47 protein-coding genes and 1 pseudogene (2 of these 48 running past the window's edge) are annotated in these 57,671 nt (G+C 50.2%); 22 read left to right on the top strand and 26 right to left on the bottom strand.

Annotation, left to right across the window (positions count from 1 at the left end; all coding sequences use genetic code 11):
* Nucleotides 1-685, bottom strand: the 5' end (the start) of a protein-coding gene (locus tag ACXAFI_RS08060; protein WP_475108381.1) for a GMC family oxidoreductase. Its footprint begins 1,277 nt before the window's first position; only the first 685 of its 1,962 coding nucleotides appear in the window; its start codon is at nt 683-685; the stop codon falls past the left edge of the window.
* 673 nt (nt 686-1,358) lie between these two features.
* Between ACXAFI_RS08060 and ACXAFI_RS08055 the strand changes: the two genes are divergently transcribed.
* The 3 genes from ACXAFI_RS08055 (at nt 1,359) to ACXAFI_RS08045 (ending at nt 3,122) form a co-directional block, all read left to right on the top strand.
* Complete coding sequence (locus ACXAFI_RS08055; protein WP_475108380.1) at nt 1,359-1,736, top strand: Tse2 family ADP-ribosyltransferase toxin; 378 nt, start codon at nt 1,359-1,361, stop codon at nt 1,734-1,736.
* Nucleotides 1,737-2,029: 293 nt separating this feature from the next.
* Nucleotides 2,030-2,671 carry a hypothetical protein gene (locus ACXAFI_RS08050; RefSeq protein ID WP_475108379.1) on the top strand — a complete coding sequence of 214 codons (642 nt, stop codon included), beginning with the start codon at nt 2,030-2,032 and terminating at the stop codon, nt 2,669-2,671.
* A 181-nt stretch (nt 2,672-2,852) separates the two neighbouring features.
* Entirely contained in the window at nt 2,853-3,122 is a 270-nt protein-coding gene (locus ACXAFI_RS08045) for a DUF1330 domain-containing protein (protein WP_475108378.1), read from the top strand.
* A 121-nt stretch (nt 3,123-3,243) separates the two neighbouring features.
* On the opposite strand, the gene ACXAFI_RS08040 is transcribed toward ACXAFI_RS08045, so the two are convergent.
* From ACXAFI_RS08040 to ACXAFI_RS08015, 6 genes are all read right to left on the bottom strand, one after another.
* Nucleotides 3,244-3,981: a carbon-nitrogen hydrolase family protein gene (locus ACXAFI_RS08040; RefSeq protein WP_475108377.1), complete on the bottom strand. Its 738-nt coding sequence runs from the start codon at nt 3,979-3,981 to the stop codon at nt 3,244-3,246.
* A 66-nt stretch (nt 3,982-4,047) separates the two neighbouring features.
* Nucleotides 4,048-4,923, bottom strand: coding sequence for an alpha/beta hydrolase (locus ACXAFI_RS08035; protein ID WP_475108376.1), 876 nt, complete (start codon nt 4,921-4,923; stop codon nt 4,048-4,050).
* A 248-nt stretch (nt 4,924-5,171) separates the two neighbouring features.
* Nucleotides 5,172-6,542 carry a peptidoglycan DD-metalloendopeptidase family protein gene (locus ACXAFI_RS08030; RefSeq protein ID WP_475108375.1) on the bottom strand — a complete coding sequence of 457 codons (1,371 nt, stop codon included), beginning with the start codon at nt 6,540-6,542 and terminating at the stop codon, nt 5,172-5,174.
* 3 nt (nt 6,543-6,545) lie between these two features.
* Nucleotides 6,546-8,042: a peptidoglycan DD-metalloendopeptidase family protein gene (locus ACXAFI_RS08025; protein ID WP_475108374.1), complete on the bottom strand. Its 1,497-nt coding sequence runs from the start codon at nt 8,040-8,042 to the stop codon at nt 6,546-6,548.
* Between the two features lie 22 nt (nt 8,043-8,064).
* A complete protein-coding gene (locus ACXAFI_RS08020) occupies nt 8,065-8,442 on the bottom strand; it encodes a BlaI/MecI/CopY family transcriptional regulator (RefSeq protein WP_475108373.1) in 378 nt (125 codons plus the stop codon).
* A 1,851-nt stretch (nt 8,443-10,293) separates the two neighbouring features.
* Nucleotides 10,294-11,337, bottom strand: a complete 1,044-nt coding sequence (locus ACXAFI_RS08015; RefSeq protein WP_475108372.1) for a hypothetical protein — start codon at nt 11,335-11,337, stop codon at nt 10,294-10,296.
* 622 nt (nt 11,338-11,959) lie between these two features.
* Between ACXAFI_RS08015 and ACXAFI_RS08010 the strand changes: the two genes are divergently transcribed.
* Complete coding sequence (locus ACXAFI_RS08010) at nt 11,960-12,277, top strand: IS30 family transposase (RefSeq protein WP_475109805.1); 318 nt, start codon at nt 11,960-11,962, stop codon at nt 12,275-12,277.
* A 46-nt stretch (nt 12,278-12,323) separates the two neighbouring features.
* Here ACXAFI_RS08010 and ACXAFI_RS08005 read toward each other — a convergent pair whose 3' ends face one another.
* The 4 genes from ACXAFI_RS08005 to ACXAFI_RS07990 all read right to left on the bottom strand — a co-directional run bounded on the left by ACXAFI_RS08005 (nt 12,324) and on the right by ACXAFI_RS07990 (nt 19,264).
* The gene (locus ACXAFI_RS08005) at nt 12,324-15,440 is read right to left on the bottom strand and encodes an efflux RND transporter permease subunit (RefSeq protein ID WP_475108371.1); all 3,117 of its coding nucleotides are present in this window, start codon (nt 15,438-15,440) and stop codon (nt 12,324-12,326) included.
* Nucleotides 15,437-16,795, bottom strand: coding sequence for an efflux RND transporter periplasmic adaptor subunit (locus ACXAFI_RS08000; protein ID WP_475108370.1), 1,359 nt, complete (start codon nt 16,793-16,795; stop codon nt 15,437-15,439). The genes ACXAFI_RS08005 and ACXAFI_RS08000 overlap by 4 nt, the downstream gene beginning before the upstream one ends.
* A gap of 27 nt (nt 16,796-16,822) precedes the next feature.
* Nucleotides 16,823-17,497, bottom strand: a complete 675-nt coding sequence (locus ACXAFI_RS07995; RefSeq protein ID WP_475108369.1) for a TetR/AcrR family transcriptional regulator — start codon at nt 17,495-17,497, stop codon at nt 16,823-16,825.
* A gap of 369 nt (nt 17,498-17,866) precedes the next feature.
* Nucleotides 17,867-19,264, bottom strand: coding sequence for a tryptophanase (locus ACXAFI_RS07990; RefSeq protein WP_475108368.1), 1,398 nt, complete (start codon nt 19,262-19,264; stop codon nt 17,867-17,869).
* A gap of 783 nt (nt 19,265-20,047) precedes the next feature.
* Between ACXAFI_RS07990 and ACXAFI_RS07985 the strand changes: the two genes are divergently transcribed.
* Nucleotides 20,048-20,875: a hypothetical protein gene (locus ACXAFI_RS07985; RefSeq protein WP_475108367.1), complete on the top strand. Its 828-nt coding sequence runs from the start codon at nt 20,048-20,050 to the stop codon at nt 20,873-20,875.
* 316 nt (nt 20,876-21,191) lie between these two features.
* Here ACXAFI_RS07985 and ACXAFI_RS07980 read toward each other — a convergent pair whose 3' ends face one another.
* On the bottom strand, nt 21,192-21,557 hold the full coding sequence (locus ACXAFI_RS07980) for a VOC family protein (protein ID WP_475108366.1): 366 nt from the start codon (nt 21,555-21,557) through the stop codon (nt 21,192-21,194).
* 212 nt (nt 21,558-21,769) lie between these two features.
* Entirely contained in the window at nt 21,770-22,993 is a 1,224-nt protein-coding gene (locus ACXAFI_RS07975) for a CaiB/BaiF CoA transferase family protein (RefSeq protein WP_475108365.1), read from the bottom strand.
* A gap of 142 nt (nt 22,994-23,135) precedes the next feature.
* Here ACXAFI_RS07975 and ACXAFI_RS07970 point away from each other — a divergent pair, with 142 nt between their 5' ends.
* Nucleotides 23,136-23,453, top strand: coding sequence for an Mpo1-like protein (locus tag ACXAFI_RS07970; protein WP_226648707.1), 318 nt, complete (start codon nt 23,136-23,138; stop codon nt 23,451-23,453).
* A gap of 6 nt (nt 23,454-23,459) precedes the next feature.
* On the opposite strand, the gene ACXAFI_RS07965 is transcribed toward ACXAFI_RS07970, so the two are convergent.
* Complete coding sequence (locus ACXAFI_RS07965) at nt 23,460-24,884, bottom strand: TyrR/PhhR family helix-turn-helix DNA-binding protein (RefSeq protein WP_475108364.1); 1,425 nt, start codon at nt 24,882-24,884, stop codon at nt 23,460-23,462.
* Nucleotides 24,885-25,079: 195 nt separating this feature from the next.
* Here ACXAFI_RS07965 and phhA point away from each other — a divergent pair, with 195 nt between their 5' ends.
* From phhA to ACXAFI_RS07950, 3 genes are all read left to right on the top strand, one after another.
* Entirely contained in the window at nt 25,080-25,886 is an 807-nt protein-coding gene (phhA, locus tag ACXAFI_RS07960; protein WP_475108363.1) for a phenylalanine 4-monooxygenase, read from the top strand.
* 310 nt (nt 25,887-26,196) lie between these two features.
* Nucleotides 26,197-26,673: an Lrp/AsnC family transcriptional regulator gene (locus tag ACXAFI_RS07955; RefSeq protein WP_475108362.1), complete on the top strand. Its 477-nt coding sequence runs from the start codon at nt 26,197-26,199 to the stop codon at nt 26,671-26,673.
* Between the two features lie 66 nt (nt 26,674-26,739).
* Nucleotides 26,740-27,909 (top strand): cation:proton antiporter, encoded by a 1,170-nt coding sequence (locus ACXAFI_RS07950; RefSeq protein WP_444922294.1) that lies wholly within the window; start codon nt 26,740-26,742, stop codon nt 27,907-27,909.
* Here the strand turns inward: ACXAFI_RS07950 and ACXAFI_RS07945 are convergent.
* The 3 genes from ACXAFI_RS07945 to ACXAFI_RS07935 are packed head-to-tail and all read right to left on the bottom strand — an operon-like array spanning nt 27,906 to nt 33,722.
* Nucleotides 27,906-31,055, bottom strand: a complete 3,150-nt coding sequence (locus tag ACXAFI_RS07945) for an efflux RND transporter permease subunit (protein ID WP_475108361.1) — start codon at nt 31,053-31,055, stop codon at nt 27,906-27,908. The genes ACXAFI_RS07950 and ACXAFI_RS07945 overlap by 4 nt on opposite strands.
* Nucleotides 31,048-32,286 carry an efflux RND transporter periplasmic adaptor subunit gene (locus ACXAFI_RS07940; RefSeq protein ID WP_475108360.1) on the bottom strand — a complete coding sequence of 413 codons (1,239 nt, stop codon included), beginning with the start codon at nt 32,284-32,286 and terminating at the stop codon, nt 31,048-31,050. Before ACXAFI_RS07940 ends, ACXAFI_RS07945 begins: the two co-directional genes overlap by 8 nt.
* The gene (locus ACXAFI_RS07935; RefSeq protein ID WP_475108359.1) at nt 32,286-33,722 is read right to left on the bottom strand and encodes an efflux transporter outer membrane subunit; all 1,437 of its coding nucleotides are present in this window, start codon (nt 33,720-33,722) and stop codon (nt 32,286-32,288) included. The genes ACXAFI_RS07940 and ACXAFI_RS07935 overlap by 1 nt, the downstream gene beginning before the upstream one ends.
* Before the next feature lie 313 nt (nt 33,723-34,035).
* On the opposite strand from ACXAFI_RS07935, the gene ACXAFI_RS07930 reads away from it, so the two are divergent.
* Complete coding sequence (locus ACXAFI_RS07930) at nt 34,036-35,220, top strand: acyl-CoA dehydrogenase (RefSeq protein WP_226648715.1); 1,185 nt, start codon at nt 34,036-34,038, stop codon at nt 35,218-35,220.
* A gap of 99 nt (nt 35,221-35,319) precedes the next feature.
* Here the strand turns inward: ACXAFI_RS07930 and ACXAFI_RS07925 are convergent, their stop codons facing one another.
* Together ACXAFI_RS07925 and ACXAFI_RS07920 are read right to left on the bottom strand one after the other, a co-directional pair.
* Entirely contained in the window at nt 35,320-36,201 is an 882-nt protein-coding gene (locus ACXAFI_RS07925) for a DMT family transporter (RefSeq protein ID WP_475108358.1), read from the bottom strand.
* Nucleotides 36,188-36,370 carry a hypothetical protein gene (locus ACXAFI_RS07920; protein ID WP_475108357.1) on the bottom strand — a complete coding sequence of 61 codons (183 nt, stop codon included), beginning with the start codon at nt 36,368-36,370 and terminating at the stop codon, nt 36,188-36,190. The genes ACXAFI_RS07925 and ACXAFI_RS07920 overlap by 14 nt, the downstream gene beginning before the upstream one ends.
* A 226-nt stretch (nt 36,371-36,596) precedes the next feature.
* On the opposite strand from ACXAFI_RS07920, the gene ACXAFI_RS07915 reads away from it, so the two are divergent.
* The 3 genes from ACXAFI_RS07915 to ACXAFI_RS07905 are packed head-to-tail and all read left to right on the top strand — an operon-like array spanning nt 36,597 to nt 39,782.
* On the top strand, nt 36,597-37,214 hold the full coding sequence (locus ACXAFI_RS07915) for a trimeric intracellular cation channel family protein (RefSeq protein ID WP_152453742.1): 618 nt from the start codon (nt 36,597-36,599) through the stop codon (nt 37,212-37,214).
* 52 nt (nt 37,215-37,266) lie between these two features.
* Nucleotides 37,267-38,907 (top strand): alpha/beta fold hydrolase, encoded by a 1,641-nt coding sequence (locus ACXAFI_RS07910; protein ID WP_475108356.1) that lies wholly within the window; start codon nt 37,267-37,269, stop codon nt 38,905-38,907.
* A 35-nt stretch (nt 38,908-38,942) separates the two neighbouring features.
* Complete coding sequence (locus tag ACXAFI_RS07905; RefSeq protein WP_475108355.1) at nt 38,943-39,782, top strand: sulfurtransferase; 840 nt, start codon at nt 38,943-38,945, stop codon at nt 39,780-39,782.
* A gap of 72 nt (nt 39,783-39,854) precedes the next feature.
* Here ACXAFI_RS07905 and msrA read toward each other — a convergent pair whose 3' ends face one another.
* Complete coding sequence (msrA, locus tag ACXAFI_RS07900) at nt 39,855-40,478, bottom strand: peptide-methionine (S)-S-oxide reductase MsrA (RefSeq protein WP_152453744.1); 624 nt, start codon at nt 40,476-40,478, stop codon at nt 39,855-39,857.
* Between the two features lie 174 nt (nt 40,479-40,652).
* Between msrA and ACXAFI_RS07895 the strand changes: the two genes are divergently transcribed.
* Nucleotides 40,653-41,180 carry a J domain-containing protein gene (locus ACXAFI_RS07895; protein WP_475108354.1) on the top strand — a complete coding sequence of 176 codons (528 nt, stop codon included), beginning with the start codon at nt 40,653-40,655 and terminating at the stop codon, nt 41,178-41,180.
* Nucleotides 41,181-41,201: 21 nt separating this feature from the next.
* On the opposite strand, the gene ACXAFI_RS07890 is transcribed toward ACXAFI_RS07895, so the two are convergent.
* The 3 genes from ACXAFI_RS07890 to ACXAFI_RS07880 are packed head-to-tail and all read right to left on the bottom strand — an operon-like array spanning nt 41,202 to nt 43,043.
* On the bottom strand, nt 41,202-41,999 hold the full coding sequence (locus ACXAFI_RS07890; RefSeq protein WP_152453746.1) for a methyltransferase: 798 nt from the start codon (nt 41,997-41,999) through the stop codon (nt 41,202-41,204).
* A complete protein-coding gene (locus ACXAFI_RS07885; protein WP_475108353.1) occupies nt 41,996-42,325 on the bottom strand; it encodes a nucleotide pyrophosphohydrolase in 330 nt (109 codons plus the stop codon). Before ACXAFI_RS07885 ends, ACXAFI_RS07890 begins: the two co-directional genes overlap by 4 nt.
* Nucleotides 42,312-43,043 (bottom strand): DUF599 domain-containing protein, encoded by a 732-nt coding sequence (locus ACXAFI_RS07880; RefSeq protein WP_475108352.1) that lies wholly within the window; start codon nt 43,041-43,043, stop codon nt 42,312-42,314. The genes ACXAFI_RS07885 and ACXAFI_RS07880 overlap by 14 nt, the downstream gene beginning before the upstream one ends.
* Nucleotides 43,044-43,218: 175 nt before the next feature.
* Between ACXAFI_RS07880 and ACXAFI_RS07875 the strand changes: the two genes are divergently transcribed.
* The 4 genes from ACXAFI_RS07875 (at nt 43,219) to ACXAFI_RS07860 (ending at nt 49,551) form a co-directional block, all read left to right on the top strand.
* Nucleotides 43,219-46,128, top strand: coding sequence for an insulinase family protein (locus ACXAFI_RS07875; RefSeq protein ID WP_475108351.1), 2,910 nt, complete (start codon nt 43,219-43,221; stop codon nt 46,126-46,128).
* Nucleotides 46,129-46,250: 122 nt separating this feature from the next.
* Nucleotides 46,251-46,994 carry a carboxy-S-adenosyl-L-methionine synthase CmoA gene (gene cmoA / locus ACXAFI_RS07870; protein WP_152453749.1) on the top strand — a complete coding sequence of 248 codons (744 nt, stop codon included), beginning with the start codon at nt 46,251-46,253 and terminating at the stop codon, nt 46,992-46,994.
* Between the two features lie 6 nt (nt 46,995-47,000).
* The gene (gene cmoB / locus ACXAFI_RS07865) at nt 47,001-47,978 is read left to right on the top strand and encodes a tRNA 5-methoxyuridine(34)/uridine 5-oxyacetic acid(34) synthase CmoB (protein ID WP_475108350.1); all 978 of its coding nucleotides are present in this window, start codon (nt 47,001-47,003) and stop codon (nt 47,976-47,978) included.
* A gap of 187 nt (nt 47,979-48,165) precedes the next feature.
* Complete coding sequence (locus ACXAFI_RS07860; RefSeq protein WP_475108349.1) at nt 48,166-49,551, top strand: L-serine ammonia-lyase; 1,386 nt, start codon at nt 48,166-48,168, stop codon at nt 49,549-49,551.
* A 428-nt stretch (nt 49,552-49,979) separates the two neighbouring features.
* Here ACXAFI_RS07860 and ACXAFI_RS07855 read toward each other — a convergent pair whose 3' ends face one another.
* Nucleotides 49,980-51,950: a hypothetical protein gene (locus ACXAFI_RS07855; RefSeq protein ID WP_475108348.1), complete on the bottom strand. Its 1,971-nt coding sequence runs from the start codon at nt 51,948-51,950 to the stop codon at nt 49,980-49,982.
* Between the two features lie 241 nt (nt 51,951-52,191).
* Between ACXAFI_RS07855 and ACXAFI_RS07850 the strand changes: the two genes are divergently transcribed.
* Nucleotides 52,192-52,353 (top strand): hypothetical protein, encoded by a 162-nt coding sequence (locus ACXAFI_RS07850; protein ID WP_475108347.1) that lies wholly within the window; start codon nt 52,192-52,194, stop codon nt 52,351-52,353.
* Nucleotides 52,354-52,716: 363 nt separating this feature from the next.
* Here ACXAFI_RS07850 and ACXAFI_RS07845 read toward each other — a convergent pair whose 3' ends face one another.
* Nucleotides 52,717-52,923: a hypothetical protein gene (locus ACXAFI_RS07845; RefSeq protein ID WP_152453753.1), complete on the bottom strand. Its 207-nt coding sequence runs from the start codon at nt 52,921-52,923 to the stop codon at nt 52,717-52,719.
* A gap of 1,178 nt (nt 52,924-54,101) precedes the next feature.
* Here ACXAFI_RS07845 and ACXAFI_RS07840 point away from each other — a divergent pair.
* From ACXAFI_RS07840 to ACXAFI_RS07830, 3 genes and pseudogenes are all read left to right on the top strand, one after another.
* A pseudogene (locus tag ACXAFI_RS07840) lies at nt 54,102-56,342 on the top strand (ribonucleoside triphosphate reductase).
* A 2-nt stretch (nt 56,343-56,344) separates the two neighbouring features.
* Nucleotides 56,345-56,971, top strand: a complete 627-nt coding sequence (locus ACXAFI_RS07835) for an anaerobic ribonucleoside-triphosphate reductase activating protein (RefSeq protein ID WP_475108346.1) — start codon at nt 56,345-56,347, stop codon at nt 56,969-56,971.
* Between the two features lie 59 nt (nt 56,972-57,030).
* Nucleotides 57,031-57,153 carry an LPD1 domain-containing protein gene (locus tag ACXAFI_RS07830; RefSeq protein ID WP_475108345.1) on the top strand — a complete coding sequence of 41 codons (123 nt, stop codon included), beginning with the start codon at nt 57,031-57,033 and terminating at the stop codon, nt 57,151-57,153.
* Here ACXAFI_RS07830 and ACXAFI_RS07825 read toward each other — a convergent pair.
* Nucleotides 57,113-57,671 carry the 3' portion of an FMN-dependent NADH-azoreductase gene (locus ACXAFI_RS07825; protein WP_475108344.1) on the bottom strand. Its footprint extends 215 nt past the window's final position, so only the last 559 of its 774 coding nucleotides appear in the window; its start codon lies beyond the right edge, outside the window; its stop codon occupies nt 57,113-57,115. The two genes, ACXAFI_RS07830 and ACXAFI_RS07825, sit on opposite strands and share 41 nt — an antisense overlap.

Genomic DNA, 57,671 nt, shown 5'->3' with positions numbered 1-57,671 from the left:
TTTTCAATATCGCCGGGTCTTCCAGCAATAAAGCAGGGTTACCTCTATTGGTAGGCAACCATCCATCAAAGCCATGGCGAGAGGGGTTCGAAAAAATGGGACGGGGAATATATTGGCAACGTTCAAGCCGCTCAAAATATCGCCGCATATTGCCGCTTGCCCAACTACTATCCCCGGTGGCCTGGGCGATGCGATCAAAGTCATTATTATGAGGATAAACTGTAATCAGCGCATGATGTGTGGTGCAGCCACCTATGGTACTGGCCCGAGGGTATAAAATACCTTTACCCGGGATATATTTGTCATCCAACTGCTGTTGATTGATATCCCCATAGTGTTTAACGAAAAAGTCCCAGCTCAGCTTGCGGTCCTCGGATGCAAATGGGTGCCAGGCGGGAATATTATGAGTGTCATCACTAGGGTCATTAGCACCGGCTTCAAGCACCAATACCGAAAAACCGGCTCTTGCGAGGTTTGCTGCCAGCGGTCCGCCACCTGCGCCTGAACCAACTATCACATAATCGTAAGTATCATAAAACTGGTTGGAACTGCCTGAAAATGCTGAGCCCAATCCGGAAGTAACAGCCCCAGCCGCCAAACCCGCTTGAATAGCGCGCTTGGTAAAAGTTCTTCGGCTAACACCTTCCGTACCCTTTCTTTTTTCGGGTGTTTTTTTTCTATCCATACTGGTTATTCGCTCTAACGTTTTTAAGATTGCATTGAGTGCTTGGGAGTGTGAAAACGGTACAACCTGATAAAACCAACCACTGGAAAACCACCACTAAAGCTCCTCAAGCCTATCTACAGCAGCCCTTTAAGCAATCATGGAAGTGTTGTTTTAAAACGGGCATCTCAAAAACAGACAAATAACAAGACTCAAAATAAAACGGGCACCTCCCTATACCCAAACCTTCACAGCTTCCACTCAAGAAACTGCAACCCATAAATAGAAAAAACTTGACTCATCAAAAAATTCTTCTCAGAAAGTTATCAATCACTAACATTACCAACAGCTCAAAATACAAATCGGTGGACAGAAAGCCACCCTGTTATTAGGCGGTTTTATTTGATTATTTTTTTGCACCCAATCATCCCTAGGTTACAAATAGCGACAAAAAATCAATCGGTGAGAAAAAAACACACGAAAATTTTCAAATTTTATACAATATTGCTACAAAACGACCGTACTTGTTGCGCCACACGCTGAGGCGCAGTTATGATTAATATCAACAAGCATAAAAAATAAAAGAAATATTTTTGCTTTTAGAATCAGGAAGAAGCAAAAACAAGATGTTTAGCTGAAAAATTCAATAACAACAAAAACACCAACCCCGACAGTTTTTTATAGGGAGAGCAAGATGTCCCTCAGAGAAATGTATATCGACTCAAATTTCCTGCCTAAATTTGGCGGCTTCGACCAAAAAGAAAACTTCGAATTTCTCATAACTAAACTGGATACAACCTCCCTGAATAATAGAACTATTGTTATTGCAAACGGCAAAGGAATACGGGTCTTTGACCAAAAAAGCATCAACCAATCAACCCTGAATGGTTGGGTCTGTCGCTTTCCAGCGAGCACAAAACTCCCTAACGGCCTTAAAATTACTGAGCACACCTCTGGTCAATATTTTATTTCCCCTGAAAGGAATATGACTACTGAGCGCTTTATAGAACTCCTCAAGGAAATGTCTCTCAGCGCAATAACATTATTTAAGCATTCTGATAAAGCAGTTTAAATCCACACATAAGCGGACATCATTCTGCCTCCCTCAATGGGACAAAGATCTATTTAGCATCACATAGCATTTTTTAAAAAGCATGTACCCAATAAGGAGCATTTCACATTCAACTTAAGAGTGCTCGAAAATAGATTTCGATTGACAGAGCATCAAAACAAATATAACCGCATAATTATAAAAATTTTGGTGCGCCCAAACACCAATAAGAATTTACTGCTGGTATTAAAAGTTAACACTAAAAAAACATAAAAAACTGTATATCGCTCTATCTGCAAGAAAGGAGAATAGAAATGCCCAACCTTGTCCGCAGCCGCACTAATGCAACTAGCTGCAACGATATGTTAGGTGATCTAAGCACTGCCCTTGGCGTCACCCAAGCAAACATGCGCTGTATAGGTGTAATGATACAGGCAGGTAAAACACTAACTTCATTTAGTAATATTAAAAAGACTATAGGCGGCGGGCACGTTTCTCCATTTGTGGTGAATGCCACTGGACTGCAAAGTTGGGATGAGATCTGTGGTAACAGCTGGCAGGTCTGGGCACAAAACTCTGCCTCTGGTGAAACCCATGGCACTGTAAATGATGTTATGTTTTATCCTAGCTCGGCAAATGATGTCACTATTTACGTGCACCCTGCCTCTGATACTGAAGTTGCAACTGTTGTCAACAGAGCCCAACAGCTATTAAATTCCACCAGCCTCGTCTACAACCATAATCCAACTCTGACATCCAACTTCCCAACCTCTGGGGACTGCGTTACCAAGAGCGCATGGGTAATGGGAGCCTTTTCTTATTCAAAGCCCATGCAGGGCGCAGTCACTCCCTGGGGACAGGCCGTTATCTATGAAGCCTACACGTCTCCGGTCAACTTTATGAGTCATTGGGTTAAGATCAAAAACAAAGGTTGTAAGCTTGGAGTGATGAACTGATTTCTTCCTATGAGATAAATCCTCTATCAGGAAACCTACAGCTGTAGCCCGGCGGAGAATTTAATGAGCCTATTTTTCTTTTGCCGGGTTGCTATCGACCACATCGAGCGGGAATTATTCGATGCTATAGTTAGATCAGACGATATCACCGCCCTAGCAACCAATACTAGAGAAGTATCTGATGGTTTACCTATTTATGCAGGCTTCAGTAAAAGATTTCGATAAATGGCACAAAGTTCTTACAGATTTCATGCCAATATTGAACCAAATGGGCAGTACAAACACATCAGTGTATCAAGAGATGGGTAATCCCAGTAATTTAACTGTTATTCACGAATTCCCCTCCAAGGAAAAAGCTGAAGCATTCGTTAATAGCGTCGAGCTACATGAGTCTCGCAAAGAGGCTGACGTCATTGGGACTCCTAAGATTTGGTATACAGAAAAGCTATAAAAAGACTATTTTTATATAGCAAAAGGCCTTTATATAAAGGCACCATTTATTGGTCTTGATAACACCACCTGAGCCTTTTTCCAAACGAATAGGAACAGCTCGACCGACTACCGAAACCACCCTAAATATCTAATAACACCACCCAGGATAACCACTTACCATTAACTTCCTCAGATATCACCAATGAATCATTTCTTGAATCCGCAACTGCTACCTCATGCCCTGCGTACCAGGCAGCACTCTTTCCGCAAGGCTGCCATCCTCCAGTAGGCCGCGTGTGGTTTGCCATAGCCACTAGTATCTTATGTGCGTAGGAGTAGTTGCACAACGTTGCTGTATCATTAATATACCCATCGGCAGTAATCAGTACTCCAGCAACATAGACTGAAACTCCCTCATTTATATACTGTTCAAAATGCTTGGGGTTATTGATATCAGCACATATACCTAACCCGATCCTGTGATTTTTAATATCTAAGAACCTTATGTCATTCCCTACAGAAAAATAAGTTTCCTCTCCCTCGTGCAAATAGTTCTTCTCATAAGATAAGACGGTTCCATCAGGAATAAATATGACTGCACCAATCTTTGGTAAACAATCACCTTTCAATGGCGCTCCCACCATAATATATAGGCCATAATGAGCAGCAGCCTCTTTAAGAACCTCAAACCTCTCGTCATTTAATGAAAAAGCAAGCTCATTAGCTATTTCTGGTTCATAACCAGTTAAAGACAACTCCGGAAATACAATCAGAGAAACACCAATATCTCCAGCCACCTTTATAGCCTCAAGATGAATATCTATATTTTTCGGAAAATCACCCTTAATAGAATGAACTTGAGCCATAGCAATTTTCATTTCACACCCCGTCAAAGCCTTAGTTAAAATGTGAGCTAACCCTTACTTCTCATTGAATTAAAATTACTATAGATCTTTCCATCGCTCCTGATAAATCCAACGAAGCCCTTTTGCCAAGCCAATAGGAAAGGTTGAATAGTGATCAGCTCCACTTACCACCTCATCATTGAGGTACATACCCTGATATTTTCGCGAGCGCAAAAGCTCAACAAAATTCCTGTGGCCTTCCACCATATTATGATTCATTCCAGAGCTTTTTTTAGTTTCCAGGGCGCCAGTTGCAAGGTAGATATTTGCAATTAAGGACTTATGCCTTTTCGAGTACTCTTCTTCAATATCGAAAATTATCTCATTTTTATACCAAAGCGATGGGCTTGTCAGGATATAACTGGAAAAAAGATCAGGCTTGTTTAACAATACCCAGGCTCCAAAAGAGCCGCCTAAAGATTGACCAGCCAAGATTCTTCTTTTGGGGTTAGCACGATAATTTGCCTCAACAAACGGAATTACCTCACTCTCGATAAATCTCAGGTACTCCGGAGCACCGCCGGTTTTATAGCGCTTCCAGCTATCATCAGGCACAGGGGTAAGATCCCGCACTCGACTAAACTGCCCTTTCTCCCCTTTTGCAAAAGAGATACCGATCACAATCGCCTTATTCATGCTTTTCAAGTGTGTTACACCTGAGGCAACTTTGAATGTATAGGGACCATCATTTAGATATAAAGATGGGTAGCTTTTTCTATTCTGAGCTTTATCGTAATAGCCAGCAGGAGTCTTAATATATATTTCATATTCTCGCCCTAAGATTTTTGAATGAATTGTAAAAACCTCAGAGTTCTCTAACTCAAAAGGCCCAGACCTTTGAACAACAAGCTCTTCTGCCAATATTGAAGCAGAATACAGAGAAAACACCAATACAAAAAAAATCAATCTATACATAATCCACCCTTGTATAACGTACTTTGACCCGAAAAAACTTTGATTCAATTGATTTGTAAATAGATACTTCTGCGAAGGCATAAGTTACCCCAAAATCTTTAGAAGAAACTATCAATGTTTTTACTATTTCTTTAAGGCTAAAATTTATATAATGACCGTTGCGATCATTATCCATAATAACCTACTAACTATCTCTATGACTAAAAACCCGACCATTGCAACGGCTCAAATAAAACGCACAAAAATTTTCATTCTTTATGTTTCTTGTAAACCTTTATAGCTTCATCTACCGTCTCAATGAATTCATAATAACGCTCTAAACTTTCTCCTGACAAACGACTGGCAGCAGGGAGGTCCAACCTAAGTGGATCAACTGCCTTACCATTCTTATGAATTTCATAATGCAAATGCCGGCCTTTAACCCTACCCGTAGCCCCTAAATAACCAATCACCTGTCCTTGCTCCACTTTCACACCAGTCTTGATACCCTTGGCATAGCCTTTCAGATGCGCATAAATAGTTTGCACTCCCGATTTGTGGCCAATACGAATGTAATTGCCAAAGCTACCAAAGTAAGAGGCTCTTTCTATAGTGCCATCTCCAGCAGCAAGTATCGGCGTACCTGATGGAGCGCCAAAGTCCAGGCCATTATGCATTCTTGTATAACCCAATACTGGATGTTTACGCCTACCATAATATGATGACAGGCGCGCATTCTTTAGTGGAGTCTTTATAAGAAAACTTCTGGAGTTTTTCCCTCTGGAATCCAAGTAATCAACCATTCCAGTCTCATTATCTTCATAGCGATACAGGGAAACTGGATCATTTTTTAAAGCAACTTTCGCAAAATGTATTTCATGGAAAACTTCATCACCTTCCACATCATCTCGCAAAGTACTATAAAACACAGAGAAACGATCACCTGAATGAATCTCACGTTGAAAATCTATCTCGTAACTTAAAATTTCATTGAGCTTTGCCAGAGCACCATTATTCAGGCCAAGCCGTAGACCAGACGTATATAAACTTCCTACAATCTCACCTTCAACATAATACTTTTTTAGAGTAGTTGGATTTTTATTCTTAACAACAATAAATTTTTGACCAGACCTCTTGACTTCAAACTTCTCGGCAAATGCCCGTTTCACACCAATACTTTGAAATCTTAATTGCTCATCAAAAGTCAATTGAAATGCCTTTCCAGCTGGTATTGCATTGACATTAAAGTGCTCGGAAAAAATTTTTACAACCGCATAAGCATCCTTATTGCTAATCGAGTTTTCGATTAGCAAGGACAGTAAACCTTGATTTTTAGCAAGAGATACCGACTTTATTCGCTCACCGTTCTCAACGGCAAGGACACCGTAATCCATATTGGGTTGTCCAATTTGAGCATTACCTTCCATTAAATTTGATTGATCTGCTTTTACTGAATAAAGTATCGATAGAACCTCGTCATTGAGCTGAAAGATACCTCCTTCCTGCTCTAAGGACTTCGCCTGCAATAGCGTTGGGCAGAGCATTATTAACAATAGAACAAAAGCAAACTGAAGAATTAAATTGCCATAAAAAGCTAACAACTCCCTTGGAAAAATATGATCAATTAGATACCTTGCCATTGATCAACCGAACCACAGTGTAAGCAAGTGTTCTGGATCAACTCTTTCACCCCGCTCAATTAACTCAAAGTGCAAATGAGGGCCAGTCACATTTCCTGTGACACCGACTGTTCCAATCTTCTGTCCAGCTTTTACTGTTTGACCAACGCTCACTTCCCGCGAGTCTAAATGTGAGTAAAGTGTCTGAGCATTATCCCCATGATCAACAATAACAATCTTTCCGTAATTTCTATGTTTATAGTGATCAGTTGAAACAACAACGATTCCATCAGCAGCAGATACTATTGCTGTACCCAGGGGGGCGGCAAAATCTGTACCTAGGTGAGGTTTCTTTCTAAACTTCTCCAAACCTCCAAATTGACTACTGATACGTGCACCTTCAATAGGCGCCATCCAGATCTCTTTTTTAGAGCTAGCGATTGAGAAACTAGATTTTATAAGAATACCAATAAGAATTAGCAATATAGTAAAACTCACAAGTGCCCCCCTAAAGATTCCAGAAGCAAAGCTGTTAGGCTTAGAATCTTCTTGAGCAGTTTCCCTGATATTCACCAATCTTTTCTTAAAAAAAGTTAATTGGTTTGCCTCTTCAAATACTGAAAAGGCAGCAACACCCTTACAGCTGGCTTGCCCAGAGCACTGTTGTAATGTCCGCAGCATTGCCTGGGCATAAACTCTTCCATTCCCAACCTCTGAGGATTTCAATACTTGTCGATCGCAGCTAAGTTCAATAGCCCATAACAATTGCCCTTTAGCCCACCTAACAAAAGGAATGAACCATAAGAAACACACCAAAACATGAGCCACCATGATTAACAATGGATCTCGCCGTCTTATATGAGTTAATTCATGCTCTACAATCAATTGTCGTTCCTTGGCATCCATCGACAACAAATAACTAGGTAGAACAAGATTCAAGTTAAGTGAGCCGAAAACGAATGGAGAGCACTTAGCTTTTGTAATAATCAGTTTTACATTCTTTTTAGATAAGTAATCAAGCTGCTGATAAGTTAGTAGGTCACCTACAACTTGCGATTCAAATTCAACCTCATTAACTATACCTAGTACGCTAACCAATCGGTTATGCCTTCGAAATATCAGTATCAGGCTCAACAATACCCCACTAACATAAAACACCCCCCAGCCACCAGCTAGAATTTCTAGGTAATTAAAGGTTAGGGTTTTGTCCACCAGCTGAGCGCCACCACTTATTGTTTGACCAAAAGCTGCATCCGGTGGAGTAAGATCATATTTAAATTCAGGCACTAAGCCTATTGAGGAAAGATCTAATAATTGCGCAAGAAAAAATGGCAAGCTAATCACACATAAAACACACAACCAAAAGCTACGCCAACCAGAAACACCCCAAGATTTAAGACTAGACTGTGCGGTTATAGTTCTTACACCAATATAAATGAAGCATGCCCAAATTACAGAAAATATGGATGTAACAAAAAGGTTCGGCGCAAAGAATGACAACGAGGATAATAATTCCTGCATATAATCTCACTGCCTCCCCGACTCAATCTACATCAGGCCAGGTGTTCAACATTTCTTGTAGCTCTTCCAGGTCCTGCTCACTCATTAATTTGCTGTTTGCAAACATAGCTATAGGGAGTGGACCATCCAGCTCAAGAACCCGTGAGGCGAAGTCTGTGGCATATTGCGCAAGTGTTTCGACTTTATCTAGGGCTGCCTTATAGACTTGAATACCATGTACTTCAGACTGAATTACAAAGGACTTGTCTCGCATTCTATCCAATGTTTTCCTAGTGGATGAATAGGACCAGCAGAGTTCGGATTTCACCTTTTCATGCAGTTCTCTTGCACTTAGCGGACTCTGCTTCCAGAGCGCCTTTAGCAAGGTAAGCTCTGAGGGGGAAGGTTTAGATTCTTTCATTTACTTTGTTCTCGTGACGTTATAGGCACCCTCACTACACTAGGGGCAAGTGTGCGACACCTGTCGCGCAAGGTCAAGCACAAAATTGCAAAACATGTCCAAGCGACTAACTGTAACTATGCTAAAAAGAATTGGGGGTAAAGTGGGTCAACTATATGTCGAGCATCCTGAAAAAAAGAGATGTGAGACGGCCTGGTTAATTTTCAACCATCTATCTTTCCTCCAGTTCGATGATGTTCTGAGTTCTGTTTCATTTTTTTACCATTATTAAAAAAGAGTTGAACGCTACAACTTACTTAAGCTGTTGTACATCAACATACTCAGCACGAATGAGCACTGAACACATCCAATTCAATATTGGAATTTAATGCTATCGCAGGTGACGATCCACTTCCCAGAGCGCTTGGAAAAACACTTCAGCCTATTAGGCCTGGCACGAAACTTTGAACATCCTCACTACAACCCCAGGGATATTGTAGCGGTCAACTATTTCCGGACATTAAATTAAGTTTTTCTTCCACTTTCGTAGGCCATATTCCATCATTGTGTTGGCAGGGGTGCTCCCAGTTGTAGTAACTCATCAGGTAATTAGCGATGTCTCTTCTTACTTCTGAAATGGATCTGTAACCAAGAGAATGTATCCATTCACTTTTCAGACTTCGAAAAATTTTTCCGCTGGTGAATTATCCCAACAACCTCCACACTAACGCATACTTTGGGTCATTCGATAACTCCAAAGCTGTTGTCGGAGCTGATGACTGGCATACTGGCTGCCTTGATGCGAGTGGAACATAACTCAATCGGACTTTCCTCGCTGCTTCCAAGCAATTCCCACTGCTTTGTTACCCCTAGTTTTCCTGAGAAGCCCCACCCAAGGACACGGTGAGCATGTAAATGTATAGATAACACCAGCTTGAACCAGCCCAAATATAGGTTTTATCATTGCACCAAACTTGGCTTGGCTACATTAAACTAGCAGTCAAGCTTCTTTGATATATCTAAGCGTTCTACGATTCCTCTTTTTTTCTTATGAGGACCTACACACCAAGCTCTCCGTACACATATGCCTTCGAAATTTATGGCGCCTCATTGATATCCCCTATTCACGTTAGTGCAGCTACGATTGTGCGATTTTCAACAGAGCTACGGCTGTATTCGGCAAGCTCAATGACTGTGATTGGATTTGCAGTCAGGGTACATCAACGGAGTTCTTCCTTTCCTATATTCTTAGTGGCACGATCGAGGTATTTTAAATACTTTGCAGATCAGTTCCACGGACTCCTGCCCACTTAATCGGCCTATCAACGCGTAACAATTCATCTCGCCGAACATCAATAGAACGGTAGCCTTTTTAGTATCTCTTTTTTTCTGGGTGATTGATATTGGGTTCAAACTCCTTAATATTGGTTGCTCAGTTGTAAGCGCTTTATTTGTATATGTCCATCCACCACGCTCCGAATCCAATTGCTTGATCCAGCGACAAGGCCACTTCAGGGATTGAGTAGCCTTGACCTACTACTATTCGGGCAGCATCTAGTATAAATCCGGGAGAGAAGCATCGACGCTGCCTACTCATTGAATACCTCTATATTCGGTGGCAAAACTGATGTTCTGGTTTAGTAGACCACTACACTCATCATTATTGGGCCTTGGGTCTCCCCTCCTTATTTTCGCTGGGAGAAATAATAAACATTCGTTTTCCACTGATCATTCCTCACCCCTGACTTAAATCAACTCACCATCGTTGTTCTTTTTGAAATGTATAAAGCCTCTAGTATCAGTACTAAATAGAAGTTAGATAAAACCTTTAGAGCAAGATCTAATATTAGCAATCAAACATCTGCACGTTTATTAAGTTTCACTTGCAATATTCTTAAGGTATTTATATTCATCTAGTTTCTCCCTAATAAATGGACCTTTCGGCCTAGCCAAATGTGCCACTTTCATTAGATCGTACGCAATATTTATATCAATTTTTTTAGCCTTAAGCGCCAAATCCCTAACTGCATCAATGAAATCATCTCGAGTTACTGGCTGAGGGTTAACATGCTGCGCAGCTATTTCCTCTGCCTTGCTCATAGACCTCTTTAATATTTTCAACCTCAAAGGACTCTTAATCTCACTTATCATGTTTTCATGATATAGAGGGCTACTCCTCATATATCGCCTCAATCGAAACAACGTATTTTCATTAAGGTCCTCTTTGTATAAGAAATCCTCAATTAAACGCTTCCAATACTTACTATACTTAACTAAAAATTCCATCCCTGAACCATGTCCCATCCCCATCACCCTTACATGCCTAACAAAATTACTTTTAAATCGTCTTGCATGCTTCACATCAATAGCCTTTACAGGATCATAGAATATAAAAATTTTACAATCATCCGGAATGGAAACATCACTATATTTAGTAGACCAATCCAACTGGCCCGCTACTTTGGTTGAATGCCTAGTATCCCAAGGAACTTGATCCTTATTTTTAGTGCTTACAGGATGCACTAATAACATTTTGTTCAACTGGAGTAGATTTGCATAGGCACCAATACCAAACCCTCCGCGACTAAGCCCGTAGCCCAAGCGAGCAGGAAATAATTTCAAGAGAGGAGAAAGCTCCTCGAGAAAACATACAAAATCGGCGCTTTTAAAGTAATTATTTGTCCCTGAATATCCAAAAGAAATAATATTAAGGCTGTAATTTTTTAGAAAATCAAAACCCCAAACACCCGATGCTACATCTATATTACTTATATCGACACCGAAACCGAGTGGTGGAAAAGTAAATATTATAGGTTTATTATAAGAAACTATCTGATACTTAAGGTACATATCAGAGAATATTTCCACCCCACTTTGACCGCTCTCTTTATTCATTAGCAGAGTTAACAACTTCATTCTATACAACACCAAAAAAACAATATAACTTTTAACACAACCCTGGAAATATCAGACAATCACCAGTTAAATGCACTATATTATAAACTGAAAAATCAACATGTGTTTCCTAGATTCTTACAATAACCGACACACTTGGTAATAGCGAAGGGGGCCAGCTAGCTAAAGGTTGGCAAGCTTCCACGCGAACAAACCAGGAATCTCATGGGAACCCGACCACCCAACTGACCCTGAAAGATCAATACCTGATAGAAGCAATCACTGGACAGAACTATTCAGTCCGCGCCATCGCACAATGCCTCCATCGACCCAATAGACAATCTCTCACAAGTTACAGCGTATGAGCCCTCACAGTACCGAGAGCGCCCACCGTCAAGCACTGCAATAGCGGCAAGCTGCTCAACAATTGACCACTAAATCAGCCGACTTGACTGGAGGTTACGCCAGCCAAGGAAAGCCAAGCCTTGTCATAAACAGGTAAGCACCGCGGCAAACGTAAAGTTTACTCTATAGCGCATAGATATTGATCAAAGACTTGCGATTGTCGATGAAAACACTGAAATAGGTCACCGGGGAGACAATACTGTTTATGGTCAATATGGCTATCTGGTAACACACTGTCATCTGTAAAACTATCACCTTCGATAATGGCGGAGAATTTACGAGTCATCAATCGATTGCACAGAAGCTAGGATACAGAGTGTATTTAGCAAAACCTTATCACTCCGGGGAGCGTAGGCTGAATGAAAACACTAATAGTCTTTTGAGGCGGTTTTTCCCGAAAGGAATGGAAATTGGTAAGGTACCAAAAAGTCGTATTAGTGATGCAGCGTTTCGAATCAATACTCGCCCCAGGAAGGTAATAAATTTACTTGCGCCCACTGGAATTTTTGGTGGGCAAACGTGTGTCACTTATGTTGGCAATCTAGGATTCTATTAATATACATTAAAATCTTAGCCTTCGAAATCTGGATTTTCCTTAATCTTCAGTCAAGTACTGGGGAAAATCTTAATTCCTTACCTGTTTTCTCACGCTCAGTAAACCCAAAGTCCTCCAAGATCCCATAGAGCGCCGGCAGCACCAAAAGAATCAACACGGTTGAGCTACTGATGCCGAAGACAATACTGGTTACCAGTGGTACCAACACCTGAGCTTGCAGACTTGTTTCAAACAGTAGAGGCAAAAGTCCTGCGACAGTTGTGAGCGAAGTCAAGATAATTGCGCGGAAGCGATCGCGGCTGGCTTGGCTAGCGGCACTATGAACATCCATACCTTCGCGTACGCGCCGCTTCACAAACTCCACCAGCAAGATGGAGTCATTTACTACAATACCTGCTAGGGAGACAAAACCCATCATGCTGGGCATGGACATATTCTGCCCCATAATCAGGTGCCCCCAGATAACGCCAATCAGCGCTAGCGGAATGGCAACCAACACGATTAAGGGCTCTACATAGCTGCGGAATTGCAATGACAATAACAGGTAGATGCCAATAGCACCGATTAACAGAGCGCGGCCGATGGATTCACCGGTGACCTTACTGTTCTTTATTTCCCCCTCCATATCCACGCGCAGCTCAGGGAATTCTTCCATTAACTCAACCAGAAACTTTTCCTGAGTATCTCCAAGTACCTGTCCTGCGTTGGCTTTCTCGGTGAAAACATCGGCGAACACACTGACTACACGCTCACCATCTATCCGCTGAATCCGGGCATAGTCGCGGTTCATTTCAACATCGGCAATGGCAATCAAGGGGACACGCTGCTTGGTCACTGGGTGGATAATTACCAGTTCATCGAAGCGGCTCAGGGCTCCGCGGGAATCCGCATCCATGCGCACTTGGATCTCGTAGGTTTCTCCCCGGTATTGGATCTCATCAATTTCCATTCCTTGATAAGCGGCGCGTAACTGGTTGGCGACATTGCTGGCATCCAGGCCGGAAGCGTAGGCACCTTCACGCATTTTAATGGTTAACTGTGGTTTTCCAGGGCGTAGATCATCCACCACATTCACTACACCATCGTATCCTCGCAGCCAATTTTGCAGGCGGATAGAAACCGCTTTCAGCTGGTCCAGCTCTAGCCCGGCAAGGCGCAAGTGGATTGCACGGCCTGCGGGACCGAGGACGGGCTCTTTGTAAAGAATGGCGATCGCTCCGGGTATTTCACCGGCAGCCTCTCGCCAAGCGTGACGCAATGTATCCATACTGGTATTGCGCCCTTCGGCTGCCAGTAAATCAACATTGATCGTTGCCACATGGGGGCCAGTTTCAAAGGCGTCACCATTAACCCCAAAAGTAACACTGGTGTGATTGACGAGAGGGGCACTTTCCTTTTCAGAAAGCTCTGCAGCAATCCGCTCAAGTGCATCCAGCTGTTTATCAACCAGTTTTTCCATATCCTGCAGGGAGGTACCCTGGGGCATTAGAATACGAGCTTGTAACAGATCGCCCTCTAAAGTGGGGAATCCCTGAAATTTCACGATCCCCGCTGGCAACAAACTTACGGTCAAGAAGAACAGACCGAGCACACCACCAACAAAGGCGTAGCGATATTTAACAGCCCAGTCTGCCGCGCGCCCTACACTTTCACGCCAGCTTTCAAAGCGTTTAGCAAAAGCCTGCTTCCAGGCGGGCGTACGGCTTTTATTCTCAAGCGCATGGCGCAGGTGTGCCGGCAGAATCAAGAAGGCTTCTATCAAGCTGACGATCAACACTGAAATAAGGACAATTGGCAGAACTTTAAGCACCTGCCCCATATCACCCTTAATAAAAATCAGCCCACCAAACACCATCACAGTGGTCGCGAAGGAAGACAGGACTCCGCGGGCAACGCGCTTGGTACCATTTACTACCGCCTCTAACGGAGAACCGCCCTCACGGTGTTCACTAGCAATACTTTCCGAAAGTACTATGGCATCGTCCATCAAAATGCCGATAGCAATAAGTAAACCCACCAAACTAATCATATTGATGGATACACCCATGGCGGTGATCAAGGCAAAGGAGCCAAGAAAGGAGACAGGAAGCCCCATCACCACCCAAAATACATAGCGGCCACCAAAGAATAGGTACAGCGCCAGAGCTACCAGGATCAGGCCCTGCCAGGCATTAGAGATGATCATTTGCAGTCGATCAGCAACAATGGAAGCACTATCCTGGGTAAGGGTCAGTTTTATACCCTCGGGTAACTTTTCATTTTCACGATCGACAAAAGCACGCACAGCTTCCAGCACGCGCAGACTGTCATCCACACTATTCTTTTCAACATTGAGAAGCGCTGCGCGATGGCCATCGAAAGTAATCTTATCTTCCGCCAACTCGAAGCCATCATAAATTTTTGCGATATCGCCAAGGCGTACTTCGGCACCGTCCTCGCCTTTAATAACGACGAGATTTTCCAGTTCTTCTACGGTGCGGCGCTCTTCGGTAAAACGCAGCTGGTATTCCCGGTCTGGAGTGGACACCTTACCGGCAGGCATATCAATGGCCTGTTGATCGATAATATTGGCCAGTTCCATCACGCTGAGCCCATACTGGCGCAGGTTGTAATCGGAAATTTCGATCTGCAGCTGATGATCAGAGAAACCCGAAATGCGCACTATAGGGATAGCAGGATCACGCAATAATTCGCGACGGTAGTGCTCTGCCAATTGGTTCAGTTGCGGCAACGGCAAATCAGCACTGATAGCAATACTAACAACACCCTGAGTCCGCCCCATCTCTTTGACGATTGGGCGCTCGCTCTCTGCGGGCAGAGAATCAATGCTATCTACCGCAGATTCCACATCGGCAACAAACTGGTTCATATCTCCAGTTTCCTGCATCTTCAAGGACATTAGCCCGAGATTATCATTAGCCTCACACAAGCGCTCATCAATAAAACTGATGCCATCAGTGGCCTCTTCCAGGGGAAGACAGATGCTGTCTTCCACCTCTGCAGCTGCGGCACCGGCGTAAGGAACGGATACCTGCACTTCGAATTTATCGATCTCCGGCATGGTTTCACGCTTCATACTGGGCAGGACAAACAGTCCACTCAGCATCAGTGCGACCATTAATAGATTGGCCGCAGTGGGGTGGGCGGCAAAAAAACGAATCACTGCTGCGTCCCTCCAGTATTCACGAATACGGCCTGTTGACTTCCAGACACTGATACCGCCATGCCGTCAATAGCCGGGATCACATCGGTAACAATAACCTGCTCACCAGGACTCAAACCTTCACGAATAACCGTGGTATCACCCTGGTGGTAATCAACCTGCACCGAACGCAGGCGCAATTGGCCATCTTCCACGAGATATACCCTTCCCTCGTGCAGGGCGCGGCGGGGAATGGCCAGCGCCGAAGCGGCGGGCGCGAATAACTCCACGCGGGCATACATACCGCGAAATAGCGGCGGTTTATTGCCGGCAAGGGCTTTGCCATACGGATCATCTACAGCAACAACAACGGAAAGCATGCGGCTGGTGCTATCCAGGGTGCCGCCCAAGCGCACCACCCGGCCCTGCCACTCATTGTTTCCAGGACCTCCGACCAGGGTGATTCGAGCCTCCAAACCCACCAGCATTTTGGGCAGATCCTCTGGGGCCGGTACACGATCATTGCTTGGCCTGAGATTACGCAACAGTGGTGCCACATGGACCATGGGGAGTTCCGCTGCAATTTCCACCTGGTCCAGGCCACTAGCATCGAACAAGCGCGCATTGCCAGCCACGTATTGATTCTCCTCTACATAGACGTCACCAATGCGCGCATCGAAAGGTAAAATTACCTGGGTGCGTTCCAGGTTGTATTTACTATCGCGCACTTGAGCCTCAGCGCGCGCGATCTGGGCCTCAATTACCTTGCGGCGTGTCGGAAACAAGGAGAGTTGGCTAGTTTGGTTTTGCACTTCCTGGCGCAGGCGCAACACATTTTGCTCTTCAACATCCACACTAGAGCGAGATACCGTGCCCTTAGCCACCAGTTTTTGTTTTCGCTCCAGCTCTTTCTCACCCAGCTTCAGTGTGCGTTCGGCAATTTCAAGGGAGCGCTGGCTATTGGCCTCCTCCACTTTGAGTTCCTGCAGATTTGCCCGATTGGCTGCCAAATCGCTCTCAGCCTTGGCCAAGGCCAACTGGTAGCTGGTGTCATCAATTTTCAGAACCAAGGTACCGGCAGGAATCATATTGCCGCGTTCCAGTTCCGGCGCTGTGTAGACAACTCGGCCACTCACTTCGGCATTGGCCTCAAGAAAAGTGCTGGGTTTCACTTCGCCATAGGCAACGGCTCGCGCACGTAACGGTTGCTCTTGAACCAGCACCGCATGTACCGGGGTAATCAATGTATCCTGCACATCGTGTATGGGTGGATTCTTGCTCATGACCAATGCCATGGAAATAAAAACCCCCACGGCTACCAGAGTAGGAAGCGCCAGGCGGCGATTCATCAGTTTCTTTAGCTGGACCTTATTCATCACCACCAATCTCCAAATGTTCAACTATTACTCGGCTGCAGAGTTATTGGCCACTCCATGGAGCAGCAGCTTTACTGTGTGATCAATCCACTTTTCGCTGTTTTCCTCATCCAACATAAAAGCGAAAATTTCTTTAAAGGGGTCCCCAGCAATAAACGGAAAAGCGATCAGACTGATAAATGAAATAGGCATCAGGTTGATATCTAGATCTAGGCGTAGATGGCCGGCACACTGAAGTGCGTGCAAAAGTTCTCGCAACTTTGGGCCCAGTGCAGAAGCCAGTCTATCGGTAAATAATTCGCGCATTCGGCCGGGTTTGGAGGCCACCTCCCCCACAATCAAACGGGGTATCCAGGGTTCGCGTATATAAAGGCGAATAATATGGGCCATCGCTTCCTTCAATGTCTCTAAAGTGGGCTCTTTTACTTCCAAGCTCATATTGAGGAATGCCGGGCCGAACTGCATAAACTGGCCGCGGATAACCTCGATAATCAGCCCCTCTTTACCGTCAAAGTGATAGCTGATCATGGCGGAATTTACTCCAGCACCCTGAGCAATTTCTCGAATAGAGATATCACGAAACGGCTTCTCTCGAAGCAGCCTATGGGCGGATTGCATCAGGGCCTCACGCACCTCTTTCTCGCGCTCCGGGTCCCTTGGACGCCCGCGGCCACGGGTAGGTGTGGTTTTCGTCAACTTCATATCCCACTTAATTAATCACGTGATTAATTAAATGGTAGTGCTTAAAGGAAAACAAGCTAGAAAAGGGACTTAAAAGTCAAAACTGATTGGTACACCCCGGTGTACAACCTATAAACGCCCAGTTAACAACTAACCAGTCAAAACCTGGAGCCTCTCTTAATGTCGGCTGAAGACTGGGGATACCCTGCTCAACATCATATGGGTGGCGGGAGAGCTTTCATGGCTGACTGTTGCGATAAGGGAAAATCACCGTGCAGTGGCAAATCTGAACTTCAAACGAGAAACAAAAAAAGGCCCGCTAGGGGCCTTTATCGAAAGAAGAGACTCAACAGAAATCACCTGATAAATGCCTGTTGAGCTTCCCGCTCACTACAGGGATTTAAATCTGGCCGTAAAGTGTCGTAACACTGGCGGCTCGTATTGAAAAGCGAGACCTTTCAATTCGTGTGCTCGGTTCTGCAATTCTATGATCGCATCGGCAATATAATCCATATGATCATTGGTATAGACACGCCGTGGAATCGTCAGGCGCATTAACTCCAGATCCGCCTTCTTCTGCTCACCGGATTCAGGATCACGCCCCAGCAATAAGGAACCAATCTCCACCGCACGGATACCCGCCTCCAAGTACAGTGCATTAGTTAAAACTTGTGCAGGGAACTGCTCCGGTGGGATATGGGGTAGAATCTTAGCCGCATCCACAAATACCGCATGGCCACCTGTCGGATACTGGATAGGCACCCCACCCTCGCGCAAGCGCTCACCCAAGTAGGCCACCTGGCTGATGCGGTAATGCAGGAAATTCTCATCGGCTGCCTCATAAAGACCTCGCGCCAATGCCTCCATATCTCGCCCCGCCATGCCCCCATAAGTGACGAAGCCCTCCATAGGCACACAACGGGTTCGTACCGCCTGGAAAAGCTCCTCGTGATCACGGATACAACAGAGGCCACCAATGTTCACCATGGGATCTTTCTTGGCAGACATGGTCAGCATATCGCCGTATTGATACATCTCGCGAATAATCTCCAGGATCGACTTATCCTGATATCCCTCTTCGCGCTGCTTGATAAAGTAGGCATTCTCACAATAGCGCGCAGAGTCTATCACCACTGGGATATCGTATTTCGTGGCTATCTCATACACAGCGCGCATATTCGCCATGGAAACCGGCTGACCTCCAGAGCTGTTGCAAGTTATCGTGGTGATAATTGCACAAATATTATTCGCCCCGTGCTCCTCAATGGTCTCGACCAGCCTCTCTAAATCGAAATTACCTTTCCAGTCATAAGCCGTTAAGGTATCAAAGGCTCGCTTGTCCAACACATTAACCGCCTTGCCGCCATTCAACTCAATATGGCCCGCGGTGGTATCGAAGTGATAGTTGGAGATAAAGACCGGCGTGGTACCGCCACGCACCTGGCGCATGCGCTCAATCAGGGCGGGAAACAGGATCTGCTCTGCACCACGACCCTGGTGGGCGGGAACGGTTAATTTGTATCCAAAAAAGTGCTCGACCGCTTGGCACAAATTGTAATAGTTGCGGCTACCTGCGTAAGACTCATCCCCCAACATCAAACCGGCCCACTGGTTATCGCTCATCGCCCCAGTGCCTGAATCCGTCAACAGATCGATATAGACATCATCGCTACGCAGCAAGAAAGGGTTCAAACCAGCTTCCGCCAGAGCCTTTTCTCTATCGGCCAGAGTGGTCATTTTGATCGGCTCAACCATCTTGATGCGGAATGGCTCAGGAATACGCTTCATCATTATTTTCCTTATCAATCCTGACAGCGGGAACTGAAATTTTGAGTTCAGTCACACTGCATGCTGTTTTTAACGCGGATATAGTACAGATGAAGGGGCGAATAGGCGAATTGAAGAAGTGACAAGTACACCAGTTACCCTGCCTCTCAGGGGCAAGGAATGTAACAAGATTGCTTTTAGCATGGCTTACCAGTAAGGCCTGCCGAAAGGCAATTTATATAGATGATTTTTAATGTCATCTATGCCAAATACGCGAAAGACAGCTAGTGAAACAACAGTAGGAAATGAAAAAACTTAGCTGCTTGCCGTGCCAATGCAATAACTTGCTTGCTGTAAAAATAAACCTACGAACATTAATATCCATATACACTTCAACCCCCAAAAAATAACGAACCGTTTTCCTAAAACCTATTCAACCATTATTAAACCCAAAAAGAACAGAAGCTTAAGATATCTGGAATTATGGTACCAAATCTGACACACACCTTTAAAGCAAATAATATTTACTTGATTAAAATCGTGCTGTAAGCTCCCCGTAAATTATCGGAAGATTTTAACCAAGGAGGGATAAACTCAATTCAGAGATATCACTTTAAGTGAATCACTACTTGAGGAAACTGGAATTTTTTACGACTTACTTCACACATCAAAATTTAAGCCTCAATCTCTTGAGACATCTTTTTTCGTGTGACACTAGACACACTAATTAGGCAGGCCAGTAGTATTCTATTTAGACCGCCTTTATCACTTAGTAAAAACTCGATTATTAAGCAGTAGATTTATATGTTCCCTAAATACGCCTTAGCAACAGCAGCCATTTCCGCAGCCTTTCTTGCCTTTGAAGCGCAAGCAAAAACTTTCAAATACGAAATCCAAGACATCAATTCATCTAATGCCAGCTTACAATACCCGGGCCTCGACTTAAATGGAGCCAACTCTGCAACCTTAACGGTTGATCAAGCAAATTCTTCATCCCCAGCTGTAATAACTTCACTAGATGTGAATTTTCCTTATGCATCCAAGCTATCTGTAAGGAACTTTAACTCTTTTGGCGGCTTCCATCAGGCCACTGTTGGTAACACTTGGGTATACCGCCAACTCAATATCGAAATACATGGGCTAGACATTCAAAATTCAAATGATCAAATGATCAATATTGACGGCTTTGTATCTGAAGCTGACAGCTTTATCGGTGCAGAGCAACCAGGAAACCAAGGGCAGCCATTATTTCATGTGGGAGGCCGCCTGGTTGATGTAACCCCAGGCAAAGTAACCGATATCAAAACGCTTACCATCGATGGAAGCAGACTCAGACTATCACTAAACAGCAAAATAACTTCAAACTCTAACAGCGGGCATGATAATGCAGTTGTTATTGATTCATTATGGTTTGGAAACGGGGAAGCAAAATTGTATATCCCGATCTCCATGTCCAGTAATGAAGCCAAATTTGCAGAGCCATACAAACTAAATATATCAACCCATTCTGGCCCCGAAGGGGATGAACACTCCATTCATGTCTTAGCAAGAGATGAGCATGGCAATGAATTACCCACTGCAGAATTTCCGCTGCAACACCTGCTCGAAGAAGCTTATCGCAATCACCAATAAATTTAGTAAAACCCTACGGCTCTAAAAAGTGGGGAAAAGTGGCTTTGCTGGATTTATCTTACAGTATTTCTGCAAAGTCACTTCCACATTTACACCCCTTACCCAAAATGGAGGAACAAAAAATAAACAGATCTATGGTACCTCTCAATACCCATTATCCTTGCCTGAAGAGGTAAAATCACAACAAAGCTCACCGGTACCTTCATCTGCAGCAATGAATTGCCACGAATGAAAAATTTATTTAAGCGCTATTCAATTTCCGAGCCATCCGGCAATGTAGCCCAGTATTAATGGCCTTTGATAAAACTTTGAGTAGCTAAACCAGCGCATTCACCTCAACCTTAATCCCCACCGGATCAAAAAACACCAGCTGCCTGAGGTTACGGCCAGGGACATCCATCTGCTCGCAGGCAATGCCCATTGAATCCAATCGTTCTTTTATTGGCTGAAGATCATCCGTATGGAAAGCTACATGATCTAAGTAGGGCTTAGCAGGTTGCTTTTCAGAAACCTCGCCTTCCATCAGGTGAACAATTGGTTTGCCGTTGCCGTAGAGCCAAAAACCATTGTTCTTAAAGTTCGGTCGCTCGCCTTCGGTGAGACCAAGGATTTTTATATAGAAATCCCGCACGCGCAGTAGTTGATCTTGAGGTGCGGTGATATTGAAGTGATCCAGTTGCATAACGCTTCCCTGTGTTATTGGCTTTATAAGCTATAGGCGAAGAACACCCTGCTTCTTGGGTCGTATAAAAAAATATGAAACCGATGACGAGCCTACTGCAATGCATTCACAGCTTGCCCTAAGAGTGGAGGCTCTTTGCTTCTTCCCCATAATATCTGGTTCAGTGTTGTGAGCTAAGCCCGGCAAAATATTCTGCCGGGCCCGTGATAGGACTACACGACGCCGCTGCGGCGCAGCTGGTTAATTTGCTCCTCATCTTTTCCCAGTAACTCGCGCAGGACTTCTTCAGTGTGCTCCCCCAAAACCGGAGGGGCCTGCTGGTAGTCGAGGGCGGATTCGGAAAAGAGTACCGGGTTGCGTACGGTTTTTACTTTGCCGGCTTGCGGGTGATCCTGCTCTACCACCATGCCTCGCGCTTGCACCTGCGGATCGGCAAAAACCTCTTCGAGGGTATTGATCGGTCCACAGGGGACATGGGCTTCGCTGAGTTTTTCCAGCCACCAGGCAGAGTTCTGCTGACGGGTGGCGTTTTCAATTTGAGGAATCAGCTCTTCGCGGGCCATTACCCGTGAGGAATTGCTGACATAAGCAGGATTGTCTGCAAGCTGTTCTATACCCGCGATCTTACAGAAACGCTTGAACTGGTCATCGTTACCCACGGCCAATATAAAATAGCCGTCTTGTGAGGGCACAGCCTGGTAAGGCACGATATTGGGGTGGCCTGTGCCCTGGCGTTCGGGGCTTTTACCAGAGGTGAGATAGTTCTGGGCCTGATTGGCAAGCCAGGACACCTGGGTATCCAGCAGTGCCAGATCGATATGCTGCCCCACTCCCGTCTGCTGGCGATGCACTACGGCGGCAAGTACTGAGGAAACCGCATACATGCCCGTCATCAGATCGGCAACGGCCACCCCCACTTTTTGTGGGCCGGCACCTGGCTGCCCCTCAGGCACACCAGTGATGCTCATCAACCCACCCATACCCTGAATCATGGCATCGTAGCCGGCACGGTTTTTATAGGGGCCGGTTTGACCGAAGCCAGTAATAGAGCAATAAATCACTCCGGGATTGATGGCCTTGATGGAATCATAATCCAGGCCGTATTTTTTCAGACCACCTACCTTGTAGTTTTCCAGAAGAATATCGCAACGGGCAGCCATCTGTTTGATCAGGTCCTGGCCGGCTTCAGTGGTGATATCGATGGTGACCGATTTCTTGCCGCGGTTGGCACTCAGGTAATAGGCGGCATCGGCGGTGTCATTACCCTCGGCGTCTTTGAGGTAGGGAGGGCCCCAGTGGCGGGTATCATCGCCCCGCTCAGGGCGCTCCACCTTGATCACTTCGGCGCCAAAATCGGCGAAAACCTGTCCGGCCCAGGGGCCTGCGAGAATACGACTGAGATCGAGTACCTTGAGATGCGCGAGCGGTCCTGCCATAACTTCCTCGTTTCGCTAATACGGGGTGCATCCCCGATAAATTTTTGCGGCAGACTAACAGATATTGCCTGGAGACGCCCAGCTTGGAAGACCAGCGAATTGGCCTTAAACTGCGGTAGCAATAAAAATAAGGAGGCATAGCATGGCCGCTATAGAAGCCCAAAAATTTGAATCATTCCGTGACTTTTATCCTTTCTATCTGCAAGAACACAGCAACCTCACCTGTCGACGACTGCACTTTATTGGTACCAGCCTGGTGTTTGCCACTGTGATCGCCGCGATCAGCACAGGCAATATGTTATGGTTTGCCGCTACGCCTCTCGCTGGTTATGGTTTTGCCTGGATCGGGCATTTCTTTTTTGAGAACAATCGTCCGGCCACTTTTAAGTACCCCTTTTATAGCTTTATCGGGGACTTTGTGATGTTTAAGGATATGCTACTGGGCCGTATCGAGCGCTGAGTCAGTCTATTTTTTATGCGCCGACAAGCCGTATTTTCGCAGCTTGTTGGCCACTGCAGTATGGGAAATACCCAGCGCCTTGGCCAGCTCCCTGGTGGAGGATCTTCCCACCAGCAATTCACTGAGCAATGATCGCTCCAGCTGCTCCATCATTTCCTTGTAGCTCAGCCCCCTGCCCCATTCTCGCCAGGGTAAACTCGTCCGCACGGTTAAATCCGGAAGATCCTCAATCGCGATAGTGCAGACTCCTCGGCGTTTGCAACCGCCCGCAGCAGCGGTCAGGTAGTCTCGCAAACCGTTAAAGTTATGCGGCCAGTCGTGCCTTCGAATCAGGTCGAGCACCCCCGCTTCCAAAGTGGGAACCTCCTTACCGTGAAACTCCTGTCGCAAGAGTGTTTCAGCAAAACGTGGCAGCGCCGGGCGCATATTGCGCAGGGGCGGTAACATCAAGGAGAGCGCACTAAAGCGCTGGGCTAGGGCCGGCACCAATGATTGGGGCTCGATGCAGGTGGCTACCAAGCGAATTGAAGGGGGCAGACTGCGCAAGCGGCGGGCGAGAGTCAGCTGGGCTTCATCGTCCAACTGGTGCAGATCTTCAAGAATCAGGGTTCCGGTTGAACGCAAATGCCTGGGGACTTCCATTCTGCCGTCTTGAGGCACAAAGCGGTGGCAGTCCGCACGAGCGGCTGCGGGAGATAAATAATGTACCGCACAGGCAAAGGTCGTTTTGCCCGTTCCCGCCTCGCCATAAACAAGCAATGGAGAATCCAACTCAGAAAGATCCTGCAGTTGCAGGCAACTTTCGCGGCGCAAATCAAAATCCCATAGAGCCACCGGGCGCGGGAGACCCGCAGCAAACCCACTTTTCTCTGATGGCTGCATTCGCAGCACGGCACCGGCCAAAGAGTCCACATCGCCGGTGTTATCCAGGGCGATGGGTGACCAGTCCACACGAAAATTTTGCCCTCGCACCACAACTGGAAGCCCAAAACGCGGCACCGCAAAATCTCTCAGTAACTCGGCCACTTGCATCAGGGGCAGGAAACGCTGTAACTGCAATCCCGGTACCCGGTCCAGACTGACCCCAAAGGCGCGCGCGGCGGCGACATTGGCGGCAATAACCCGGCCCGCGCGGTCCACACTGAGCACCGGGTCGGTAACATGCTGCAACAGGGTGTCCAATTCAAAATATCTCCGCTCCAAAGGTAACAGGGAGATACGCCTGACCCTTTGGACACCGGGAACACGATAGAGTGACTTCTGAATAGCCTGGTACTGGGCGGTGAGCATACCCGGCGCCAACAGGTAGACTTTGTCCCCGCTGTCACCCCCCAGCTCCCCGGAGGTAACGTTAATCCGATATTCGCCGAATATCTGCATAATTTCATGCAGAATACCGACACGATTAGCGCAGGTTATCTCGACTCTCACCGGCACACCTGTAAAGTTTTCTTTACAAAAAGTGTAAGAGGTTTGTAGCGAAGGACGCAATACTTCCCTGTTAAGACTCCCCTAATGGCGGGCCTCTGGCTAAAAATAAGGGAGACACATAACAACAAGGATTCAGCGGCAGGGCCGAAAGCCTCCGATATACCGGGGGGTTGGCGGGTCGCAGGAGACAAAACCATGAAAAAAGAAGCAGCCAAGAAGAGCACCCAGTACGTCGCCCGTGAGCCCAATGCTGAGGGCTTTATTGAGTACACAGAGCTGGAACACCAAACCTGGCAGCGCCTAATTGAGCGCCAGCTGGATGTGTTGCCCGGCCGTGCCTGTGATGAGTATATGCACGGCCTCGAGCTGCTAGACCTGCCCCGCGATCGCATCCCACAGCTTGAGGAAATCTCCTCGGTACTGCGCCGGGAAACCGGCTGGGAAGTGGCGCGAGTACCGGCGTTAATCGGCTTTGAAACCTTTTTTGGCCTGCTCGCCGATCGCAAATTCCCGGTTGCCACCTTTATTCGCACCCCAGAGGAGTTCGATTACCTGCAGGAGCCGGATATCTTCCACGAAATTTTTGGTCACTGCGCCATGCTGACCAACCCGGCCTTCGCCAATTTTACCGAGAAATACGGCCAATTGGGCCTAAAAGCCTCCCCTAAAGAGCGCGCTTATTTGGCGAGACTCTATTGGTTCACCGTGGAGTTTGGCCTGCTCAATACCGGGGACGGCCTGCGTATTTATGGCGGCGGTATTCTTTCCTCCCCGAAGGAAACCCTCTACGCACTCAGTCATGAACCTGAGCGCTACGACTTCAGTGCCATCGACGCGCTGCGTACGCCCTATCGAATTGATATCGTGCAGCCTGTTTACTATGTGTTGAGCGACTTGCAGCAGCTGCAGGAACTCACCGAAATAGACCTGATGGCCAAGGTACGTGAGGCAATCGAACTGGGCCTTTTCGAGCCCCGCTTCCCACCGAAGAACGCCGCCTAAACCGTAACTGCCGGGTGCTGCCTCAGCACCCGGCCCTCTCTCCTGCCCACTTTTAAATCCCAGCCGAGCACCCGCCCGCCCCACCCATTTGCACAAACTGCTCTCATCGACGTTGCACTTGGGGAAAATTCCACTACCGGCGCAATTCCCCTGAGCCTATCGTTACGTCAGGTGGAAAAGGAAGAGGCAAACTACCTGCCAACCTTCCGGCCACCCAGAACATCCAACCACCGCCAGGGCAAAGCCAGTGAGGGCATGAATTTCAACGCAGGGAAACAAGGCCCTAGGTTACGGGGAGCGCTGTAGCACTATGTCCTCACTTGACGCGATTGATAGACACCTGCTCGCTATTCTGCAATCGGACGTCAGCCTTTCTATTGAGGAGCTGGCGGAGCGTGTGGGACTCACTAAAACCCCCTGCTGGCGCCGGGTGCAGAAGCTGGAAAAAAGCGGCATCATCCGCCGCAAAGTCGCCCTGCTCAATGCGGAAATTCTGGGGCTGCCGGTTTCGGTTTTCGCCCAGGTAAAAACGGATCAGCACACCCCGGAGTGGGCTGAAGCCTTCTCCAAACATGTGGAACAGCTGCCGGAAGTGGTGGACTGCTACCGCATGGCCGGGGACTACGACTACTTGCTACGGGTGGTGGTGAGCGATATTTCTGCCTACGACCGCTTTTACAAGGAATTGATCAGGCACGTAGGCATTAGCGATATTATTTCGAATTTCGCCCTGGAGCAGATCAAAAGCACCACTGAACTGCCCATCCCCTCAGAGAACCCAGAGTGATAAAGGTTTAGCTGTCCGTCCATCTGTGGATAATGATGAGATCTCGCTCACTTTCAAGGATGACCTGTGGCGGACAGCTCTCTCTTCCAATCTTTCTTCCTTATTTTTAGTGGCGCCGCGATAGTCGCCACTCTGGCGCTCTTCGGCCGCCAACCCCTACTGGTTGCCTATATCGCACTAGGTGTACTGCTGGGACCATCCGGATTTGCGGTCATCGACAACCTGCGCCTGCTCTCCGATATGTCCAACGTGGGTATCATCTTCCTGCTGTTCCTGTTGGGGCTCGATATGCAGCCCCAGGCGCTGGTCTCGGTTCTGCGCAAGGCCACTTTTGTCGGCATTATCAGTTGCGCCATATTCCTGGGTATCGGATTTTCCATTGGCCAACTGTTTGGCTTTACCACCATGGAAAGCTGGGTGATCGGCATGGCCCTGATGTTCTCCAGTACCATTATCGGCATCAAGCTGTTACCCACCACGGTGCTACACCACAAAAAGCTGGGGGAGTTGATGGTGGGCCTGTTGCTGTTTCAGGATTTTGTCGCCATCGTCTGCCTGATGATTTTGCTCAGTGACAGCAGTGGCGACATGCACCTGGGGCAAGTGGCTCTGTCTTTCGGAGCCCTGCCCTTATTAGTGGCGTTTGCCTGGGTAGTAGTGAAATACCTGCTGCTGCCGCTGTTCAGCCGATTCGATCGCTTCCACGAATATGTGTTTTTGATGGCGCTGGGCTGGTGTATGGGCATGGCGGAATTGGCCGAGACGCTGGGACTGTCGCGGGAGATCGGCGCCTTTATCGCGGGTATCACGCTCGCCGCCAGCCGAATTTCCCAGTACATAGCCCTCAATCTGAAACCCCTGCGGGATTTCTTTTTGATTCTGTTTTTCTTCAGCCTGGGCGCCCAGTTCAAACTGTCGATGCTGCCGGAAATCCTGGTCCCGGCACTGGTAACCGCTGCCGTAGTATTGCTGGCCAAGCCGGTGGTATTTCGCTACCTGCTTGGTAGCCACAGCGAACTCAAGATATTGGCCTGGGATATCGGCTTTCGCCTGGGGCAAATTAGTGAATTCTCCCTGCTGATCGCCCTACTCGCCTTCAGCCAGAATCTCATCGGCAGCGAAGCCTCGCACCTGATACAGGCCACCGCCATTCTGACCTTCCTGGTGTCCTCGTATATCGTGGTGATGAATTTTCCCAACCCCATCGCCACCAAGGACGAATTGCGCAGGGATTAAACCTGCGCAGGCCTGACGAGGGATTTCACCGCGGCTTTCGAGCGCTCCAGTAGTTGGGGAATATCTTTGCCAAGCATCAGGTACAGGCAAGGCACCAACAACAGCGAGATAGCCGTGGCAGCGAGGATGCCGTAACCGAGGGAAATCGCCATCGGGATCATAAAGCGCGCCTGCACCGAGGTTTCAAAAATCATCGGCATCAGGCCACAGAAAGTGGTGACCGTGGTCAGCACAATCGGGCGAAAGCGGCGCGCCGCCGCGCGCTTGATCGCCGTCTCCAGGTCGATACCCTCGTTACGCAAGCGGTTGCTATATTCGATCATCACCAGAGTATCGTTAATAACTACCCCAGCGAGGGCCACCATGCCCAGCAGGCTGACCATGCTGAGGCCGTAACCCATACCCAGGTGGCCGAGCAATGCACCGATCACGCCGAAGGGAATGGCAATCATCACGATCAGCGGCTGTATATAACTCTTCAGCGGAATCGCCAGCAGCAGATAGAGCACCGCCATAGCCAACATAAAAGTCATGCCCAGTGAGGCGAGCCCCTCCCTTTCATCCGCCTGACGCCCTTCATAGGAAACCCCGAGACCGGGGAACTCGGCTTTTAATTGCGGCATCACACTGAGATTGAGCTCGTTGATCACCAGGGCGGCCTGATCGCTGGGTTCCACATTGGCGGTAACCGTGGTCACTCGGCGACCCTCGCGGCGATTGATCTTGGCATAGGCGCGCCCCTGGTCGATCTCGACAAGGTCGAGGAGCGGCAGCCACTGGCCGTTGCCGGCGCGAATCATCATATTGTGTACATCGTCCATCGTGACTCGCTCACTCTCCGGCAGGCGCACCATCACCTTCACCTGGTCACGCCCGCGCTGCTGGCGCAGCGCTTCGGCACCGTAGAGAGAAGCCCGCAGTTGACGACCGATGTCCTCGGCGGAAACATCCAGGCTTTTGGCGGTTTCTGTGAGGGTTAAATCGAGCTGGGCTTTGCCGAGCGAAATACCCGCGTCGATATCGCTCACATTGGGGAATTTCTCCAGCTCACTGGCCAGGCGCAACGCGGCCTGTTCCAGTGTGTCCGTATCGGTATGACGCAGCTCCACCGTCAAGGAGGAACCGGCGCCGGGTCCGCCGCGATCAGACGCCGTAATGGCACTGAGAGAACCGGCTATAGGTCCCACCTCTTTTCGCCACTCACGCACAAACTCTCCGGTGGAGAAGCTGCGCTGATCCGCCGCAACAAAATAGGCGTCCACCTGAATCGCATCGTCCCCAATCATCCCGCGACTGCCGAGGAAAACCCGATCGCGGTCGTATTGTTCGAGCACTCTATCGGCCGCATCAATAATCTGCGCCCTGGCTTTCTCCAACTGCTGTTGAGGGGTACCGGTGGGGAAAGTCACCGCAAAACGGCCTGAATCCCGCTCCACTCGCGGCATCAGGGTAAAGCCCATGCGCCCGCTGGCCGCATAGCCCCCCATCACCAGCAAAATAGCAATGGCGACGGCAATCGTGCTGTAGCGGTGCGCCACACAGAAATCCAAAAAGGGCCGGAAGCGTCGTTGTACGAAGCGGTCCAGGCCGCGTGCCAGCAATTTTTGCCGGGCGGCAAATCGGCGGGCCCGTCGGCTTTTGTAACCCCGGCGGGAATGGGCCAGGTGCGCCGGCAAAATAAACAGTGCCTCGACCCAGGAAATAATAAATACCGAACCCACTACAAAAGGAATAACACCGAAGATCTTGCCCATAAAACCGGGCAATTCCATCAGGGGAATAAAGGCGACGATATTGGTGAGGATGGCAAAGGTGAGCGGCACCGCCACCTGGCGCGCACCGGCAATAGCGGCCTCTAAATTGCTATAACCCTTCTGGCGCCACTCGTGAATATTTTCCCCAGCGATAATCGCATCATCCACCACTATGCCCAGGGCGATGATAAAGGCGAACATACTCACCATGCTGATAGAGATATCCAACCCGGGCAGGAACAGCAGCGAACCGAGAAAACTGGTGGGGATTCCCAGCGTCACCCAAAATGCCAGGCGCAATTCCAGGAAAGCGCCAAGCACCACAAACACCAGCAGCAGGCCGATAAATCCGTTTTTCAACAGCAAAGAGAGACGCTCTTTAAATATTTCCGAGTCGTCATCTCGAATTGTGAGGGTCACCCCCGGTGGCAGGCTGGTTCTGACCTCATCGATCACTTCCCGCGCCGCCTCACTGACACTCATGGGTGTCTGCTCGCCCACGCGGTAAATTTTGATGCTGACGGCGGGCTCCCCGTTAAACACCATATTACGCGCCTCGTCTTCGAGGGCATCGCTGATATTGGCGATATCACGCAGATAGACCGGGCCACCACCACTGCCGCGGGTTACCACCACATTGCCAAACTCGCGCGCCCAATCACGCCGCTCGGTAACCCGCACCAGGATTTCGCCGGCATTGGATTTAACACTGCCGGAGGGAATATCCACCGCCGCATTTTTTACCACCTGGGCCACTTCCGACAGGGTGAGACCATAGCGTCGCAAATCATCGCGGCGTATCTCAACGGCCACTTCCAGATCGCGAACCCCCTGGGCCTCCAGTTGGGTGATACCGCTGTGCGCCTCCAGCTTGTCGTAAACCTGCATGGCCAGGGCGCGCAAACTGCGATCGTCCAGATTACCGTGCAGGACAAGATCCAGTACATCGCGCTTGCGCTCGGCCAGACTTACCTGCGGACGTTCGATATCACCGGGGAAGGTGGTCACCGAATCGATGGCTTGCTGAATGTTTTGAAAGACCAGATTGGCATCCGCATCGCCCTCCAACTCCAGAATCAGGGAAGCGCTGCCCTCATTGGCCGCACCACGCATTTCCTTGATACCCACAATGCCCTGAACCGCCTGCTCGGCAGCCACCAGCACGCCGCGCTCCACCTCTTCCGGACTGGCGCCGGGATAGGAGATGGAAACGGTCACCATATCCAAGCTAAATTCCGGAAAGACTTCTTTCTTCACCACCAGGGAAAAAATAAGTCCGCCCACAATCAGGACCAGCATCAACAGGTTGGCGGTTACATGGTTGCGCGCCATCCAGGCGATGGCACCTCTGCGGGTATCTATGTCCGCATCAGCTCTTTTGCGCTCAGTCATTGGCACCCCCAGCTTGCTGGGGTCGGAGTCCAGGCATTGCGCCCTCATTTGCTGAGGCAGCGGCATCGGCGGGCAGGCTTTTACCCGGGCGGGGCCCTCCGGCAATCCTTACCGGCATGCCTTCGGTGACGGTGATCAGGCGGGTCGTGACCAAGGTTTCCCCACCGCTAAGACCCCTGTCGAGCACGGCGAAGTCGCCGCTCGTATAAGCGACTTCAACAGGCTGGATACTGGTGCGGTTGTCACGCACTACCCAAACCTGATTGTCATCCTGCAAGGCGGTGAGCGGAATCCGCACCAGCGCCTCTTTACCCTGGGAGACGATTTCCACCCGCGCCAGATCATTGAGTAAAAGCTGCGGCTGAGAAGGGTCCACCACGGAGAGAGGATCCTCCAGCTCGACCAGCACCCGAGCCAGGCGCCCCTGCTCCTCCAATACCGGTATCACCCGCACAAACTCTCCCTGGCGATAACTACCGGCGGGCCACTGGCTGCCGTATATGCGCACTTCCACGTCAGCGCTGTTTAACCGGTGTAACTGGCTAGCGGGAACCTCAACGGCTATCTGGAAGCGGCTGGCGCTGGCCAAACTGTAGAGATTGACGCCGGGGGATACGCGATCCCCCACATCCACATTGCGCGCCACTACGAGAGCATCAAAGGGGGCCCGCACTTCTGTGAGACGCAGATTGCGCTGTGCCAAAGCCACCTCGGCTTCTGCCGCCTGCACCGCGGCCTCGGCCGCTGCCTTCTGGGGTTCACGTAACACCAGTGCGCGGTCGGCATCGCCCAGGGCAGTACCGAGCAGCTCGTACTCTTCCCGGGCCACCTGCTGTTGGCCCAACTCCTGCTGCAATTCCGCACGGCGCCCAGCCAGGGTGCTCTGGGCAGACTTCAGAGCCAATTGGTAGGGTTCGGCATCAATGCGTAACAACACCTTGCCTTTGGGCAAAACTGCGCCGGGCCCCAGGTCGTAGTCGAGCCACTCCACCTGCCCATCAACCAAGGGCTCTACCTCCGCCAATTCACGCGCGGTCACTTTCCCCAGAGCACTCAGGGTAACGGGGAAGTTTCCCTGTTCCGCCACGGCCACATCCACGGCTGGCGGTGGCACCTTGCGCTCTCCACGGGAAACTGTGGGTTTCTCCCGCATCATCCAGGCGGCAATCACAACGGCCAAAGCCAACAGGGCTACTGGTATGAGCAAGCGCGGATTGAACTTCTTCAACATCAACTATTTCCCTCCAGGTACAGCTCCAGGTCTGCGGGCTCCGGTGCAGGCAGATCTTCCTGGGGCAGCCCCCCAGAAAGCGCGCGATATAAAGTAATTCGGTTCTGCAGCAGCTGGCGTTCGGCGGACAACACCTCGCGAGCCAGGCTCTGCTGTTCGGTGGTAGCCGTCAGCAGGTTGAGAAAATCGACGGCGCCGCGGGTGTAGGCCCGGTTGCGCCGCTGGACAATCAAGTCGGACAAACGCTCCCGCTCACGCAGGTGTTGAAGCTCCAGGCTTAAGGCGCGCTCACGGATCAGGGCCTGCTCAACTTCTGACAGCGCCTGATTCACCGTTTCGCGATACAGCGCCCAGCGCTCCTGCAAGGCTGCATCCTGCTGTTGCCGTGCCGAACTGAGCGCACCGCCATCGAAGATCACCCCTTCAAGGGAAGCGGCGATAGCGAGCAGCCAATTCTCGGTAACATCGCTGATCAAACTGGTACCGTTACTCGCTACTGCGGAGAGACTCAGTACCGGCAAGCGATCCGCCCAAGCTTGATCGGCCAAGTGGTAGTCCTGCACCAGCTTGCGCTGGGCTTCCCGCACATCTGGGCGCCGCAGCAACAGTTGTGAGGGAATGCCGGTATCAGGCAGGGCTGGCAGAATGGGTAGACTCGCAACTTTGTGAATGTATCCATCCAGCTGGCCTGGATTGATACCCAGCAAGGTGGCCAGTTGCACCTCGAGTATCTCAATGTCTGCACCGGCTTGCTCCAACTCCTGTTCAGAGCGCTGTACCAGCTGGCGTTGCTGCAGCACATCGGCAGCAACGCTGACACCGCGAGCAAAGCGCGACTCCAGTACCTGCAGAGATTTGCGATTGGTTTCCAGCTGCTCCTGCAGCAAGTCGCGCTGGCCCCACTGTTCACGCAACTGCAACCAGGTTGAGGATACCTCCGCGGCGAGGCTCAGAGAGGCAGTTTGAAGATTCTGTTGCTGGGCCTGAAGTCCCGCCTCGGCCGCACTGGCTCCGGCACGCACGCGCCCCCAGAGATCCAGTTCATAACTGGCGGCAATCCGAGTGCTCCAGCTATTGCCCTCATTGGAAGGGTCGGTGAATTCCCCGGAAGAGTATCGCTGCTCGGTATTTTCAATCTGGGCCGTCAAACTAGGCCACAGGCCCGAGCGCGCCCCGCGGGCTACTGCTGAGGCCTGGCGTAAACGCCAGTAACTGGCCTGCAGATCCGGATTGTCCTGCAGGGCTAGCTCAACCAGCTGGTCGAGTTGGGGGTCTTCAAACCCGCGCCACCAACGGACATCGGCTGCCACTGCGCCCGAGGCACTAAATGCCTGCGGCAGGGACAAAATATCCTGCGGCTCGGCAGTCTCGATCGGCTGAGAGGAACAGCTGGCCAGCAGTGGAACACAAATTGCCAAAACACGGTAAAAGCCCAAGGAAAATCACCGGAAAAGTATTTAAAAACAGGAAAAACAGAGAATTATTGCGCCCATTATCTTCCGACAAAAATAGCTCGCAAGGCGTTTTACCCTTGTTTACACAGACACACTCCTAATAGCCTAAATTTTGCTGTCGATAGGAGTGCCCCGGCGCGGCTACTTAGGTATGATGCGCCACAATAAACTGAATGGTCACCGGGATTTGTCGGGGGCAATTGCCAATGCTCCAGTCAGAATCCGTCAGCTTTTTGCCGGACTGGCGACAAACTTTGGTGCCGATTAATAACGGAAGAAGTAGAAGAGACTAGCCATGAGTAAACATCAGCCACTCGCCCACTGGGACGATATCCTGCTGCTGGATCAGCAGTTGACCGACGAAGAGCGCATGGTGCGCGATGCCGCGCGCGAATACTGCCAGAACAAGCTGATGCCGAGGGTCTTGGAGGCCAACCGCCACGAGATCTTCGACCGTGAAATCATGAGCGAAATGGGTGAGCTGGGCCTGCTGGGTTCCACCATCGAAGGTTATGGCTGTGCCGGTCTCAACTACGTTTCCTACGGTCTGGTGGCGCGTGAAGTCGAGCGCGTAGACTCCGGCTACCGCTCCGCCATGAGCGTGCAATCCAGCCTGGTGATGCACCCCATCTACGCCTACGGCAGCGAAGAGCAGAAGCAGAAATACCTGCCCAAGCTGGCCAGCGGTGAATGGGTTGGTTGTTTCGGCCTGACCGAGCCGGATGCTGGCTCCGATCCCGGCGGTATGAAAACCCGCGCCAAAAAAGTGGACGGCGGCTACCGCATCAGCGGCGCCAAAATGTGGATTACCAACAGTCCCATCGCCGATGTCTTCGTGGTTTGGGCCAAAGACGATGATGACATCATTCGCGGCTTCGTACTCGAGAAAGGTATGGAAGGCCTGACCGCACCGAAAATCGAGGGCAAGTTCTCCCTGCGTGCCTCCATCACCGGCGAGATTGTGATGGACAATGTCTTCGTTCCCGAAGAGAACAAGTTCCCCGAAATCGGCGGACTGCGCGGCCCCTTCGGCTGTTTGAACCGCGCCCGCTACGGCATTTCCTGGGGCGCCATGGGTGCCGGTGAATTCTGCTGGCACGCAGCGCGCCAGTACGGCCTGGACCGCAAACAGTTCAACCGCCCACTGGCACAAACCCAGCTGTTCCAGAAGAAGCTGGCCGATATGCAAACCGAAATTACCCTGGGTCTGCAGGCCTCCCTACGCGTTGGCCGCATCATGGATGAGAACAAGCAGTTCGACCCCACCATGATCTCCCTGGTGAAGCGCAACAACTGCGGCAAGGCCCTGGATATCGCCCGCGTTTCCCGCGATATGCACGGTGGTAACGGCATCTCCGACGAGTTCCACGTGATTCGCCACGTGATGAACCTGGAAGCGGTAAATACCTACGAGGGCACCCACGACGTACACGCGCTGATCCTGGGCCGTGCACAGACCGGCCTGCAGGCGTTCGTTTAACGCCTCATTGGGCGCTACTCGCGGCAACACCCGCGGGTATGCGCCCTGCCCCATTAAACCGGCGGCTTTCCCTGAGCCTCCTAAATTTTTTGTAAATTACTACCCTTTGGCTTGCGCCTTTATCTCCTGCACATTGATCACGCAAAAGGCAATGCCGGCGAAAACCAACAGGGATGCCCACCACTCGATAGTATCCATCGACTCACCTAAAAGTACCCAGGAGCCCATCAAGCCAAATACCGGAACCAATAGCCCAAAGGGTGCAACAAAAGCAGCTGAATAACGCCGCATCAATTCCCCCCACCACATAAATCCAAGCAGAGTGATAAACAAACACTGATATAGAACCGCACCCCATGCCAATGGCGAAGCTTCAAGTAAAACCTTGAGTGGTCTTTGCGTTTCCATAAAATAAGATAATACGAATAGCGGGATTGGCGGCACCAGTGATGCCCAAATCATCAGATGCAGCAGGTTTACCCCCTTCATGCTCTTCAGCAACATATTTCCAATAGCCCAGGCCATTCCCGAAGCAATCAGAAGCACGAGCCCCATTGTGGTTGTCGCTCCATTCTCATCGGCGTGTAGAAAAAATATCGTGAAACCCACAGCGGCAACCAACAAGCCTAACAACTGCTGCCGGCTTATTTTATCCCCAAAAAAATAAACGCTAAAAAGTAGGGTAAAAAGTACCTGTGACTGCGCCAACAAACTGGCAACACCAGATTGTGCATCGCTACGCAGAGCAAAATAAACCAAACCGGTGTTGAGGAACTGAAGAAAAATTCCCGTCAAAAATACATTCATCACAGAGGTTTTCGGAAACGGGAAAAAAATGATAAGTGGCACACCCACCAGCGAAAATCTCAGGGCGGTCAGCAACAATGGAGGGATATCATTGATTGCAAATTTAACAATTGGGTAAGCCATGCCGATGATAAATACACAAGCCAGCGCTTTTAGGATGCTATAAATTGGCATAGTGGGTACTTGGTTTCAGATATTTATCACTCACTGTTTCTGTCCCAATCCCAATCATTTCACAGGGTTTTACCCCTTTGATGTGGCAGCATTCAATAACACCTGTCGGCAAGGCCAATTTTTCCATCAAATCCCTTAAAATCCTTTTTTTACTTTTAACGGCGCGCATAAGATTCGCAGACAAACCTGCCAAGGTTAATCAGACAAAAGCTTCCCCATGCTCTGCCAAACTCACAGAGTGCTAAAGGGATTCTCTCTCCTGTGGCCAGCAGCCATAAATAGGCTGCCGATTGCACCGCCTCACACTTCTAACTGGCGGCCAAGTAGCCGACTCCCTTTGCGTAAATAGAAGTGCTATTCTCCCCTGCCCGCCAATCTCTGGATGTAACAATGATATGGATGAGCTGCTGCATTGGTTCGACTTGATCGGTATTGCAGTCTTTGCCTTTAGTGGTGTACTCGCTGCAGGCCACAAGCAGATGGATTTGTTTGGCGCAGTAGTGCTCGCCTGTGTCACCTCCACGGGAGGGGGAACCATTCGGGACATCATCCTCAATATTCCCGTGTTTTGGCTGCAAGACACCTACTATTTGTGGATCGCTGTCACCACCGGTGTAGTCAGTTTTTACCTGATACGCTATTTACAAGTGCCCATGCGCCTACTGATGATAGCGGACGCCATTGGCCTCGCAGTATTTGTCGTGATCGGCACACAGAAGGGGTTAGAGCTGGGTTACTCCGCCACTATTGCCATCGTAATGGGAATGATGACCGGTACTTTCGGTGGTGTAATTCGCGATGTACTCTCCGGGGATATCCCACTACTTCTGCGCCGGGAGATCTATGCCACTGCGGCCCTCACCGGCGCCGCCGTGCTGGTTGCCCTCGATGCCAGTGGCAAATTGCCGGGGGACTTGGTAGTGGCTATAGCCGTGCTGGTTACCTTGGCAATCCGCCTGGCAGCTCTGAAGTGGAACCTCTCCGCACCCATTGCGCGATTCGGTAACCATTGAGCGGCACAGCCCACAGAACCTAGAACTTTTTCTGCCCACAGGAAGACACTTAGTGCGAAATCTCCGCCCACTGACCGCCTGCATCATATTCATCAGCTTACTGGTGAGCGCCTGTGATCGGTCTGAGCAGGGGGCTACCCCCGCGGTGAAAAAGCCCAGGAGCTATACCCACCTATACCCCAGGTCCTGCTGGTTTAAAACCGATGACAGTTGGCCCGCTACCCAGTGCTACATGATGGAAGTGCCGGAGGATTACGCCCACCCCACCAGGCGAAAAATTCGCTTCCCGGTGATTCGCTTTCGCGCCAATCATCCAGCCCCCAATAAGGCACCGCTGCTACACCTTGGGGCCGGTGGCCCCGGCGCCAGCATGGGGTTGGAGCCGGAAAACGCCAGCGACTGGTTGTGGTTGAACTACGCCGCGATGACTGTTGAAGACGGTCGCGATTTAATCGTGATCGATCCACGCGGCACCGGCATGGCGCGGCCGCGCCTCACCTGCAGCGAGTTTATCGAGGACGCGCAAACGGCTTTCCAGCGCAACCTCTCCCCGGAAGAGGAAGCGCGTGTTTTCGCTTTCAGTATGGAGCGCTGCTACAGCCGTCTGAGCAAGGGCGCGGATATGGCGCAGTACAACAGCTCGGTGATTGCTCGGGATGTGGAAGAGCTGCGCAAGCTGTTGAAAATCGATAAGCTCGACCTCTATGGCGTTTCCTACTCTTCCCGTTACGCCCTCACTTATGCACGGGATTTCCCCGATTCAACCCGCGCCCTGGTGCTCAACAGCGCGGTCTTCCCGAATATCGCCTATACCCAACAACTTGCTCAGGATTCACTGGCGGCTTACGAGCGCGGCCTCAAGCACTGTATTGAGGATGAAAAATGTAACAGCCGCTACCCGGATCTGCGCCGGCGCCTGGAGAACCTGGTGCAAACCCTCGATGAGAAACCGCGCACGATCTCTATCAAGCACCGCTATTCGAATCAGCCCTACCCGTTTGTCCTCACGGGCCAACGCCTGCTGAGGGTACTGTTCCAGGCTTTGTACAACGAGAATTTTTACAGTGAACTGCCAAAGCTGATTGAGGGGCTGGAAAACAGTGGCGACGAGGGCCTGAAGCCCGCGCAAAAAGCCATTGGACACTTTATGGAAATCGTACTGGACCCCTACTTTGGGGACGCGGCCGGGGTCAGCCATTTCTGCTACGAGGAAGCCCCCTTTGTCGATTTCGACCAAGCCCGCGAGAGCGCCGAGGGCACCGGCATACTCGGCGGCGCTGTGCGCTCAGACCTGAAGTTACTGCAACTGCAATGCCGTATCTGGGCGATCCCCGCCGCACCACTGCTGGAATCCCAACCCATTGCCACTCCCGCGCCGGTTATGGTGTTGCACGGTGGGCTCGATCCGGTTTTATCCGCGGAGGATGTAGATATAGCGCGCAAAGCGCTGCCCAATCACCAATGGCTGCTATTCCCTCAATTGGCTCACGATATTATTTCTGCCAGCAGCTGCGCAGAGAAAGCGGCGGCGCGCTTTCTCGACAACCCAGAAAGCGACCAGACAGAACCCACCAAAGACTGCCGCAAGCAGGAACTGGCAGACCAGATCCAGGAAGAGCAAGAGGAGCAGAGCCAAGGTGGTGAAACAGAGGCTCCCTCCACTGGCGTACCAGCCCCGGAAAGCGAACCCTAAACGATTGGCGTCATTGGACGACAGCAGGAATCAACATGGACCGAATGCACAGCGCTTCGCTCATTGAAGTCGAGGATCTCCAAAAACGGATTGCCGACGAGACAGTAGTCATCCTGGACTGCCGCTATGATCTCGCCGACAAGGAAAGCGGAGCCCAAGCCTATGCAGCGGGGCATATTCCCGGAGCCCACTACGCCAGCCTGCACCGGGATCTGTCCGCCCCCACACACCAGTTTGGCGGACGTCATCCCATGCCCAACAGCGCTCAGTTCCAGCAATTCGCCCGCAAGTTGGGTATCAATACCGATACGCCAGTGGTTGTCTACGACGATAACCGCCTGGGCTTTGCTGCGCGCGCCTGGTTCCTGTTTTTCTTTTTCGGCCACACAAATATCCAGGTTCTCAATGGAGGCCTGCGTGCATGGCTCGATGCCGGTCTGGCCTTAGAGAGCGCTGAACCGGAAGCCGCACCGGAAGGCAATTTCAGTGCAAGGCCAAAAGACAATCTGCTGGTGCACTACGAGACCCTTAAAACCTCTCTGGGCGATGCGCCTTGGCAGCTGGTTGACGCCCGAGATGCAGATCGCTTTGCCGGCAAACACGAACCCATAGATCCCATCGCGGGCCATATCCCCAGCGCCATCAACCAACCCTGGCGGGAAATGACCGACGAGAAGGGCAAAGTGAAGTCGCCTGCGGCGCTCCAAGCTATTTGGGATTCCCACTCAGATGGACGGCCCATTCTGAATTACTGCGGTTCAGGGGTGACGGCCTGTGTAAACTACTTTGCTCAACAGCTGGCCGGACGCCGGGATTCCCTGCTCTATCCAGGGAGCTGGAGCGATTGGTGCGCACATCAGCGGCAAAGCAAATAAGAGGCTAGGAAGAATCTAGTCAGGGGGATTAAGGGGGCAGTGATTTCCGCCCCCACGGATCAGCCGAGCGCCTTAATCGTGCATGGGATTACGCAGTATCGGGCAAACGGCTTCTTTGTTTTTCGCCATATACTGCTGATGGTATTCCTCGGCGTAATAAAATGGCTGAGCCATGCTAATTTCGGTAGTCACCTCACCGCGCTGCTTTTCATTGAGGGCCGCTTGTATGGCTTCCCTACTCGCCTCAGCTTCTTTCTTCTGCCCTTCGTGAGTACAGAAAATACAGGAGCGGTACTGGGAGCCGATATCATTGCCCTGGCGCATGCCTTGGGTGGGATCATGCATATCCCAAAAAGTTTTCAGTAACTCTGCATAGCTGACCTTCTTCGGGTCAAACACCACCTTAACCACCTCGGCATGTCCCGTGCGGCCACTACACACCTCATCGTAATTTGGGTTCTCGGTGGCGCCATCGGTGTAACCCACTGCAGTGGCATAGACGCCATTAATTTCCCAGAACAGTCGCTCCGCACCCCAGAAGCAGCCCATGCCAAATAATGCGACCTCCATGCCCTCGGGGAATGGCTCCTGAATGGGATTGCCGTTGACATAATGGACGCCGGTGATTTCCATCGGCTGTGGTCGGCCGGGCAAAATCTGATCCGCATCCGGAATCTGGAATTTGTCGTATTGCATACTGTTATCTCAAGTGCTGAAATTTTCTTCAAACAGGATAGCTACAAGCCATCATTCCGCCCAGAGTTTGGAAGGGCTTGAGGCGAGCCATGGTAACCTGACAATCCATGGGATCGGAAAGATATTTAAGCCCTGGACACAAACTTGGCAAGTTCAGAATCTAAGGAGCCGCCATTGGCACGTTTAATTCTTCTAATACTGATTGTTATCGGCGTCTGGTATGCCTGGCAAAAAATCAAAGCCAGTTCAAAGGGCGATAAACGCAAACAGATTTTCTTTATCACGCTAATGGGGGCGGCGGCGGTTGTCGTGCTGTTGGCAATCAGTGGACGGCTACATTGGGTCGGCGCCACAGTATTGCTAATTTTGCCGGTATTGGGGCGCCTGCTCAATCAACTCACGCGCCTGATGCCCTGGCTGGCCCCCCTATTTGAGCGTTACGCACGCAAGCGGCAAAACCCGAATCCACAGCAAGAGCAGGAAACTCAGCAGGAACATAAAACCACACAGACCGACCAGGGGCCGCCATTAAGTGAACATGAAGCGCGGCGGATTTTGGGCGTCGGCGCCAAGGCCGGGCGGGATGAAATTATCGGTGCGCACCGCAAACTTATCCAAAAATTGCACCCGGATCGCGGTGGTAACGACTACCTAGCGTCGCGGGTAAATGCCGCCAAGGAATTGCTGCTGCGCACGCTCTAATCTTCAGCCCTTTTCAGAGCGTTATTCTGGTACTCGACAGAGGAGGTGGATATAACGCGCCAGCTGACGATAGGGGTCGGTCTGCGAGTACTCCAGTTCCTTTTGTACGATTGCCGCGGCGGGCAGTTTGTCGCGAATAGCTGGCGTCATAAAGTCGTGAAAACAGCGGATGCCACTATGACAAGTCACTTCAAAGCCCGCCTCTTGCAGCCAATCACTCACCCACTCCATTAGCAGCGGGTTTTGTGGTGTCAGGCTGCCGGGGTGCCCGCCCCAGTAATCCTCATCGATATTGCGCTCCAACTGACGAAAGCTGCCGCGCTGCAACAGGCGAAACTCCAGCGCGCGTCGGTTGTAAAACGTCAGAGACAAGTAGCCACCCGGTTTCAGCAAACGGTGCAGTTGCTGCAAGGCCAGCCGTGGTTCCTCCAGCCACTCAAGCACCGCATGGCAGATTACCAGGTCCGCGCCCTGCAGCATTTTCATCTGCGCCAGCGCCTGTAAGGGTTTATGCAAAAGGGTTACGCGCTTTTGCAAATGTCTCGCCTGCACCTCTGCCGCAGCATGCTCCAGCATTTGCGCCGAAATATCTGCCAAGTACACCCGATGCCCTGCAGCAGCCAAGTCCATGGCAAAGTGCCCCTGGCCACCACCGGCATCCACAATTTTCAGAGTGCGTGATTCCCGGCTGACAATCGACGCCAAATCACGGTTCAATACCGCCAGGCGAATATCACCCTTGAGACCACCGTAAATTCGATCGCGAAATCGATGCGCCAGGTCGTCAAAGTTTCTGTCGCTGTAACGTGTATCGCTCATGGGGCCCCACCAACCACAACTTCAGTAGCCCGGCGCTCGTTTTCCGCGATTTTACTGCGCAGCGCCACATCCATATCCACTCCGAGTACCTCCGCCAACTTACACAGGTACATTTGGATATCTGCCAGCTCTGCGGCAACCTCTTCAGCATTCTCACTCTGCATCAGCGCGTGGATGTCAACGTTATCACGCCACTGAAAATGCCGATTCAATTCTGCCACTTCAACCGAGAGCGCCATCGCCAGGTTCTTTGCGGTATGCAGCTGCTGCCAACCCCGCAGTTTTGCCACCTTGTCAAAGGCCGCCACAATTTCACAATTTTCCACTGAACTTCTTCCTCTGCTGGCGCTCCAGGCCACCCTCCCGCGCCGCCAAAATCGAATTGAGCGCGCGGGACATAAACTCGCGCCGGTACAACACACAAACCACAAAAACGTAACCGGCAATAAACAGCAGAGGGTGGATAAACCAACCCAGTACCGACATGGAAAAGTAATAGGAGCGCAAACCGTAGTTGTAACTGTGCCCGGCATGGTCGATTACTTTGGCGGTGCTGATGGCAAAACGGCGGCGCTCGGCCTCGGACAACTCTCCCGCTTCTGGCGGAGGCGCAGCGCCGATCAGCACATTGGCAAAAGAGTACTGGCGCAGGGACCAAGTAAAATTGAAAAAGGCGAAAATAAAAATCAGGATAAGCAGCATCACCTTAAGCTCAAACTGCTCAACCGTGGTGGGCTCGGCAAAGGGCAAGCTGGTGAGCACTTCAATGGCGGCCTTGTTCGCGGTTAGCGCCGTTACCAAGCCCGCCAGAATCAGGATACTGGTGGAGGCAAAAAAACCAATCACCCGCTCCAGGTTGCTGAGGATCGCGGTATCCGCCATGCGCATATCCCGGTCGAGCATGCGCAGCATCCACTCCACTCGATACCATTGCAATGAAGATGTGAGACACCAAGTCTCTTTGGCTTTCTTACGTGCGAATACGGTGTAACCCACCCATGTGATAAAAAAGCCAGTGACGCTGGCAATATCCAACCAGGACAACCTCTATCTCCCTGTTCGTCTACATTTATGCCGGGGCTTCGGTAGGTGAAGTCTTCGCCTTGCTGACATCCTTGTCAACACTGTCTTTCCGGTGTGTGCAAGCGGTAGAATAGCGCCCTTTCGCCGGCGGCAGAGGCCGGCCAGAAAATTTTCTATAACTCCAGGGAGCTGTCTTTTGAACAACTCACATCCTGCATTTGAACTGGTTACCAGCGCAGAAATCGATTCCCTCGGCGTGCGCGTCGAGGAATACCGCCACACCACCACCGGTGCCCAACACCTGCACATTGCCGCAGACAACGCGGAAAATGTTTTCCTGGTGGCACTGCGCACTGTGCCCCACGATTCCACCGGTGTGGCCCATATTCTCGAGCACACCGCACTATGTGGCAGTAACAAATACCCGGTGCGCGACCCTTTCTTTATGATGATTCGGCGTTCACTCAACACCTTTATGAATGCCTTCACCAGCTCGGACTGGACCGCCTACCCCTTTGCCAGCCAGAACCGCAAGGATTTCAATAACCTTCTCGATGTTTATTTGGATGCGGTATTTTTCGCCACATTGGACCCGCTGGATTTTGCCCAGGAAGGACACCGCCTGGAATTTGCCGAAACCGAAAACACCAGTAGTGAGCTGGTCTACAAAGGCGTGGTGTTCAATGAGATGAAGGGCGCCATGAGCTCGGTCAGCTCGCAGCTTTGGCACACCCTGAGCAAATACCTGTTCCCCACCACGACTTACCACTTCAACTCCGGTGGCGAACCCTCAGATATTCCCAAACTCAGCTACCAAGAGTTAGTGGATTTCTACCGCAGTCACTACCACCCCAGCAACGCCATCTTTATGACCTTCGGCGATATTCCTGCCGCTGAGCACCAGGCTGCTTTTGAAGAAAAAGCGCTGCACAAATTTGAAAGGCTGGACAAGACAATCGAGGTAGGCCGCGAAGACCGCTACCACGCTCCACTCAAGGTGGAAGAGCACTACCCGCTTACCGGCGAGCCCCTGGAAGGAAAAACCCATATTGTTTTGAGCTGGTTACTCGGTGACGTAACCGATCTGGAAGAGGCCCTCACCGCACACCTACTCGCCGGTGTACTGCTGGATAACAGTGCCTCCCCGCTGATGAAACTGTTAGAAACCACCGACCTCGGCACCTCCCCTTCCCCACTTATCGGGCTGGACGATTCCCAGCGGGAACTGGTGTTTGTCTGCGGTATTGAAGGCAGCGAGCGCGAGCGCGCCGACGAGCTGGAAAAACAAGTACTCGCCGTATTGGAAGAAGTCGCCGAGAAAGGCATTCCCTACGAGCAGGTAGCCGCCAGTTTGCACCAGCTGGAACTGCAACAGCGCGAAATCGGTGGTGACGGCTACCCCTTCGGCCTGCAGCTGATCCTCACCGCACTTACTGGCGCTACCCACCGTGGCGATGCGGTTGGCCTGCTGAATATCGACGCCACCCTGGAAAAATTGCGCGAACAGATCAAAGATCCGATGTTTATCGCCAATAAAGCCCGCAAACTATTGCTGGAAAACCAGCACCGCGTGCGCCTGGTGATGAGCCCGGACGACAAACTGGCCGAGCGCAAAGAGCAGGCTGAAAAGGAACAGCTAGCGCAGATTAAGGCGCGCCTCAGCGAGAAGGAAAAAGCGCAGATTGTCGAAACCGCCAAGGCCCTAGCGGATCGCCAAAACCGCGAGGACGATGCCTCCATCCTGCCCAAAGTGGGTGTAGAGGATATCCCCGCGGAAATGCCCGATGTCGAGGGTGAAACCACTGAAATCGGCGAGCAAAAACTCACCCGCTACAGCGCCGGCACCAATGGTCTGGTTTACCAGCAGATGGTTTGCGCCCTGCCGGAATTCAGCGAGGAAGAAAAAGCTCTACTGCCTTACTACTGCCAGGTATTGAGTGAGGTTGGCCTCGCCGATAAAGACTACTTGGAAGTCCAGCAATGGCAGACCCGTGTCGCCGGTGCCCTGCATGGCTTTACCAGCAGCCGCACCGCCATCGACAACCTGGATCACCTTTCCGGCCACTTTATTCTTTCCGGCAAGGCACTCTCTCGCAACCAGGGCGAACTCACCGAACTGATGCAGGCCACCATGGCGCAAGTGCGCTTCGATGAGCACGCCCGCATTAAAGAACTGCTGCAACAAACCCTGGCGCGCCGCGAGCAGGGCGTTGTTGGCAACGGCCACGCCCTCGCCATGGCAGCAGCCAGTGCTGGCTACAACCGCGCAGCCTGGGAGAGCCATGCCAGCGGCGGCCTGCTGGGCCTGCGCAACCTGAGAGCTCTGGTCAAAGGGCTCGATGAAAAAGACGGCCTGCAGCAACTTTCCACGCATTTCCAGGCGATCCACGACAAGATCCTCACCGCTCCACGTCAGTTCCTGTTGATTGGGGAAGAGGAGAAACTGGGAGATTTCAGCCAGGCATTGGCCCCGCTTGTCTCTACGTCGAGCGCAACTGCGGCCAACCCGGATGCACCCTTTGAGCGCAAACAGGTACAAGAGCTCTGGGTGGCCAATAGCCAGGTGAATTTCTGCTCCAAGGCTTACGCCACCGTGCCCATGTCGCACCCGGATGCCGCACCGCTTTCTGTATTGAGCGGTTTCCTGCGCAACGGCTTCTTGCACCGCACGATTCGCGAACAGGGCGGCGCCTACGGCGGTGGTGCCGGACACGATAGCAATATCGGGGTATTCCGCTTTTACTCCTATCGCGACCCGCGCATGGGGGAAACCCTAGAGGATTTCGATGCCTCTCTGCAGTGGCTGGCCGAAGGCAAGCACAAGGAGGAGCAGGTGGAAGAGTCGATCCTCGGTGTGATTGGCGGCCTGGACAAACCCGGCTCCCCCGCCGGCGAGGCCAAAAAGAATTTCCACTCCGGCCTATATGGACGCACCCATGAAGTACGCCAGCAGTTCCGCAAGCGGGTGACAGAAGTTACTTTGCAAGACCTGCAGCGCGTTGGTGCCACTTACCTGGAACCGTCCAAAGCCAGCACCGCTATTGTCACCGGCCCTCAAGGCAGTGAAGCGGCGGCAAAGCTGAACCTGCAAGAAGAAAAACTGTAATAACGCCAGGCCCCCGGCAGCAATATCTGCCGGGGCGCCGGTTTTACCCGCTTGCAGACAAAATGTACTCGGCGGTAATCATTCCTCTCGGATCATTGCCGTGATCCCCAAGCGAAGTCCCGATGAGCAAACAAGATAATATCTACGCAAACCCACTGGGCCAGGTGGCCGGTTTTGAATTTGATCGGCAGGTGGTGCAAGTCTTCCCGGACATGATCAAGCGCTCCGTGCCCGGCTACACCACCATCGTGGCCATGATCGGCACCCTCGCGGAACGCTATGCCCAGGCCGGCAGCCGTTGCTATGACCTCGGCAGCTCACTGTGTGCCGCCACCCTGGCCATGCGCCACCGCATTCCCGCGGCAGATTGCGAAATCATTGCCGTAGATAATTCCGAGGCGATGGTGTCCCAGGCGCGCACGGTACTCGAAGCGGACAGCGGCGAAGTGCCGGTGCAACTCATCTGCGACAACCTGCAAAACGTGGCGATTGAAAACGCCTCCGTTGTGGTGCTGAACTTCACGCTGCAATTTATTCCGGTTGAGGAGCGCGAGGAAATCCTACGTAAAATCCAGCAGGGACTGCGCCCCGGCGGCATACTGATTATTTCCGAGAAAGTGGACTTCGCCGATAAAGACCACAACGAACTGATGATTGAGTTACATCACTCTTTCAAGGCCGCTAATGGCTACAGCGCCCTGGAAATTGCACAAAAGCGTTCGGCGTTAGAAAACGTATTGATTCCTGAGACCCTGGACACCCACCGCACGCGCCTGAAAAGTGTCGGCTTTACCAGTGTCGATGTCTGGTTCCAGTGTTTTAACTTTGCCTCCCTGATCGCCATCAAAGGCACCCCCGATAAGTAAGTACCCGTGATTGACTACACCCAACTCTACCAAGGCCTGCAACATATCCCGGAACTGCGCGGCTGGCTGGCCCAGCTGCCTCAACAGGTAGCCGAAAACCTAAGCCCGCATCGCTGGGGCGACCTACCCGACTGGCGCGCCGCTGTCGAAGCTCTGCCGGATATCGCCCCTTCCAGCATCGAGCTCAGCAAGAGTGTGCGTATCGGCCAGGCCAGTGATGCCTCTCCGGGACAGTTGCAGCTACTGGAACAGGAACTGAGAAAACTACATCCCTGGCGCAAAGGCCCCTGGGAAATTTTTGGCCTGCCTATCGATACCGAATGGCGCTCCGACTGGAAATGGGACCGGGTACTGCCTCACCTGGCACCTATGGAAAACAGGTTGGTGCTGGATGTAGGTTGTGGCAACGGCTATCACTGCTGGCGCTCCTATGGCGCCGGCGCCCGGCGTGTGATTGGCATCGACCCCTCGGCAAAATTCGTCGCGCAGTTTTACGCCCTGAAAAAATATCTTGGCGAGGACCAGCCGGTAGACCTGCTGCCACTCGGCATCGAAGCCCTGCCCGCAAATCTGCGCGCCTTCGATACCACCTTCTCAATGGGTGTGCTCTACCACCGCCGCTCGCCAATGGATCACCTTCGCGAGCTGCGTGAGACCCTGCGCCCCGGTGGCCAGCTGGTGCTGGAGACCCTAGTGATTGATGGCGGGCTCGGGGATTGCCTGGTGCCGGAAGATCGTTACGCCAAAATGCGCAATGTGTGGTTCTTCCCCAGCTGCGCCACTTTGGAGAGTTGGCTGCGCAAATGCGGGTTTCACAACCCCAGGACGGTAGACTTGAATACCACCAGCCTGGAGGAACAGCGGCGCACCGACTGGATGCATTTTGAATCCCTGGCCGACTTTCTCGATCCGCAATCGCCGGACAAAACCGTAGAAGGTCACCCCGCGCCCAAACGCGCTGTTTTGGTCGCGGAAGTGCCGTAGCTTGTATCACAGCCGGTGATAGGGAACTCATAAATTCCGCAAAACCCGCAACAAGTAGAATTTTGTACGGAATAGCAGCTGCCGTCTTGATTGTTGCGCCTTGTAAGGCAAAGTGCGCCCCTAAATGGTGCAACTATATCCTTAAGGGAGGGCCGCAACTGTGTGCGGCCCAGCGCAGAGAATTTATATGAGTATTAGCGTATTTGAACTGTTCAAAATTGGTGTTGGCCCCTCAAGCTCCCATACGGTGGGCCCCATGGTCGCCGCACGCCAGTTTGTTCAGGACCTGCGCGACCGCGACCAGCTCGCAAAAACCGACCGTGTTCAAGTACACCTTTACGGCTCCCTGGCCCTGACCGGCCTCGGCCACGGCACTGATATGGCCGTTTTGATGGGATTACTGGGCCAAACCCCCGATACTATCGACGTCGATAGCATCGACGAGAAGATGGACGCCATCCACAGCGAGCAGGTATTGACCCTCAATGGTGACCACAAAATAGAGTTTGTTCGCGATCGCGACCTGCTCTTCCATATGGAAGAGTTTCTGCCTCAACATTCCAACGGCATGACCTGCCAGGCCTATTGCGGCGATGAACTGTTGTTCGAGCGCAGCTATTTCTCCATCGGCGGTGGCTTTGTTCTTTCAGAAGAAGACTTCGCCCACAAGGAGGAGATTGCCACCCTACTGCCCTACGATTTCAGCAACGCCGAACAGCTGATGAAGATCTGCGACCGGCACGGCTGGACCATCGCCGAATTGGCTATGGAAAATGAGAAAGCATTTCGCAGCGAGCAGGAAGTCAAAGACCGCCTGTGGAATATTTGGAAAGTAATGGAAGCCTCCATCGAGCGGGGCTGCCAGCAGAAAGGCATTCTGCCCGGCGGCCTAAAAGTGCGTCGCCGTGCCGCCGAGCTCTACCGCGAGTTGAGTAAACAAACCGCAGAGGAGCGCAATCGCGGCCTCGCCATCCTCGACTGGGTAAGCCTGTTTGCCCTCGCCGTTAACGAAGAGAATGCCGCGCGCGGACGTATTGTTACCGCCCCCACCAACGGTGCCGCCGGTGTTATTCCCGCGGTTATCGCCTATTACGTGGAATTTGTGCACGATCCGGAAGTACACGGCGAACTCAAAGATCAGGTAGTGAAGTTCCTGCTCACCGCCGGCGCCATCGGCATGCTATTTAAGAAAAATGCCTCTATCTCCGCCGCCGAAGTGGGCTGCCAGGGCGAGATCGGCGTTGCCTGCTCCATGGCCTCCGCGGGCCTGGCCGCCGTAGAAGGCGGCAGCAACCAGCAAATCGAAAACGCCGCTGAGATCGGAATGGAGCACAACCTGGGACTCACCTGCGATCCTATAGGTGGCCTGGTGCAAGTTCCCTGTATCGAGCGCAACACCATGGGCGCAGTAAAAGCCATCAACGGCGCTCGCCTGGCCCTACGCGGCGACGGCGCCCATATCGTACCGCTGGATAGCGTGATCGAAACCATGCGCCAGACTGGTATCGATATGCAGAGTAAATATAAGGAAACATCTCTGGGTGGGTTGGCGGTTAACGCGGTTAACTGCTAATTGATTTTTTATGCCGGGGTTGGATTTAGCCCCGGTAATTTTGCTATTTCTGGCGAATCAATTTTTCACAGATGCCTCTGAACAGCCCCATAAAACCTCTGTGGACCTTGAAGACTATAGAGGTTAGGTCCGGCTCGCCACAAAAGGCCTTAGTCCTTTCAAATTTCAACCTCGAAAAATACCTATAGCCTACTTTTATCGCCCGATCTTTATCTAGGCGCATTAGATTTTAATCTTAGGTCCACTCTTGGAAAGTATAAAAGCCCCCTTAAGCCTACAGTGGCATGTTCTACGAGCCCTCATTGGCTTACATGATATATTCTGCCGCAAGTCTAGCAGTAGTTACCTGGGCATCCAGAGTAAACACAACAATAGGCAGTCTTAGTGAAAGACCGGGACCATTAAAAACAGGCCCCGGTTGATAAGGGTTAATTCACACTTTTAGAGTGGTAAACAATCGCTTGCCACACATTTTGCTGACCGCCGATATAATTCTCAAAGGTAGGGTTCTTAATATAATTCCAGGCCACTTTGCCGTTACCCAGATACATTGGCTCATCCAATCCACCCCATCCATAATCGGTGAGTTTTACCGGCCCCTCAAGTACATTCAGATCTGCGTCAATCTCCATCACATAATAGGCTTTTGGAACCAGCATACGCATGGCCTCGCCTTTCTTATTGTAACTACGATTATATGGAAGGTTATCGGAAATACATTGGAACTGTGCATAACCAAACAGGTAACGACCGTTCTTCAGGTCGACGAGTTGGGGGTCACTAATCTGGCAATCAGAATCTTCAGCCAGCCACCTGATGCCAACCCCCTCAATATTGCCTTCCCAATCAACCTTGGCAATACCTACGCGAGTTAAAGAAGATTTATCCAGGGCGCCGCCAGAATAGAGCCCTTGCCTTGGTATCAGTGAATAGTCACCCTCATCATATTCGATCTCTTCGAGGTACGAGAAGAAGCAATTTTTATTGGCCTTAGCAGCACATTGATCATCAAAAGGGCCATCTCCACTGGTATCAATACCGAGGGTATCCTGTAAGAACCTATTCATATCCTCATCTTCGATGTACTTCGGTGAGACGATAACAGATAAATTGGTATTAGCATCAACCGGAACGACTGTGTGCCCTCCCCCATTCGAAATCATTGCACTTGTTGTAGGAACAACGTGATTGTAGGTGCCTTCCAGGATGGATGAGCCATCATCTTCCATTTTGATCGCAATTGCATTCAAGCCAGGTGAAGGGTGATATTTATTTCCATCACTGGTGCAGAGCGCCCCAAACATTTCATTTCCAGGGTTATAGAAAGCCCGGATATTCAGTACATGACCATGTCCACATAACCAATCCCAACCTCTACGGTCATCTCCCGTCATTGTTAAGGACCAATCATCCCGATCAATCACGGTTAATCCCGCTGAATAATGAGAGCCACTTGAGAGTACACGTGCAGTGACTGAAAAAGCATAATTTGTACGCCCTTTGCTGTCGTTCTCAACATATATAAGCTCTTGGGTGCCTAAGTGGGTACCGCCATGCATTTTATTAACTACGTAAGTATCCGGTTTTTCAGATAAGGGTTTGTCATCCCACTCCATTAACCAAATCTGATCATTGTACTTTTTCTGATTATCAGTACCTGCAACACTAGCAAGATTGTCTTCGTTAATCTTCATTTTGCTAGTGCCATGCTCTTCCACTATGTCTTTCGTAATGTCGTAGCGCTCACTGGCCTTATATTCTGTGTTACACAAAACAGCAACCCTAGAGCAGTCTGCGCTAGCTGTTATACCGTGAGACTCATAACACTGTTTCAGAATCGTGGTATTTCCAGTTTGATCAAAACTTGAAGTTTCAGGGTTATATTGGAGTTCATAGACTGAGCCATAGGTCGGATTTGAGGCGCTTTGTCCTTCAGATAAGGTTGTGGATACAAACATCCGAGGCTTATCTGTATCAGTTGCACAGGTCGCAGTGTAACTACGAATGGGGATATCGATATTTTCCTCATCTTGCTCACTATCTGTTCGGCCAATATAGTGTGCAAGCTGATACACTTCCTGTGCGTTTACCATTGCATCAGGCAGTGTAATATCGGTGGCCGTTATTGTAGCAAAGCCCAGATCGGAGCTTGAAACACCTCCAACCGTTACCGTTGAGGGATCATTGTCGGGAAGAGGCGTATCGCTCCCAGTATCACCGGAACCACTATCATCTCCTTGGTTGTCGCCACCCTGATCACCACCATTATTACTGCCACCATCGCTCACAGCTGGTGTCTCAGGTTCGGAGTCTGAAGAACCGCCCCCTCCGCCGCTACATGCAGCCAAAGTAGCAGTTAATGCCAAAACCAGTAAATTTTTGCTAAATAACTTGTCCATAATCGCCTGAAATCTTATTTTTTGATTTGTGTGTTAGGTAAGAATTAAGAATTAAGTTCCAATGAGTCACGAAATGAAAATACGAAAAGAATTTTATTTTTTCGTGAATATTTTTCTGTGTCGCATTTAAAAAAATGAAGAAACTAAAGCCTGCCTATATCGCTGCCTTTCTGACGATATTTGTCACCTATATACAAAATGCGTTAGAAGTGCTCTCTACCACCATATAGCTTTACTAAAAATGGGGGATATTATTCAGCATGAGCACCCAGAATTGCTTCTTGATGACAGCCGAGTGCCTGCTGAAGCAATAGTGCTGGAGGTTTTAGCAGCAATAAACAAACGCTTAGCCGAAAAATCCGAGCAACAGGCTCTTCCCAGAGCCATGGGGTTAACTCTTTGATAGTGCCAAGGGAGCCTCTAGCTTGCGCTACACTAAGATCGGATACAAACACCTACAAACTGAACACCATCAGAATTATTGTTATTATCATCTTATTCAAACTCACCTCCCTTATAATAAAATTTATATGTGGCTTAAACCACTAATGGCCATAGGCAATGGAGCTAGAAACCAATCCGGAATCAATTATTAGCAGCTGGGAAGTAGGATCAGACGACACAAAAAAACACAACCCCATAACCACGAATAAGTGAATTAGGCAAGAAGGGGTTTAGGTGTGAAAAATTTTGGTAGGTGCAAGCTTTTTTCTAATCTCTGACAATAAAAACATTCGGGCAAAATATTGCCCGAATGTCCTTTCAATCAATTGCAACCGTGTCCGTCTACATCTGCTCCATCTTCAACGGCATTACACTTCGGACAGCGGAAGCCACCACCTTCCACATTCTTATAGTTAACATAGGTCCATCCTTTGGGTGGATTTTCAGGCGAGTACTTCTCCCTAGTTGGCTCAGCAGTGGGATCGGCAGGATCTATAGAGCCTTCATTAGAAGTGACTTCAATTTCCATGTTACTTTTCCTTATTAATCAGCTTAACAACATCAGAGGATATGGGTGCTTGGCATATTGACGGTGCTAATCCAGCCAAAGCCTCTCCATGCACTGAATTAACACGACGGTATTCTAAAGGAATATATATACAGGGCAGCACACTTTTAAGGTCACACGCTGTTACACGGCACGTTTACCAGCCATAAAACTGCACTTTAACTGATACCGCGCCAAATGACATCAAAAATCACTTTACTAAAAATCCGCATTCTTAGAATGCGGATTTGCCCTCTGCCCCCTAAAAGGGGGCTATTGAATCAGCTTTCCTAGGAGCTGCTTCATAACTTGAATCAGCTCATTATTGCAGGACTTTTTTCTATGTAATTGCGTGAGAATAACTGATTTCAAGATATGAAATAACCTTTAGAAGGGTAACCAATAAAAACCAATTACCGACCTCACTTTCGTACCGACCTAACATGAAAAACTCATGACTTCCAGAAGTCACCAGCTGTAAAGGGTCGTCTTTATAGACCTCATATGCAAACATCAGCTTTACAGTAAAAATGGACAAATAAATAGCTAAGGCAGCAAGGCACGAGACTCTGGCTTTTTAAAGAGCTCCGACTTATGAATCATATATGCCGCAACACAAAATATATCCAATCAGAAAATAGAGAAACAACTCATTTCCGACTTATCTTGTCGCAGCCCCTAAATAAACCAATTAATCCCCTACCCTATTAACATCTAAATAAACCATGGCACCCTGACCTTTTGAGTCAACCATAATATTTTACTTCGCTGCGAGCTAATGGAGGGCAGAGTAAAGTAGCGTTATCAAAATACCATCTTTTTATTTTTTTAAAAAAGGATAGAGATAGCTACTGTGCCCTTTACTAGCATATTTTTTATTGGCAATTCCTAGATTTAAAAGGACCACTAGGAAACTGTTATCTAGCAACAAGTGTGGATCTGACTATTTTCCGTGCAATACACCCCAAAATACTTAAGCCATACCACCATTACCCAGTACGGACGCCTTGATACTTTAATATTTTCAAACTAGACCCCTACTCTTTGGCACAACATAGTGTGCCACTTGAAGATCCAAAACACTATATATAGTGATCCAGATCAAGTGCTTCTCCCCTGGACTTTTATAAGCTTCCCGCACAATCTGTGAAGGAAGGCCCATGACAAATACCGCTAATCCAGAAATTGACAGTGCCATATCTCCTGTTCAAGATCTAAGCAGCTTACTGGTGCGAAAGCGGGATGGACGCGCTGTAGCTTTAGATCCTCAACGTATTACTTCGGCACTTGTGCGAGCCGGACAGGCTACTGGTGAATTTGGTGAGGATGAAGTTGATTGGCTAACCCAGGGCATCCTGAAAGTGATTAATCATCGCTTTGATGCAGCGACACCGGTCGATATTGAGGAAATCCAAAATATCGCCGAGCAAATATTAATCAATTGCGATTATATAGATACAGCTCGGGCCTACATCGCCTATCGGGAGCGACATACGCGGATACGCAATGATCGACAAACACTGATAGATGTTGGGGCTTCCATTGAGGAGTATCTGGAGCAGGCAGATTGGCGTGTCGCTGCCAATGCCAACCAGGGCTACTCTCTCGGCGGCCTGATTTTAAATAGTGCCGGTAAAATGATTGCCAATTACTGGCTAAATCATGTCTATTCTCCAGAGATTGGTGCAGCCCACCGGGATGGCGATTTACACATCCATGACCTGGATATGTTGGCCGGCTATTGCGCAGGCTGGTCACTTCGCACCCTGCTGCACGAGGGGTTGAATGGGGTTCCCGGCAAAGTGGAGTCTGCACCGCCCGCCCACTTGACCAGTGCAGTTGGGCAGATCGTTAACTTTCTTGGCACATTGCAAAACGAATGGGCTGGAGCCCAGGCATTTAGCTCCTTCGATACTTATCTGGCACCCTTTGTACGCAAGGATCAGCTGGATTACGCCAGTGTGCGCCAGTGCATGCAAGAGCTGATTTTTAACCTAAACGTGCCATCCCGCTGGGGCACCCAGACTCCCTTTACCAACCTCACTTTCGATTGGGTTTGCCCTCAAGACTTGCAAGACCAGGTGCCGGTGATTGCCGGCAGAGAAATGCCATTCACTTATGGTGACCTGCAGGTGGAAATGGACCTGATTAACCGCGCCTATATTGAGGTGATGAGTAAAGGGGACGCGCGCGGCAGGGTCTTCACTTTCCCAATTCCAACTTACAATATCAGTGAGGACTTTCCCTGGGAGAGCGAAAATGCGGAGCGGCTGTTTGCCATGACTGCCCGTTATGGACTGCCCTACTTCCAAAACTTTATTAATTCAGACCTCAGTCCAAACATGGTGCGCTCCATGTGCTGTCGCCTACAGCTGGACCTGCGCGAGCTACTTAAACGTGGCAACGGATTATTCGGCTCCGCCGAACAGACTGGCTCTCTCGGTGTAGTAACCATCAACTGTGCACGCCTGGGCTATTTGTATAAGGGAAACTGGGATCTCCTACTCGCCCAGTTAGACAAACTGCTGATACTTGCACGGGACTCCCTGGAAGTAAAACGCAAAGTAATTCAGCAGCATATGGACGCCGGCTTATTTCCCTACACGCGTCGCTATCTTGGCACTTTGCGTAACCATTTCTCCACCATTGGCGTTAACGGCATTAATGAAATGCTGCGAAACTTTAGTGAAGACCGTGAAAGTATCATCACAGAGCCTGGTAAAAAACTTGCCGAGCAGTTGCTCGATCATATTCGTTTGCGAATGACGGAATTCCAGGAACAAACCGGCCACCTCTATAATCTCGAAGCCACACCGGCTGAGGGAACTACCTACCGTTTTGCCCGCGAAGACCAAAAGCGCTATCAAGATATTATTCAGGCTGGCAGCACGGAAGCACCTTACTATACCAACTCCTCCCAGCTGCCAGTCGGCTTTACTGATGACCCTTTCGAAGCGTTGGCCCGGCAGGAATCCCTACAATCCCGTTATACGGGTGGCACTGTGCTGCACCTTTACCTGGGCGAACAACTGCCAGATGCCGATAGCTGCCGCCGCTTATTACAGCGCGCCCTGAAAAATTATCGGCTGCCCTATATCACAGTAACTCCCAGCTTTTCTATATGCCCAGTACACGGCTACCTGAGCGGCGAACACGAATTCTGTCCCCGCTGCGATGAGGCTCTGCTCGCTCGTGAGCAATCTTGCTGCAGCGATTAAAACCAACCACCAAGGAGAGACATCATGAATAAATCAACCTCACCACTCAAAAATGAAGACCGTACCCGCTGTGAAGTCTGGAGCCGGGTGATGGGCTATCACCGCCCGGTCTCCTTCTGGAATCCTGGCAAACAATCGGAACACAGGGAACGCCGCTTTTTTGTTGCAGGTAATGGCAAATAGCTATGGCTGAAAAGCTGCGCATCGGCGGTTTTACACCATTTACCGCTATCGACTTCCCTGGTGAATTGGCCGCAGTGGTCTTTTGCCAGGGATGCCCCTGGCGTTGCCGCTATTGCCATAATAGTGATCTGTTGCCGGCCCGTGCGCCCAGTGCTTACGACTGGGACCAGATATTGGGTTTCCTCGCCAGTCGGCAAGGACTGCTGGATGCGGTGGTATTTTCTGGCGGGGAGCCAACTGCCCAAGGTGCATTGGAAGCCGCCATTACCCAAGCCCGAAGCCTGGGGTTTAGGATAGGTTTACATACTGCCGGGATCTACCCTCGAAAACTGGGCCGCTTGATCCCCAGTTTGGACTGGGTTGGGCTGGATATAAAGGCGTTGCCGGAAAATTACCCTGCCATTACCGGGGTAGATGGTAGCGGTACAGCACCCTGGCAATGTGTAGAGCTATTAGCCGAAGCGGGGATATCGATGCAAGTTCGCCTTACCAGGCATCCTCACCTCACCAGCGATGAAGAGCTGGCTAAAATTCAGGAGAAGCTTCGCAACAGTGGTGTTCATCATTTAGAGGTGCAGCGCTGTAATACTGAGCAAGCGCTTGACCAAACTCTGAAGTTTATTTCATAGGACTAAAAAGTTTGCGGGACCATATAGAATCAGCGGTCGGCCAAGGACATCTTCTTTTTATGACTCTTCTGGTATCGGGCTCAAAGACCAGTAAAGAGGCCAAGCTTGGCCTCTTCCTGAAAGGAAACCAGCACCAGCAGATCAATCTTGCATTTGAGCAATACTTTGCTTATTTAGTGTGAGCGCTTTGGGTTGTGTTGAATAAGAATGAGGAGGCTGGCTTTTAAGCTTAGCAGCAATCTCTTTGGCCAATAACCTGCTTTGCAACAAAGCCTGGTTTACCGAATTTCTATGCCGTTCATCCGCAAACTCCTGATATTCGACGTTGATCTCATGGATTTGATCGACCCCCAGGTAATGGCTCAGCGTTCTGACATGAGGGCCCAAGTGATTCATCTTCTCGCGTATTCCCCCCTCTACAAAGCCAAATTCACCAGCAGAAGTAATTAGCACAAGAACCTTCCCCGACATAATGGGCTCAAGCGGATAGTCTCCACGGGCCAAGTCAAAAGTGAAGGTTTTGTTAATACGTATCACCTGATCGAACCAGGCTTTTAAAGCCGCCGGCATGCCGTAGTTATACATTGGAGAAGACATCACTATGATATCGGCCTGGTCGAGTTCACTGATCAAAGTGTCCGATAATGCGACTAGGGATTTTTGCTCTTCACTACGCTGATCTTCTGGAGTGAATACAGAG

The sequence above is a fragment of the Microbulbifer sp. ABH2_005 genome (assembly GCF_056160005.1).
The sequence above is the reverse complement of the archived record's forward strand: the minus strand, read 5'-3'. Positions and strand labels throughout refer to the sequence as shown.

Excerpts from the sequence above, each read along its gene's own strand:
- ACXAFI_RS07920 (WP_475108357.1), bottom strand. The coding sequence starts at position 36,370 with ATGCGCGCCGTTAAAAGTAAAAAAAGGATTTTAAGGGATTTGATGGAA.
- cmoA (WP_152453749.1), top strand. The coding sequence starts at position 46,251 with ATGAGCAAACAAGATAATATCTACGCAAACCCACTGGGCCAGGTGGCC.
- ACXAFI_RS07930 (WP_226648715.1), top strand. The coding sequence starts at position 34,036 with ATGAGTAAACATCAGCCACTCGCCCACTGGGACGATATCCTGCTGCTG.
- ACXAFI_RS07860 (WP_475108349.1), top strand. The coding sequence starts at position 48,166 with ATGAGTATTAGCGTATTTGAACTGTTCAAAATTGGTGTTGGCCCCTCA.
- ACXAFI_RS07980 (WP_475108366.1), bottom strand. The coding sequence starts at position 21,557 with ATGCAACTGGATCACTTCAATATCACCGCACCTCAAGATCAACTACTG.
- ACXAFI_RS08045 (WP_475108378.1), top strand. The coding sequence starts at position 2,853 with ATGGTTTACCTATTTATGCAGGCTTCAGTAAAAGATTTCGATAAATGG.
- ACXAFI_RS07925 (WP_475108358.1), bottom strand. The coding sequence starts at position 36,201 with ATGCCAATTTATAGCATCCTAAAAGCGCTGGCTTGTGTATTTATCATC.
- ACXAFI_RS08020 (WP_475108373.1), bottom strand. The coding sequence starts at position 8,442 with ATGAAAGAATCTAAACCTTCCCCCTCAGAGCTTACCTTGCTAAAGGCG.
- ACXAFI_RS07855 (WP_475108348.1), bottom strand. The coding sequence starts at position 51,950 with ATGGACAAGTTATTTAGCAAAAATTTACTGGTTTTGGCATTAACTGCT.
- ACXAFI_RS07890 (WP_152453746.1), bottom strand. The coding sequence starts at position 41,999 with ATGAGCGATACACGTTACAGCGACAGAAACTTTGACGACCTGGCGCAT.
- ACXAFI_RS08035 (WP_475108376.1), bottom strand. The coding sequence starts at position 4,923 with ATGTATAGATTGATTTTTTTTGTATTGGTGTTTTCTCTGTATTCTGCT.
- ACXAFI_RS07970 (WP_226648707.1), top strand. The coding sequence starts at position 23,136 with ATGGCCGCTATAGAAGCCCAAAAATTTGAATCATTCCGTGACTTTTAT.
- ACXAFI_RS07940 (WP_475108360.1), bottom strand. The coding sequence starts at position 32,286 with ATGTTGAAGAAGTTCAATCCGCGCTTGCTCATACCAGTAGCCCTGTTG.
- ACXAFI_RS08050 (WP_475108379.1), top strand. The coding sequence starts at position 2,030 with ATGCCCAACCTTGTCCGCAGCCGCACTAATGCAACTAGCTGCAACGAT.
- ACXAFI_RS08000 (WP_475108370.1), bottom strand. The coding sequence starts at position 16,795 with ATGAATAAGGTCCAGCTAAAGAAACTGATGAATCGCCGCCTGGCGCTT.
- ACXAFI_RS08055 (WP_475108380.1), top strand. The coding sequence starts at position 1,359 with ATGTCCCTCAGAGAAATGTATATCGACTCAAATTTCCTGCCTAAATTT.
- ACXAFI_RS08040 (WP_475108377.1), bottom strand. The coding sequence starts at position 3,981 with ATGAAAATTGCTATGGCTCAAGTTCATTCTATTAAGGGTGATTTTCCG.
- ACXAFI_RS07915 (WP_152453742.1), top strand. The coding sequence starts at position 36,597 with ATGGATGAGCTGCTGCATTGGTTCGACTTGATCGGTATTGCAGTCTTT.
- phhA (WP_475108363.1), top strand. The coding sequence starts at position 25,080 with ATGAAAAAAGAAGCAGCCAAGAAGAGCACCCAGTACGTCGCCCGTGAG.
- ACXAFI_RS07850 (WP_475108347.1), top strand. The coding sequence starts at position 52,192 with ATGGGGGATATTATTCAGCATGAGCACCCAGAATTGCTTCTTGATGAC.
- ACXAFI_RS07835 (WP_475108346.1), top strand. The coding sequence starts at position 56,345 with ATGGCTGAAAAGCTGCGCATCGGCGGTTTTACACCATTTACCGCTATC.
- ACXAFI_RS07905 (WP_475108355.1), top strand. The coding sequence starts at position 38,943 with ATGGACCGAATGCACAGCGCTTCGCTCATTGAAGTCGAGGATCTCCAA.
- ACXAFI_RS07995 (WP_475108369.1), bottom strand. The coding sequence starts at position 17,497 with ATGAAGTTGACGAAAACCACACCTACCCGTGGCCGCGGGCGTCCAAGG.
- msrA (WP_152453744.1), bottom strand. The coding sequence starts at position 40,478 with ATGCAATACGACAAATTCCAGATTCCGGATGCGGATCAGATTTTGCCC.
- ACXAFI_RS07845 (WP_152453753.1), bottom strand. The coding sequence starts at position 52,923 with ATGGAAATTGAAGTCACTTCTAATGAAGGCTCTATAGATCCTGCCGAT.
- ACXAFI_RS08030 (WP_475108375.1), bottom strand. The coding sequence starts at position 6,542 with ATGGCAAGGTATCTAATTGATCATATTTTTCCAAGGGAGTTGTTAGCT.
- ACXAFI_RS07945 (WP_475108361.1), bottom strand. The coding sequence starts at position 31,055 with ATGACTGAGCGCAAAAGAGCTGATGCGGACATAGATACCCGCAGAGGT.
- ACXAFI_RS07975 (WP_475108365.1), bottom strand. The coding sequence starts at position 22,993 with ATGGCAGGACCGCTCGCGCATCTCAAGGTACTCGATCTCAGTCGTATT.
- ACXAFI_RS07830 (WP_475108345.1), top strand. The coding sequence starts at position 57,031 with ATGACTCTTCTGGTATCGGGCTCAAAGACCAGTAAAGAGGCCAAGCTT.
- ACXAFI_RS08025 (WP_475108374.1), bottom strand. The coding sequence starts at position 8,042 with ATGCAGGAATTATTATCCTCGTTGTCATTCTTTGCGCCGAACCTTTTT.
- ACXAFI_RS07955 (WP_475108362.1), top strand. The coding sequence starts at position 26,197 with ATGTCCTCACTTGACGCGATTGATAGACACCTGCTCGCTATTCTGCAA.
- ACXAFI_RS08015 (WP_475108372.1), bottom strand. The coding sequence starts at position 11,337 with ATGAAGTTGTTAACTCTGCTAATGAATAAAGAGAGCGGTCAAAGTGGG.
- ACXAFI_RS07990 (WP_475108368.1), bottom strand. The coding sequence starts at position 19,264 with ATGAAGCGTATTCCTGAGCCATTCCGCATCAAGATGGTTGAGCCGATC.
- ACXAFI_RS07985 (WP_475108367.1), top strand. The coding sequence starts at position 20,048 with ATGTTCCCTAAATACGCCTTAGCAACAGCAGCCATTTCCGCAGCCTTT.